The organism is Metabacillus herbersteinensis (genome assembly GCF_042433335.1).
Taxonomy (GTDB): domain Bacteria; phylum Bacillota; class Bacilli; order Bacillales; family Bacillaceae; genus Metabacillus; species Metabacillus herbersteinensis.
Map to the genome: position 1 here is coordinate 115,343 of NZ_JBHLVO010000009.1, position 49,763 is coordinate 165,105.

Annotated in this window: 44 protein-coding genes and 1 pseudogene (1 of these 45 cut by a window edge); 10 read left to right on the top strand and 35 right to left on the bottom strand. The window is 38.8% G+C overall.

What is annotated here, in order from left to right; translation table 11 throughout:
* Window positions 1–599, bottom strand: partial view of an HD-GYP domain-containing protein gene (locus ACFFIX_RS12780; protein WP_378934477.1) — the 5' portion only. It extends 598 nt beyond the left edge of the window; only the first 599 of its 1,197 coding nucleotides appear in the window; its start codon is at window positions 597–599; its stop codon lies beyond the left edge, outside the window.
* Window positions 600–765: 166 nt separating this feature from the next.
* On the opposite strand from ACFFIX_RS12780, the gene ACFFIX_RS12785 reads away from it, so the two are divergent.
* The 3 genes from ACFFIX_RS12785 (at window position 766) to ACFFIX_RS12795 (ending at window position 2,609) form a co-directional block, all read left to right on the top strand.
* Complete coding sequence (locus ACFFIX_RS12785; RefSeq protein WP_378934479.1) at window positions 766–1,374, top strand: N-acyl amino acid synthase FeeM domain-containing protein; 609 nt, start codon at window positions 766–768, stop codon at window positions 1,372–1,374.
* Complete coding sequence (locus tag ACFFIX_RS12790) at window positions 1,374–2,132, top strand: ThiF family adenylyltransferase (RefSeq protein WP_378934481.1); 759 nt, start codon at window positions 1,374–1,376, stop codon at window positions 2,130–2,132. Before ACFFIX_RS12785 ends, ACFFIX_RS12790 begins: the two co-directional genes overlap by 1 nt.
* Window positions 2,133–2,423: 291 nt before the next feature.
* Complete coding sequence (locus ACFFIX_RS12795) at window positions 2,424–2,609, top strand: hypothetical protein (RefSeq protein WP_378934483.1); 186 nt, start codon at window positions 2,424–2,426, stop codon at window positions 2,607–2,609.
* 93 nt (window positions 2,610–2,702) lie between these two features.
* Here the strand turns inward: ACFFIX_RS12795 and ACFFIX_RS12800 are convergent, their stop codons facing one another.
* The 12 genes from ACFFIX_RS12800 to ACFFIX_RS12855 all read right to left on the bottom strand — a co-directional run bounded on the left by ACFFIX_RS12800 (window position 2,703) and on the right by ACFFIX_RS12855 (window position 18,015).
* Window positions 2,703–3,509: a MurR/RpiR family transcriptional regulator gene (locus ACFFIX_RS12800; RefSeq protein WP_378934484.1), complete on the bottom strand. Its 807-nt coding sequence runs from the start codon at window positions 3,507–3,509 to the stop codon at window positions 2,703–2,705.
* A gap of 29 nt (window positions 3,510–3,538) precedes the next feature.
* Window positions 3,539–4,216, bottom strand: a complete 678-nt coding sequence (locus tag ACFFIX_RS12805; protein WP_378934485.1) for an N-acetylmannosamine-6-phosphate 2-epimerase — start codon at window positions 4,214–4,216, stop codon at window positions 3,539–3,541.
* Window positions 4,206–5,750, bottom strand: a complete 1,545-nt coding sequence (locus ACFFIX_RS12810) for a PTS transporter subunit EIIC (protein ID WP_378934487.1) — start codon at window positions 5,748–5,750, stop codon at window positions 4,206–4,208. The genes ACFFIX_RS12805 and ACFFIX_RS12810 overlap by 11 nt, the downstream gene beginning before the upstream one ends.
* Window positions 5,751–6,094: 344 nt before the next feature.
* On the bottom strand, window positions 6,095–7,105 hold the full coding sequence (pdxA, locus tag ACFFIX_RS12815; protein ID WP_378934489.1) for a 4-hydroxythreonine-4-phosphate dehydrogenase PdxA: 1,011 nt from the start codon (window positions 7,103–7,105) through the stop codon (window positions 6,095–6,097).
* Entirely contained in the window at window positions 7,102–8,409 is a 1,308-nt protein-coding gene (locus tag ACFFIX_RS12820; RefSeq protein WP_378934491.1) for a four-carbon acid sugar kinase family protein, read from the bottom strand. Before ACFFIX_RS12820 ends, pdxA begins: the two co-directional genes overlap by 4 nt.
* Window positions 8,410–8,419: 10 nt before the next feature.
* On the bottom strand, window positions 8,420–9,412 hold the full coding sequence (locus ACFFIX_RS12825; RefSeq protein WP_378934493.1) for a 2-keto-3-deoxygluconate permease: 993 nt from the start codon (window positions 9,410–9,412) through the stop codon (window positions 8,420–8,422).
* Between the two features lie 202 nt (window positions 9,413–9,614).
* Window positions 9,615–11,309, bottom strand: coding sequence for a PrpR N-terminal domain-containing protein (locus tag ACFFIX_RS12830; protein WP_378934495.1), 1,695 nt, complete (start codon window positions 11,307–11,309; stop codon window positions 9,615–9,617).
* 263 nt (window positions 11,310–11,572) lie between these two features.
* Window positions 11,573–12,787, bottom strand: coding sequence for a S1C family serine protease (locus tag ACFFIX_RS12835; protein ID WP_378934497.1), 1,215 nt, complete (start codon window positions 12,785–12,787; stop codon window positions 11,573–11,575).
* Between the two features lie 347 nt (window positions 12,788–13,134).
* Window positions 13,135–14,397, bottom strand: a complete 1,263-nt coding sequence (locus ACFFIX_RS12840; protein WP_378934499.1) for an efflux RND transporter periplasmic adaptor subunit — start codon at window positions 14,395–14,397, stop codon at window positions 13,135–13,137.
* Between the two features lie 16 nt (window positions 14,398–14,413).
* Complete coding sequence (locus ACFFIX_RS12845) at window positions 14,414–15,085, bottom strand: YIP1 family protein (RefSeq protein WP_378934501.1); 672 nt, start codon at window positions 15,083–15,085, stop codon at window positions 14,414–14,416.
* Between the two features lie 221 nt (window positions 15,086–15,306).
* Window positions 15,307–15,468: a peptidoglycan-binding domain-containing protein gene (locus ACFFIX_RS12850; RefSeq protein ID WP_378934503.1), complete on the bottom strand. Its 162-nt coding sequence runs from the start codon at window positions 15,466–15,468 to the stop codon at window positions 15,307–15,309.
* 126 nt (window positions 15,469–15,594) lie between these two features.
* Window positions 15,595–18,015 (bottom strand): S8 family serine peptidase, encoded by a 2,421-nt coding sequence (locus tag ACFFIX_RS12855; RefSeq protein WP_378934505.1) that lies wholly within the window; start codon window positions 18,013–18,015, stop codon window positions 15,595–15,597.
* Window positions 18,016–18,269: 254 nt separating this feature from the next.
* On the opposite strand from ACFFIX_RS12855, the gene ACFFIX_RS12860 reads away from it, so the two are divergent.
* Together ACFFIX_RS12860 and ACFFIX_RS12865 are read left to right on the top strand one after the other, a co-directional pair.
* Window positions 18,270–19,661 (top strand): MBOAT family O-acyltransferase, encoded by a 1,392-nt coding sequence (locus ACFFIX_RS12860; protein ID WP_378934507.1) that lies wholly within the window; start codon window positions 18,270–18,272, stop codon window positions 19,659–19,661.
* A 12-nt stretch (window positions 19,662–19,673) separates the two neighbouring features.
* Entirely contained in the window at window positions 19,674–20,699 is a 1,026-nt protein-coding gene (locus tag ACFFIX_RS12865; RefSeq protein WP_378934509.1) for a hypothetical protein, read from the top strand.
* 208 nt (window positions 20,700–20,907) lie between these two features.
* Here ACFFIX_RS12865 and ACFFIX_RS12870 read toward each other — a convergent pair whose 3' ends face one another.
* The 8 genes and pseudogenes from ACFFIX_RS12870 to ACFFIX_RS12905 form a co-directional block, all read right to left on the bottom strand.
* Window positions 20,908–21,405, bottom strand: a complete 498-nt coding sequence (locus ACFFIX_RS12870) for an SH3 domain-containing protein (protein ID WP_378934511.1) — start codon at window positions 21,403–21,405, stop codon at window positions 20,908–20,910.
* A 581-nt stretch (window positions 21,406–21,986) separates the two neighbouring features.
* Window positions 21,987–22,874, bottom strand: coding sequence for an ROK family protein (locus ACFFIX_RS12875; RefSeq protein WP_378934513.1), 888 nt, complete (start codon window positions 22,872–22,874; stop codon window positions 21,987–21,989).
* Between the two features lie 210 nt (window positions 22,875–23,084).
* Window positions 23,085–23,906, bottom strand: a complete 822-nt coding sequence (locus ACFFIX_RS12880; RefSeq protein WP_378934515.1) for a carbohydrate ABC transporter permease — start codon at window positions 23,904–23,906, stop codon at window positions 23,085–23,087.
* Between the two features lies 1 nt (window position 23,907).
* On the bottom strand, window positions 23,908–24,876 hold the full coding sequence (locus tag ACFFIX_RS12885; protein ID WP_378934517.1) for a carbohydrate ABC transporter permease: 969 nt from the start codon (window positions 24,874–24,876) through the stop codon (window positions 23,908–23,910).
* A 113-nt stretch (window positions 24,877–24,989) separates the two neighbouring features.
* Window positions 24,990–26,273: pseudogene (locus ACFFIX_RS12890) on the bottom strand (ABC transporter substrate-binding protein).
* 108 nt (window positions 26,274–26,381) lie between these two features.
* Window positions 26,382–27,854: a response regulator gene (locus ACFFIX_RS12895; RefSeq protein WP_378934519.1), complete on the bottom strand. Its 1,473-nt coding sequence runs from the start codon at window positions 27,852–27,854 to the stop codon at window positions 26,382–26,384.
* Window positions 27,832–29,289 carry a sensor histidine kinase gene (locus ACFFIX_RS12900; RefSeq protein WP_378934521.1) on the bottom strand — a complete coding sequence of 486 codons (1,458 nt, stop codon included), beginning with the start codon at window positions 29,287–29,289 and terminating at the stop codon, window positions 27,832–27,834. The genes ACFFIX_RS12895 and ACFFIX_RS12900 overlap by 23 nt, the downstream gene beginning before the upstream one ends.
* Entirely contained in the window at window positions 29,286–30,296 is a 1,011-nt protein-coding gene (locus tag ACFFIX_RS12905) for a sugar-binding protein (RefSeq protein WP_378934523.1), read from the bottom strand. Before ACFFIX_RS12905 ends, ACFFIX_RS12900 begins: the two co-directional genes overlap by 4 nt.
* 462 nt (window positions 30,297–30,758) lie before the next feature.
* On the opposite strand from ACFFIX_RS12905, the gene nhaC reads away from it, so the two are divergent.
* Window positions 30,759–32,198: a Na+/H+ antiporter NhaC gene (gene nhaC, locus ACFFIX_RS12910; protein WP_378934525.1), complete on the top strand. Its 1,440-nt coding sequence runs from the start codon at window positions 30,759–30,761 to the stop codon at window positions 32,196–32,198.
* A 300-nt stretch (window positions 32,199–32,498) separates the two neighbouring features.
* Here the strand turns inward: nhaC and ACFFIX_RS12915 are convergent, their stop codons facing one another.
* The gene (locus tag ACFFIX_RS12915; protein ID WP_378934527.1) at window positions 32,499–32,642 is read right to left on the bottom strand and encodes a YwzD family small protein; all 144 of its coding nucleotides are present in this window, start codon (window positions 32,640–32,642) and stop codon (window positions 32,499–32,501) included.
* 521 nt (window positions 32,643–33,163) lie between these two features.
* Here ACFFIX_RS12915 and ACFFIX_RS12920 point away from each other — a divergent pair.
* Entirely contained in the window at window positions 33,164–34,795 is a 1,632-nt protein-coding gene (locus ACFFIX_RS12920; RefSeq protein WP_378934529.1) for an SWIM zinc finger family protein, read from the top strand.
* Entirely contained in the window at window positions 34,788–37,547 is a 2,760-nt protein-coding gene (locus ACFFIX_RS12925) for a DEAD/DEAH box helicase (protein ID WP_378934531.1), read from the top strand. The genes ACFFIX_RS12920 and ACFFIX_RS12925 overlap by 8 nt, the downstream gene beginning before the upstream one ends.
* Before the next feature lie 723 nt (window positions 37,548–38,270).
* Here ACFFIX_RS12925 and ACFFIX_RS12930 read toward each other — a convergent pair.
* Together ACFFIX_RS12930 and ACFFIX_RS12935 are read right to left on the bottom strand one after the other, a co-directional pair.
* A complete protein-coding gene (locus ACFFIX_RS12930; RefSeq protein WP_378934533.1) occupies window positions 38,271–38,618 on the bottom strand; it encodes a single-stranded DNA-binding protein in 348 nt (115 codons plus the stop codon).
* Window positions 38,619–38,766: 148 nt separating this feature from the next.
* On the bottom strand, window positions 38,767–39,195 hold the full coding sequence (locus ACFFIX_RS12935; protein ID WP_378934535.1) for a hypothetical protein: 429 nt from the start codon (window positions 39,193–39,195) through the stop codon (window positions 38,767–38,769).
* Between the two features lie 292 nt (window positions 39,196–39,487).
* Here ACFFIX_RS12935 and ACFFIX_RS12940 point away from each other — a divergent pair, with 292 nt between their 5' ends.
* Both ACFFIX_RS12940 and ACFFIX_RS12945 read left to right on the top strand, forming a co-directional pair.
* Window positions 39,488–39,898 carry a helix-turn-helix domain-containing protein gene (locus ACFFIX_RS12940; protein ID WP_378934537.1) on the top strand — a complete coding sequence of 137 codons (411 nt, stop codon included), beginning with the start codon at window positions 39,488–39,490 and terminating at the stop codon, window positions 39,896–39,898.
* Between the two features lie 94 nt (window positions 39,899–39,992).
* Window positions 39,993–40,421: a YwpF family protein gene (locus tag ACFFIX_RS12945; protein WP_378934539.1), complete on the top strand. Its 429-nt coding sequence runs from the start codon at window positions 39,993–39,995 to the stop codon at window positions 40,419–40,421.
* An 87-nt stretch (window positions 40,422–40,508) separates the two neighbouring features.
* Here ACFFIX_RS12945 and ACFFIX_RS12950 read toward each other — a convergent pair whose 3' ends face one another.
* The 11 genes from ACFFIX_RS12950 to ACFFIX_RS13000 all read right to left on the bottom strand — a co-directional run bounded on the left by ACFFIX_RS12950 (window position 40,509) and on the right by ACFFIX_RS13000 (window position 49,443).
* On the bottom strand, window positions 40,509–40,841 hold the full coding sequence (locus ACFFIX_RS12950) for a hypothetical protein (RefSeq protein WP_378934541.1): 333 nt from the start codon (window positions 40,839–40,841) through the stop codon (window positions 40,509–40,511).
* Window positions 40,842–41,274: 433 nt separating this feature from the next.
* The gene (gene fabZ, locus ACFFIX_RS12955) at window positions 41,275–41,703 is read right to left on the bottom strand and encodes a 3-hydroxyacyl-ACP dehydratase FabZ (protein WP_378934543.1); all 429 of its coding nucleotides are present in this window, start codon (window positions 41,701–41,703) and stop codon (window positions 41,275–41,277) included.
* Between the two features lie 74 nt (window positions 41,704–41,777).
* A complete protein-coding gene (locus ACFFIX_RS12960; protein ID WP_378934545.1) occupies window positions 41,778–42,074 on the bottom strand; it encodes a DNA-directed RNA polymerase subunit beta in 297 nt (98 codons plus the stop codon).
* A 17-nt stretch (window positions 42,075–42,091) separates the two neighbouring features.
* Complete coding sequence (locus tag ACFFIX_RS12965; protein WP_378934547.1) at window positions 42,092–42,919, bottom strand: flagellar hook-basal body protein; 828 nt, start codon at window positions 42,917–42,919, stop codon at window positions 42,092–42,094.
* A 16-nt stretch (window positions 42,920–42,935) separates the two neighbouring features.
* Window positions 42,936–43,769: a flagellar hook-basal body protein gene (locus ACFFIX_RS12970; protein ID WP_378934567.1), complete on the bottom strand. Its 834-nt coding sequence runs from the start codon at window positions 43,767–43,769 to the stop codon at window positions 42,936–42,938.
* A 391-nt stretch (window positions 43,770–44,160) separates the two neighbouring features.
* Window positions 44,161–45,162, bottom strand: a complete 1,002-nt coding sequence (locus ACFFIX_RS12975; protein WP_378934549.1) for a rod shape-determining protein — start codon at window positions 45,160–45,162, stop codon at window positions 44,161–44,163.
* Between the two features lie 163 nt (window positions 45,163–45,325).
* The gene (spoIIID, locus tag ACFFIX_RS12980; RefSeq protein ID WP_378934551.1) at window positions 45,326–45,601 is read right to left on the bottom strand and encodes a sporulation transcriptional regulator SpoIIID; all 276 of its coding nucleotides are present in this window, start codon (window positions 45,599–45,601) and stop codon (window positions 45,326–45,328) included.
* 332 nt (window positions 45,602–45,933) lie between these two features.
* Window positions 45,934–46,746, bottom strand: coding sequence for a bifunctional DNA-formamidopyrimidine glycosylase/DNA-(apurinic or apyrimidinic site) lyase (gene mutM / locus ACFFIX_RS12985; protein ID WP_378934553.1), 813 nt, complete (start codon window positions 46,744–46,746; stop codon window positions 45,934–45,936).
* Between the two features lie 412 nt (window positions 46,747–47,158).
* Window positions 47,159–48,811, bottom strand: coding sequence for a sodium:solute symporter family protein (locus ACFFIX_RS12990; RefSeq protein ID WP_378934555.1), 1,653 nt, complete (start codon window positions 48,809–48,811; stop codon window positions 47,159–47,161).
* A 105-nt stretch (window positions 48,812–48,916) separates the two neighbouring features.
* Window positions 48,917–49,219 carry a DUF4212 domain-containing protein gene (locus ACFFIX_RS12995; protein WP_378934557.1) on the bottom strand — a complete coding sequence of 101 codons (303 nt, stop codon included), beginning with the start codon at window positions 49,217–49,219 and terminating at the stop codon, window positions 48,917–48,919.
* A gap of 41 nt (window positions 49,220–49,260) precedes the next feature.
* Complete coding sequence (locus tag ACFFIX_RS13000) at window positions 49,261–49,443, bottom strand: hypothetical protein (protein WP_378934559.1); 183 nt, start codon at window positions 49,441–49,443, stop codon at window positions 49,261–49,263.
* Window positions 49,444–49,763 lie beyond the last annotated feature (320 nt).

The following is a 49,763-nucleotide window of genomic DNA, read 5'->3' on the forward strand; positions in this document are numbered from 1 at the left end:
CTATTGACAACCTCTTCAATCGTCGTTTCCATTGATTGAATGGCCGTGTTGACCTGTTTTGTATAAATAATATGTAGAGTTCTCAGCAGCAGAAAACTAAATGTTGCCAGGATAAGATAAACTAAAATTCGGTTCGATATATCGATGTTGTCTGGCACATATGTACTGGTGGGTGTACGGTAACTTAAGTACGACATCGCACACAAGCCAAGGAATGAATAATAAATTAATGGTCTTCGTTCTCCATAAATACCTGCGAGAAGTGGTAAGAGGAGAAAGAAACTCCAGGATTCACTATATCCCGATTCGAAGTAGAGCACGATCAATAGTCCAGTAAAATAGGTCAACATAATGTGTTGGCTGATTTTTGTTGGTGGTTTTAAATAACGAATGGCTGTTGCTAGTAGAATTAGGAGCCCCAGACAAATTACTAGCACCGGCAAATTGGCTCTTGAGTAATGTAAATCACATAGCAGAAACACTAAGTTCCAAGTGCAGCTTAATAGTAGAAAAACGCCATTGATCCTGAAAAGATAGGTCGTTACTTTAGAGCGGTGTTCATGAAGGTATTCTTCATAGAGCTTTTTTTCTGTTTCCATCGTGTTGTATCCCCTAGTCTATGAGCTAATTCACTTAAATTGTATCATTTTCTGACATGATTCGTTGGGTTTATTGAATTTTCACTAAATTTTTCGCCACATTGCGACAACTCCTTATATAGTAGAGATTGCAAGGACCATTTTACTAGAAAAAGGAGAGTTTGAAATGGCAGAGAAGAATCAGTACCATTTTGGCATTGCATTAAACAAAGTTAGAGAGGCGGCAATTCAGTTACACCGTTCACGCTATGAGGAAGTAGGATTTTTCACAGAGGGTGAAGTCGATCCGTATGAGAAGGATTCCGTCTATTTTGTCGCACAAGAGAGAGCCACGGATCAAGTGGTTGGGGTAATTCGCCTTATTTTTAAACCAATCAATCAGCTTCCTACGCTTGCGAATTTTGATATTTATGATATTGATTATGCACGATTAATCAAATTAGACAAGCAAAAATATGTTGAAATGAGCGCTTTTACAAAGCTACCTACTCATGACGTTGGCGTTCATTTGATCCGGACTATTTTTCAATATTCGATACAGAATGGCATTACACATTGGGTTGCTTGCATTGATGAGCGGGTCTATAGATATCTTAACCGAATTTTCAGCTCTCTTTTTAAAGAAATTGGTGTACCAAAGGTTTATTTGGGATCCGTGTCGATTCCATGTGCGTTGAGTATCCCAGAAGGATTGATTCAATTCAAAGAACAACGACCAAAGCTGTATGAATTTTTAACAACTACTGAAAAACAAGTAATGGAGGTAACACGATAATGATAAAAGAACAATTTAAGAGAAACCTAGGAATTATGTCAGAAGAAGATATTAACAGGTTGCATGGGACGACGGTTGCCATTGCTGGATGTGGATGTATTGGTGGATTTTCAGCCGAGCTGCTCGCAAGAATGGGCGTTGGTAAACTAGTGCTGGCTGATCCGGATACCTTTGATGTTTCTAATATTAACCGTCAATGTGCAGCAACTTTCAATTCGGTTGGGATGCTAAAGGTTGATGCATTAAGGGATCATCTGTTAGCGATTAACCCTGAGTTAGAGGTTGTTCTCTATTATGGAGGTGTTAACGAGGAAAACGTTGAAGAATTTTTAGAAGGTGCAGATTACGTTATTGATGCAATTGATTACTTTTGTCTACCAGAGGCTGTTGCCCTTCATCGTGCTGCACGCGAGAAAGAATTACATATCATTACAGCTGTTGCATTAGGCTTTGGTGCTTCAGTGTTAGCATTTTCACCTGTTGGCATGAAGTTAGAGGAGTATATCGGCATCCCAGATACTTGCACAATTGAAGATCTAAGAGGAATTACCTTTCCGGCCTCAAGCTACACTAGTTATCTACCAAGCTATGCAACGGAAGAAAAGATTACCGGATGGATTGAGAATAAAACGATCCCTACAATTAGTGTAGGACAAGCACTCGGACCCGGGGCTTTAGTTTCGCAGATGGTGTTACATATATTAGGTCGGAAAGAGCCGATGTTTGTACCGGAGAAGTGGCAGGTTCAGTTTGAGTAGAGAATGATCGAGGCGTTTGGTGGTACTGCTCCCCTGGTGAGTTAATGCACTTGGGGACTTAATAGTATTCGACATATTATCAGACAGAGACCTGCTTAAATGTCTTAGACTTCGGGTTTTCCGTCGTACTTTGATAGATGGAGTAAAATTTTCATAAATTCTTTAAAAATACTGGTGACATATGTAGATAAATTTTTGGGTCTATTTGCAGGAGAATACCACCCTTTCGAAAAATTAATAAAGAGGACAAAACACAAGTCCGACAAACGATAGGAAAGGTGGTCGTTGTTCGTGAGCAGGGACTTAAGCATCCAACAAATCGCCGAGGTTATCCCAAAGTCCGTATTAAATGCATCAGATAAAGACTTAGAAGGATTCCAAAGAATCATTGAAGAAACGATTAAATTAAGAGACGGACACAAGACTTTGCAGAAGATGATTCAAAGTTATTCTTCCTCTGTGATTCAGCGTACTTGATTTTTGGGCTGTTGTTACTCAACGGCTTTTTTTTGATTCTTTTGATGATGACAAATAAAACTAGCACAAAAAACCCTCTTTTTAGCAAGAGGGTTAGTCAAATTCATGTACAGTTGCCTTGATAACCTGCACCGTTTCTTCATATGTTTTTCTACGATCTGGATCTTCTAATAAGTGCAAATTTATTCGATCAATGAGAAACAAAGCACTCATATCTAGACCTGTTGAGATATAGCTGTTCCGCAAAGGATGCATCGTCCATAATACTTCATTGGATAGCTTTGTTAGAGGGGTTTCTCCGTAAGCTGTAAAACTGACAAGGTTGACCTCACGCTCTTTTGCCTTTTTCACCGATGTTAGCAAGTCTTTCGTTTGACCTGAACGGGAAAAAACCAGAATTAAATCCCCCTTGTTTAACAATGTACTGCGAATAATCATTAGATGTGGGTCCGTCACAGCTTCAGAAGTAAACCCCATTCTGCTCAATCGGTAATTTAATTCTTGTGCAGCAAGACCTGAGCTACCTAAACCATAGATAAATACACGCTCTGCATTTTCGATCATAGATAGCACATTAGCTAGTGATTTATTTCCAGATAGTTCCTGCATATCTAAAAACATTTCTTCATATTGACGTTGGACAATATCATCTACTTGTACAGTTGATTGACTATGGGACACACGTCCAAGTTTAACCTTTAGTTCAACAAAGTTACTACAAGACACCTTTTTAGCAAAACGAGTAATCGTAGCAACGGAAACGTCCGTTTTCTTGGCAATCTCTTGAATATGACTTTGTGATGCTTCCTTCGCCTCTTTAAGAAGATAGTCAGCGATTCTTCGCTCCTTTTCAGAAAAAGAGGAATATTTGGATTGAATCTCTTTCAATAATGTTGCCATGATCATCACTACCTTTATTCAACAAATGACTAGTTGATTCCCTCAATAAAACGAGTTGTTATTTGTTGAGGACGCGTAATGGCGCCACCTACTACAACGGCATGCGCTCCTAAATCAAGCACGCGCTTAGCCATTTCTGGCGTTAACACATTTCCTTCTGCCACAACTGGCAAAGAAACCTTTTCAACAACTTGTTTTAAAAATTTGAAATCATCTTCATATAGTTTACACCCATTAGTTTCGTTTGTGTATCCGTAAAGAGTTGTTGAAACACAATCAAATGGAAGACTTTCTACATGAATGGCATCTTCAACAGAGGAAATGTCTGCCATCAGTTGTATGCTAGGTTTCAGTTCTTTTGCATAGGCAATCACTTCTTCAAGTTGTTCTCCATTCGGTCTTGTTCGTAATGTTGCATCAAGAGCAATCATTTCACAGCCACTTTCAATAAGTTCGTTTATCTCTTTTTTTGTTGCTGTAATAAACACTTCACTATCCTCATAATTACGCTTAACGATTCCAACTACCGGTAACTCAACTTCCTTTTTAATTGCTATAATATCTTCCTTTGAATTAGCGCGAATGCCTGAAGCACCACCTTGTTTTGCAGCAAGTGCCATTTTCGCCATAATCTTTGAGCCATGTAACGGCTCATTATCAAGAGCTTGACATGATACGATTAGCCCTTTCTTTATCTCAATCAGCATTTAATTCACCTACAATTTCTTCAATTTCATTTTTAATAATTGTGACATGAGGACCGTATATAACTTGTACACCCTTCCCTTTTTTCACAATTCCTTTAGAACCTGTTTGTTTTAAGACTTCTTCATTGAGAAGCTCGACGTTTTTTACTGTTACCCTCAACCTGGTCGCACAGCAATCAACATTTTCTAAATTATCTTTACCGCCTAGTCCTTCAATTATCATTCCTGCACGTTCGCTTTTGTTTGTGATTGTGGTAATTTCATTATTTTCTTCGCGACCAGGTGTTTTCAAGTTGAACTTTTTAATAAAAAAGGTAAAGGAAAAATAATAAAGGAAAAACCACGGTATTCCGACTAACGGAACGAGCATCCAGTTCGTCTTATCATTTCCTTGTAGAATTCCAAAAAGAATAAAGTCAATAAAACCACCTGAGAATGTTTGCCCAATCGTGATTTGTAACATATGCGCCATCATAAATGCTAAACCGTCAAAGAAAGCATGTAGAACATACAAAAGTGGTGCAATGAACAAGAAAGCGAACTCAAGAGGCTCAGTAATTCCTGTCAGAAAGGACGTCAATGCAGCTGAGCCCATTAATCCAAGAACTTTCTTTTTATTTTCTGGTTTTGCAGTACGATAAATCGCATAGGCTGCACCGATTAAGCCAAACATCATTGTAATAAAACGACCTGACATAAATCGTGACGTACCAATGTAGAATTGCTGAACACTAGGGTCACCAAGCTGTGCAAAGAAAATACGCTGCGTCCCTTCAACAAGCTGATCGTTGATAACGAGTGATCCACCTAAGCTTGTTGTCCAAAAGGGCATGTAAAAAATATGGTGAAGCCCGAAAGGTCCAAGCATCCGAAGAACAAATCCATAAATCAATGTCCCAACATAACCTGTAGCTTCGACAAGGCCTCCCAATTGGAAGATTCCACTTTGGATAAACGGCCAAACGAGGAACATAAGCACTCCTAAAAAAATAGCAGCAAACGAAGAAATTATTGGAACAAAACGTGATCCACTAAAAAATCCGAGGAACTGTGGTAGCTCTGTTTTATTGTATCGATTGTGTAACCATGAAGCTAGTATACCAGCGACAACTCCACCAAAAACGCCTGTTTCCAGAGAAAGAATACCTAGAACTGTTCCTTGACCAACTGCAGCTGGATTTTCTAGATTCAATCTCCCTGTAATCGTTAGCATTGCATTGATCGTTGCATTCATAACAAGAAAAGCAAGTACACTTGCTAATCCTGCTGTCCCTTTATCGTTCTTTGCTAAACCAACAGCAAGCCCGACAGCAAACAATAATGCGAGATTAGCAAATACAACACTCCCTGCACTCGACATAATCGTAAGAATTGATTGCAACCAAGTCACATCTAAAAATGGATATGCTTTGATCGTGTTCGGATTTGATAGCGCTCCCCCTATCCCCAGTAAGAGCCCTGCAGCCGGAAGAACAGCAATCGGCAGCATAAAAGACTTCCCAAATTGTTGTGCTTTTTCAAAGAAACTATTCATCAAATAAACCCCCTTAATGTAAATCGTTTTCATAAACTAGTATAAAATAAGTATCGATTACTTTGCAAGGGCTATTGAAGAAAATTTTAAAGCGCTTTCAAATCTATCATACAGATTCGGTCTTTCTTTTCAAGTTTCAGATGTGGACAGGATCCCAAAGTATATATTAACAGCTGACGAAAACAACTTTCTAAAAGTTAGTTTTTAATACACCATCTCCTTTAGTGAGGTGGATAGGCTATGTACATCCTTTTGTTTTGATGTAACATAGTGACAATGTATATCCACCTATCACAACCATAAATTGAAAACCCCCTCATTTTCACGAGGGGGCTTCCATCCTTTTATAAACTCTTCTTCGGTGCCAACTCCACCGCTTGACGCATCGCTTCCATTAAACTCTTTTCATCAGCAATGCCTTTTCCTGCGATATCGAAGGCAGTTCCGTGATCGACACTTGTGCGGATAATTGGTAGGCCGACTGTAATGTTGACTCCTGCGTCTAATCCTAGAACTTTAACAGGACCATGCCCTTGATCATGATACATTGCTACGACAATATCAAAATCGCCACGAACGGTTCGGAAGAATAAGGTATCTGCTGGCAGTGGGCCGACGACATTGATACCTTCTCCATGCGCTTTCTCAACACCTGGAATGACCTTTTCCTCTTCTTCTCCATATCCAAACAAGCCATTTTCTCCTGCATGTGGGTTAATTCCACAAACAGCAATCTTCGGAGATTCAATACCTGATTTTTGTAACGTATCATGAGCTAGTTTAATGACATGATAAACACGCTCTGGGTTAATCAATTTTACTGCATCAATTATCCCTACATGTGTTGTGACATGTATCACTTTTAAATTAGGAGCAGATAACATCATGGAGAAGTCTTCTGTTCCTGTTAGATCAGCAAGGATTTCAGTGTGACCTGGGTATTTATGTCCACCTTTGTGTAAGGCTTCCTTATTTAATGGAGCTGTACAGATGGCATCAATTTTGTTTTCTTTTGCTAATTGAATCGCTGTTGCCAAGTATTCAAATGCTGCATGTCCAGCTTGTGAAGATACTTCTCCAATTGGTAAATCAGCAGGTAGCAGATCTAGGTCCAAGCAATACACTGTTCCAAACCGATAAGAAAGCTCAGCCAGTGCATCTGCAGGTACAGATTCAATCACTAAATCGCTGTTAATAAAGCTTTTTGCACGCTCAAGAATCTTGCTATCTCCTATAACAAATGGGTTGCTGATTTCATACATTTCCTCTTTTTCAAGGCTTTTTAAAATAATTTCCGGCCCAACTCCTGCAGCGTCACCCATTGTAATTCCAATTACCGGTTTCATTTGATTCATATTTGTTCCACCTTCCTCTTGCTCGTCATAAATGTTAACGCCTTTACCAACGACCGCTCATTTCCAAATCCGCCAGCCTTTGTAACAGCCCAATAGCTTTTTTCCTCACTACGAAGCTTCCCGAATGGAAGTCCTGGCTCTACCTCTGAATAGAGGTCCATTTCGGTAATTTCAAGCTCAGAACAAACTGCTTTTGCTGTATCCCCACCTGTTAGAACCAATCCATTGATGTCAGCAAAGGTAGATAACAACTCTTTGGAAATTAACCCCAATCCCTTAGAAATCAACTCACTCACTTCTGTAAGAGTTAAGCCAATGTCTTCTCCTGCCTTTTTGGCGGCAAGACGATTGTGCTTAGATCCATCTACATATAGGACGAAATGATTTTTATCAAGCTGTTCTCTTATTTTTTTACTATAATGTTTCACATCAAAAGTTTGGTTTACTAACTCAATTGGATCTACTTCAATAAAAAAGGATTCTGATAGCCCTTCCACTTTGAGTAACTGTTGTTTTGTAACCTCGGACAAACTACCTGAAACAGTTAACGTTTTTTCACTTAACAGCGATTCTTGCTCTTTCCCTACTGAACAAGTTAACCGCAAAGCTTCTGGTAAATATTCAATTAATCCAGCCGAACCAGCCCAAATAACTCTTTTATTCAGTCCAGTAAATACTTCAGCAATTTTTTTCAAATCTACCTCTGTCTCACTGTCACATACAAACCAAGTATGACCTTCTTGAATGGATATATGAATAGATTCAGTAACCTTTACTGTCGGCTGCTTCAATAATGCAGAGTCGACAAGAGCTATTTTTCTATAACTATCGCCTTGAAGTAGTGTTGGAATAAAACTTTCCTTTACCGGTGTTTTAGGATCTTTCGCAAATTCTGTCCCTGTAATGAGTGTACCATTTACATAATGATGTCCTTGAATCGTTTGACGATTTAACTTAGGAAATCCTGGTGCAATCACAATTACTTCCGGCTGATATACAGATTCAACTGCTGCTAGTTCTACTGCTATATTTCCTCTTAACGTGGAATCTACCTTTTTATATAGATGTTGATACCCCTTTTGAAGTAGAAGTGAGGCCGCTTGGATAGTTGCTTCATATGCTTGATATTCCCCTATCGCGCGGCTATTCGTATCAACAATTAACACATCTGAATTTGAGTGAATATCACTTTTTCGATAATCGAGTACGACTGTAGATGATAATCCTTTTTTCGCTAACTGAACGCCCGAGTCGTTTGCTCCAGTTAAATCATCTGCTATAATTCCAATTCTGTTTGTCACCATTATCACACCTTTAGACGTCTACTTTCGTCATATTTCCTTGATCGAATGTATATCCCTTTTTCTCTAACCTTTTCACTAAAAACCCTACATATAAGGGAAGTAAAATGGCTGTTGTCACTGTAGAAGCAGCTACTTGTACGGTTGCAATGTCTGTAAATGCAGCAAACGAGACATTTGCAGCCGCAATCGCAGCAGGAGTTGCTACTGCATTTCCAGCAGTTGAACCTTCAGCAGCACCAACGATCGGATTCCATTTCAATGCTTTAAATACGAAATAACCAGCTGAACCAGTTACAAAAACCGTTAAAATACCTAAAATAATTCCTGATAATCCACCTTCAACAATGGCTCTAAAATCAATTCCCATCCCAAGTGCAAATGCGAAAAATGGAATCAACATTGAGCTTCCTTTATCAAAAAAGTCACGCATTTCTTCATCTAAGTTACCTAATACCATCCCAACTAAGATTGGAAGCAAAACGGAAATGAATGATACGAATGAGAACATCCCATCAACAAAGCCCATTGCCCCAAAAACGGATAATGCAACCATCGTTAGAAAAGGTCCATCATTTAATGCTAATAGTGAATAGGCTGCACGGTCTTCCTTGCTTCCGTACTGACCGACAAGTGCAACGAACAAGCCACCGTTACTATTCGTCATTGCAGCAATAATTGCGATTGGCGCTAACCCAAACCATAAGCCGTTGTCACCTGCGAACATATAGGCAACTAATCCGAAAATTGCACCGACTGCCCATTTCGTCGCTAAAAGAGTCGCACCTTTACCAACTGAAACACCGAAAGACCTTACGTTAATTTGTGCGCCAGTACATAGCAGGAATAAAGCAATTAATGTACTTGAACCATTTACAAATAGTGCTTCAGTAAAATTTCCAATTCGAAGTAAATCAGGAGCAAATGTATTAAGTACCGCTGCAATTAACAACGGAACAACCATCATACCTCCAGGAATTCGATCTAACGTTGCTTTTATCTTCATAATTATTACACTCCTTTTGTATTGTTTCAATATTAAACACTTATTTTTTCTGGGTAATCGCTTACAAGTGTTATTGTAAATGCTTTCATTGTAATATACAACACAAAAATATAAAATTGTTGCAAATTTAAACATTCCAGAACAAAAACGCTAACGAAAGATCAGAATTTTATAATTTCCTGCAACGACAAAAAAGCCGAAACTATTGTTTCAGCTTACGCCATAACGTTGAACGGTTAATCCCTAACCTTTCCGCTACTCTTGTTTGATTATCATTTTCTTCTAGCATGATTGCATCGATTATCCGCTTTTCTATTTCATCCAATGTGCCGTTAAGAAACTCACCCGTATGACTAGATGTTTCCTTTTGCTTTTCTCCAAGAAGCCCCGAAATTAATTCTTTGCCAATCACATATTCTTTTTCCTCAAGCACAGCATCTTTAAGCAGAGTCTTTAATTCAGCAACATTCCCAGGCCAAGAATGCTGCTCCAATAATTTCATTGCATTGTCCTTAATTTTAATAGCTGATGTACCTAATTCACCGTGAAAGGAAGCGATAAAGTACGTTGTTAAGGGTTTAATGTCCTCTAGTCGTTCTCGCAATGCAGGAATTGACACTCGTACATTTTCATCGTGAAAGATAATCGATTGGAAAGACGTATCCTCTTGTCGTATAGCGATAATTATGTTTACTTTTTCTTTTATCCACTCGATTATCAAAGACTTGAGCTGTATTTTTTCTTCCTGTGATAATCTTTCCAGTTCATTTAAATAAATAGTTCGAATATCAGGATCGATTGTATCTATCATTTTCAGGGCACTTTTTGCTGTTACACTAGCAAAGAGACCGTTACCTTGGTGCTTTTTATAATGAATATAATTTGCAATGATCTTTTTTCCTGTGCCCTCTTCACCTAATAGAGTCCACAAATTGCATTTTATCCGATTTTCAATTGAGGTTACACATTTAGACATTGTCTCGCTTTGCATAATTAGCATTGGTAGCTGCGCAATTGATTCGACCTGGAGTTCTTGTTGTTGAATTCCATCTCCAAGCACAGAATAATGAATTAAGTAGTAAGTTTTATTATCAATTATTTTTTCTACTACACTCTGTTTTACCTTTCTCTGCCTAGCATCTACTAAGACCGTTACTTCTAGAGCTAGTTGACCTAATTGAATTGTCGCTTTAAGTTGGTCTATAGAAATTGGACAGGAGTCGAACGTCTTCCAATTCTTATACATGACCTCACCTTCATCGTTAAAAACGATAAAATCTGAAGCTAAATCTTCTAAGAGCGCATTCAAAAATGTAACTTCCCACAGTTTCTTTTTATGTAAACGATGAACTGACTTTACCTTTTGAAATGCTTCAAATATTGCTTCCCGCCCAGATTGAATGAGGATGCTCTCAAGATTGTGTTTCGTGGCGGCATCTATTGTAACCACATCACCCATGATCAACTCATACTCTTCTAGTTTAAGTTGTTTCACGAGAGAATCTACTTCTTCGGCTTTTTCTACTGTATACACTTCAACTTCTATATCCAATAAGTTGGTTATCGACTTAGCTCCGAGCGTTATATTAGAAAAACCAACAATTGCCTTTTTCCCAGGAAAATCATTGGCTAACGTTAACACTCTAAGCATATCGTATCCCGAAACATGGACATCAATGACAGGAATACCTACCTCTGCTTCGATATGTTTAGCCGTCCCTCCCCGGCTAATAATTGCATCATACCCTTGAATCTCACCGCTCTTTGCTAAGGGAATTGCGTCTTGTAGGTTACCAACTTTAATATCTATCTCTAACTCATGCTCCTCTAACCTGCATTCTTCAATTAAATGAGTCATAGCTGGATAGGGAGCAATAAACAACGTTTTAATTGCCATATAATTCACACCTATTTTTCTTTTGCTTTTTTATGTAGTAGCTTCTTCTTTCTTTTTAATAATTTCTTAATATTATATCAAACAAAAAATGATTATTCGAATCACACCATATTTATAGTTGATTACTAATTATCGGAGACGACCGCCAAAGGAACCGTCGCTTTTATCAGTATGATTTGATTCGAATTATGTCGGAGTAGACTCACTTTGATAGAATTAGTAAAACCTTGAAGCGCAGTGGACTTCAAGGTTTTTTGTTAAACTTAAGGAGAGCTAGATTCTTCTGAATCTAATGAACCATCTTCTATTATGATTTCTTCATTAGTAGTGCCTTCTGTTGGATTTGATGCATCGTCTTCTGAGAGAATCACATCTTCTGTAACTTCTTGTGCATCATCCACTTCAAAAGACTCTTCACTAGTTGGATCTTCTTGTTCCTGCTCTTCGCTATAATTCTCTTCCTGATATTCTTCCTCGTACTGCTCTTCGTACTCATATTCTTCTTCATATTGTTCTTCGTATTCGTACTCTTCTTCATATTGCTCTTCATATTCATAACTTTCGTACGCGCTATCATCATCTGGAATGACATAATACGATGAATAATCTTCACTGTATTCACCACTATCAAAGTAGCCGTATTCGCTATAATAGTCTTGATAATAGTAGTCACCCGCTTCGTCATAGAAGTAGGCAATGATCTCGTCTTCACTCATTGGATTGTTTACCCATACCGTTACAGTTTCAAAAATTGAATACAATGGTATGCTAAATCCGATGTTCATTTCTCTTTCATCCCGGGCTGAGTTAATTGCAATTACTTTCCCTGTTTTTTTCTCTAAGAGTGGTCCACCACTGCTACCTGGTGCGATTGGTGCAGAGGTTTGATAGACTCCTTCATATGTAAATGGTTCGATAGTAAAGGTTCGGTTAACTCCACTAATGTTTCCTAAGGTTGCTGTATTTTCGTAGCCTTGTGGTGTCCCAAGTGCTATGACTTCTTCCCCAATCTTCGCTGGTGTCTGACTTTCTAATTGAAGAGGATCTAAGTTTGCAAGTCCAGGGACTCTAATAACCGCGACATCAATCGTATTGCTGTAACCAATAATTTCACCTGAATATTCTTGGCCTTCTTTATTCTTTACCGAAACGTTTAAACTACCTTCTACAACGTGCGCATTTGTTAAAATATCTCCATTATGATTGATTAAGAAGCCTGAACCCTGGCTAGTTTCGGTTAAAATTGTATACACTTTTGATTGAGAATCATTAATAATTTTTGTAGCATCTAGCGCTGGTTCCTTTTCAATCACTTTTTCGACAATAATTTGTTTAGGGTCCTCTACCTTTGTTTGTTGAATTACCTCTTTTTCAACTTTTTCAACTTTTTCAACTTCAGAACTGGCTAGATTTTTTTCTGGAATAATATGTTTCAATTGAAAACCTAGGACGATAAACACAGATATACATACGATCATTACAAATAGTAATAGAATGAATAGTTTTCTAGATTTCTTTTTGTCCAACTTTCCACAGTTTGAACAAAATTTTGATTTTTGGGATTTTTCAACACCACACTTAGAACAGAACATTACACTCACCTCGCGCGACTTTTGAACTACTCCCATTTTATTAGAAAAACTTTCCTGTAGCAATCTAATTTTAACGACACAATTTGTAAGTGCTGTCTAAAAACACACTCCGGCTGGGGTTTTGGGTGCCTGGCACCACTTTGGATTGGTGACAGATAGATTTGGATGGCGCTTTGTAGGTGCCAGGCACCCGTTTTCTGTACTGAGGGTGCATCGGTGTCAGACCCAGGCTCCTATTTTTCAACTACCCCACTCAACACAAGCCTGGCAATTTCTTCTGCGGAAAAGTCTTTCATCGCCTTTTTACTAATTTGGTTATGTTTTAGCGTCGTGTAAAGGTTCATTTTGTCTTGCATTATCTCCGAAGGCTCGATGACGAGTCGCTCGCCTTTTTCAAGACCCTTTATGACTTCTTGCTTGGTGTTGACCTTGAGGCCTAGCTCGACCTTTGTTTTTAGAATCTGTCCGTTATTAATTACATAAACATAGTGATTTTCTCCTTCTTTTTGGAGGGAGCTTTCAGGTATGATGATGGCTTGTTCCTTTTCCTCTAGAACGACTTGTACGTTAACATGATAGCCGTGGCGCCAGTTTTCGGCAGGTTTTGTTAGTTGAATTGTGTATGGGTAGAATGTTTTTTCTTCTATAGAAGGTGTTGTCAGTGGGATCATCGTTAGCTTGTCCACTGTTCCCTCTAGGGTTTGATCTGGTACAACCGAGGCTGTAATGAGTGCTTTTTGGCCTTCTAGTATTTTGGTTGTGTCTTTTTCTGAGATTTCCCCCTCAATTAGGTAGGGTTGATCTGATTGGATTGTGATGATGGCTTCGTTGTCGTTTTCTGCGTAAGGGTTTACTTTTATGATTTTCCCGCTCATTTTGCTTGTGATCGTGTAGATTCCTTTTTCTGTGTAGGCTTGTTCGATCTCTTGGTTGATGTCTTCGATTTTTTGTTGCAATTGTTGTATTTGGTTTTCTTTGTTTAATTGTTGGGTGATGTTTAGGATGTCTTCATTATTGTTAGAATCTTCATCTTCTTCTAGATCCGTTGACACTGTGTAGGTGTCGAGCTCTGATTGAAAATCCGATGACTCTGTATAGCTGTCAAGCTCTGATTGAAGTGATGCTATTTCTGATTCCAGGGTCATAATTTCGTCTGTTAGCCTTTCACTCCGGCCTTCTAACTGTTCAATTTTTCCATCAAGAGATTCAGTGTTGTAATCTAGAAGTGGTGTGCCTTCCTCCACTGTATCCCCTTCCACAACATGCAGAGTGGCGATGTCTCCAAGGTCCGATTTATATCGAATTGTATATTGTTCAGTTGGCTTGACCACACCTGCTGTTTCGAGTGTTTTTCGTAGGTCATCTTGTTTTGCAGTTTCATACTCATTGATTGCTTTTGATCGGACAATTTTATCGCTCGTAAATAGGAGCGATACATTTGTGAGAAAAAGGGCTAGGACGATTGTTGTTGCGACGATTAGTAGGAATTTTTTCATAGCTAGTTTTCCTCCTTTACAGAACGATGCCGATTTCTCGGATTAAAATCGTTGCACCTGTTGCGATAAATATGTAAAGTATGTGGACCACGATGACTACTGTGATTAGGAATGCGTTGGATCTTGTTGTTGTTGCTTTTTTTAAGGCGATTACTTGAAGAGTAGCTGCCCAAATTAGAAAGATAGACACATGGCTGAGGAGCAGTATTAGAAAACTGTTGTCAGTTAGTTGCTGAGCAATTGGACCAAAAGCAAAGGGTGAGAGTTCAATTTTTGCTCCAGTAAAATAATAGAATGGGAGGTTGAAAAGTTTTTCGATTACTAGGATTGTAATTGGATAAAATTGTAGAGTGAACAGACCCTTAAAGCTTTCTTCATTCGTACAGAGCCAGAAAAAGGTTGCGAAAAAAAGCATCATGAATAGTGGGAAAAGTAGTCCTGAGAGGGTGCTGCCAATCCCATAGTAAAGCTTTGCTGCTTCTAATTTGTTAGGTGGAACCTTGTCCATGCTTTTCATGATTTCTTCTGTTCCAAGTCCGAGGTAGGATGCAATCACGGAGAGAAGGGTGCTTACACCTATGATAGCTAGCAGTTTCCAGAGAAAGGCTGGGGATTTTTCCGTTTGTAGTTGTTTATCGTAATAGGATGCGGGTTGAAATAATCCTTGGAGCAATTTCACCTGTTGCATTTCTTTTCCTCCTGATTTCGCACAATTCGATCTATTCCTTCATTTTATAGCAAAATAACAAACTTTGTAAGAGTGTTTTCTAGTTTTTTCTATAACAGGGAATTTATTAGTGGGCAGGGATTTAAACAAGGGGCTTTTTACTCATTTAATTAAAAAGCGCCTGTCCTCTGCCGCTTTAAAGAGGCGAGGAACAGGCACTAGATTACATAGTTATTTACTACCTAGAAAAGAATAGCCCATGTTTTTGGACCAACAATTCCATCAGTTGTTACTCCATTCTTTTGTTGGAAGGACCTTACTGCCTTTTCAGTTTTAGGACCATAAATACCATCTGGTGTGACACCTACAACCTTTTGTATTTTTCTAATTTGCTCGCCTTGCATATAGGGTTTTTTCAGTTTATAGAGAGTACCCGGATAGGTATTTGTGTTGGTAGGTTTAGCTTCATCAAGTTTTTTAGCTGTATTATGACCAATTATTCCATTAAAGGATCAAGCTACTATACTTATCTATTCAATTGTAATTTTCCCACCGTATACGTAGTCTTCTTTAGCGCCTTTTATTGCATAGGCGAAGACATGGTATTGGCCGGGTGCTAGATCGTTACCGTCGACTTTTCCGTCCCATGTGTAGGATTGGAGGCCTTTGCCAGCAAATTTATAAGATGCTGCGTCACCAATGTAGTTTCCTAGTTCATCACCGTTCGTTCCAGTTGCTCCGTACACCCAGAATATTAGCTCGTCTGCACCACCTGGTAGGTAGACAGAAAGATCAAATTCGTTGTTTCCTAGTGCTGTTGGTTCGAAAATTGTCACACGTGGGTAGTCTGGTTCTTTTACGAAAAGAATGGTTGGAATTTCAATTTTTTCTTTACCCGATTTAACAGTGATTGTTCCTTCAAAATAGCCTGCTTGTAATTTTGAAGCGTCCACTGTTACTCGGTAGTTGATATCCTTAGACTTTCCAGCTTGAACAAGAAGATTATTACTTGCTTTTACGTCAATTCCTTCAGGATTTCCTTTGAAATTCACTTCGAAGCTGTAGTTTTTTGCTTTTTTTGCTGTGTTTTTGATTGTGAAGAATTGACTTTCTTGTTGCTTGCCTTTTTCTTTTGAGAATACTCCAAAAGAGTGGCTACCTGGTGTTACTAGTGTTTTAGCATTTAATGCGTCAACGACACGGATGCTTCCTGCACCTTGTGTGTTGTGTGGGTATAGGTTGCCGTTAGCGTCAAATACATCATCTGCTGTGTTCATTAGTGCTGCTTTAATATCGTCTACTCCCCATGTTGGGTGAGCTTGTAATAATAATGCTGCTGAACCGGCAACATGTGGTGATGCCATACTTGTTCCTTGATATGAAGCATATCCGTGTGGATCTGCTGGATTGTGGGTCGGAACCGTACTTGTAATGTTCACTCCCGGTGCAGAAACGTCTGGTTTAATCATCCATGTGTCTAGAACTGGTCCACGTGATGAGAAGTCAGCGATTGTTTCTCCTACTTCTTTTACAAATGCAAAGTTCAATGTTACTTTATTTTGACCAGATTGGACTTTTGCGAGAAGTGCATCTCCATCTGTTTTTGTTAACATAACAGTTGGTACAGCCATACCAGGTACTTGTGGTATTTCGCCTGCAACGTTATTGTAGATAACCGCTCCAATTGCCCCTGCAGCTTTCGCAGCTGTTGCTTTGTCAACAAATGGAATCACTCCACGACTGATTAGCGCAACTTTACCTGTTAAATCTTTTCCTTCAAAATCAGCAGGTTGACCTAATCCTACCGGCACTAATTCTACTTCTTTTCCACTTAAAGCAAGTAATTCTTCATCACTTGGGAAGCCCATGACTTTTGCAGAAGAGTATCCAGCTAATTCTGCACTGTACACATTGTATGGAAGCTGTGAGGCACCAACTGAGATTGCTTCTCTAGAAGTTCCTGGTGATCCAACTGTCCAATTTTTCGGTCCGCTGTTTCCGTTAGACGTAACGGCCACAACTCCTTCTTCCATTGCCCAGTCTAATGCAAGACTTGTTGCATAATCAGGAGCGTTTAAAGAGTTTCCTAGTGATAGGTTCATAATACGTGCGCCGTCTTCAACTGCACGCTCAATACCAGCAATTACGTCATCCGTTGTACCAGAACCACCAGGTCCAAGAACACGGTAGCCTAATAGTTTCGCATTAGGTGCTACGCCTTTAATCAATCCATTTGCTGCAACTGTTCCAGATACGTGTGTTCCATGAGCTGTTTCTTCACCACGTGGATCACCTTTTGGCGTTTCCTGTGGATCATTGTCATCGTCTACAAAATCCCAACCTTTGTATGCTCCAAACGCATGTCGTAAGTCTGGGTGAGTGTAATCAACACCTGTATCAATTACTGCTACGCGTACGCCTTTACCAGTGTAGCCAGTTTCCCATGCTTTGTTCGCACCGATGAATGGAGCACTTGCGAACATTTCTGGGCTATACAGGTCTTTTTCAAGTAGTGGACTTGCTTTATCTAAAGATACTTTGTACTCAACATTTGGATAAACTGCTTTTACTTCTGGTAGAGATAAGAGTTTTGGTACTTCGCTACCTGGTAATTCGACAGAGAATCCAGAGAATACATGATCATATTCACGATTTACTTCGGCTGATTTGATTTTTTGTTTTGTTTTTGCCTTTACATTGTCGCGGACCTTTTTAAGGTTAGCTTTTGTTTGTTTTTTGCCCTTTTTGTTAGCTTCTGCTACAGATGCTTCTTTAAGCTCCACGATGACCGTTGTTTTTTTGTTAGACGAAATGTTGACATCTCCGTACACCTTCGCAAGCTCAATTTTTTCAGGTGCCTTCGTTTTCGCTGTAGCTCCTACTCCAAAAGTAGATAAAGATAATGCCAATGCTGTTGAATAAATGACTGACTTCATTAACCCCTTTTTCATTCTCCACTTTCCTCCCCCTTATAAAATCAAGCAAATTATTAAAACAATACCCCCTAACGCGTATAATTATTATAATATTTTAAATTCAATGAATATTTTGATTATCCTTGAGTCTTATGGATTGTTTTTTAAGAGGTATGTGGGTAAAAAGAAGGGTTTCAATTCGTATTTTCATTAAGATATATATCGCTAATAAATTGTTGTAAACCACACTATTAATACTTATACTAATTAGGGATAGAAGGAGGACAACTATGCTGTTTTCATCTTTTACATTTATATTTCTATTTCTACCTATCGTTTTTATCTTGAATAGATGGTTTGAAAAAAGATCGTTATGGCGAACTCGTAAAGTATGGCTACTTACTTCCTCGCTATTTTTTTATGCATATTGGGAACCAAAGTACTTACTACTTCTATTATGCAGCATCATTATAAATTGGGTAATTGGTACAAAGTTATCACAAATTAAGGAAAGCAGAAGACTTCTATTCGTATTAGGAATTTTCTTCAACATTTTTTTTATTGGTTATTATAAATACTCTGGCTTCTTTTTAGAAAATCTAAGTAGTTTGGTTGGAGAAGACTGGAATATAACCAATATTCTTTTACCTCTAGCTATTAGTTTTTTCACTTTCCAACAAATTGGTTATTTAGTGGATTCATATAAACAGCGTGTCCATTATTCTTTGTTGGACTATAGCTTGTTTGTGACCTTTTTTCCTCAGTTAATTGCAGGTCCTATTGTTCAACATGACGATTTAGTTCCACAATTACAAGAGAAGTTTAAAGGGAGCAGTGCTTTGCGAGCAGCTGGATGGTCTCTATTTGTTATAGGACTAGCTAAGAAAATATTAATTGCAGACACATTGGGAATATGGGCTAACTATGGATACAATCAAGTTTCTGCATTAAGTACATTTGAGGCATGGTGGATTTCACTTTCCTATACATTTCAGTTATATTTTGATTTTAGCGGATACAGTGATATGGCCATTGGTTTAGGGCTGTTATTCGGTATAACTTTACCAATTAATTTTAATTCTCCCTATCGTTCTAAGAATATACAAGAATTCTGGCGAAGATGGCATATTACATTGGGAAAGTTTTTTACTCAATACGTTTATTTCCCACTTGGTGGTAGTAAAAAACATGTATATCGAAATATACTTATTGTTTTTTTACTAAGCGGTTTATGGCATGGCGCTGGTTGGAATTTTTTAATTTGGGGGCTTTTACATGGTATTTTAAGTATTATTCACCGTTTCTCTTCTAAAAAGAAACTAACCTTACCACCTTTCTTATCTTATTTTGGCACTTTTCTTTTTGTTCATCTTGCTTGGGTGTTTTTTAGAGCCAACTCTATTAATGATGCATTAATTGTGTTAAAGAAGTTATTTATATTAGATCCACCAAGCAGTTCCTTTGAAAATTTACCAATATTTTTATTCACTCAAACTTATCCTATAATTGGTGCGGTAACAATGCTATTATCCATTGTAATCATCTGGTTAGCTCCTAATTCAATGCAGATAAAGAATCACTTAACTTGGGATCGTAGAAACGCTTGGTTTATAATTATACTCTTTGTAACTTCATGCTTATTTTTACCTCGCGTCCAAACATTTCTTTACTTTAATTTTTAGGAGTGATGTTTAATGACTTCTCTATTGTGGTTAAGGTATATTTTGATTAGATCCTTATTAATACTCATAGTCCTTGAAACCTTTGTCTTGTCATGGAATTTATGGATTGATCCTCTTTGGCTTCATACTAATGAACACAGTTGGAATAATCGTCAATATGGATTTGATGAACGCAAACAGAAAATGAACCGGCTTATTCACACCGAAAAAGCATATGATAGCATCATAATAGGAAGTAGTAGAAGTACATTTATTGATCCGGAGGATTTCGAATCTTTAAATGTATTCAATTTTTCTGCAAGTTCTATGCAACCCCAAGAATATAAGGGTTATATTGCAGCGGCTCAAAATAAGTTAGGAGAATCATTAAAAACCGTTTATTTGGGTGTTGATTTCCAAAGTACTAATATGGATAGAGAATCTCAATATCCTTCTCCTGAACTATATGAGAAAAATGCTAGGTCTTATCTATGGACCTTACGTGATCTATTAAGTCTAGATACTGTAGAAGTTTCAAATAAAGTGGCTCGTTCTTCTTTATCAGATCAAAATCAATTCCCTGGAATCCGTTACTATAATAGAAATGGCGTGGCATTCCCAAAACCAGTAAATAAACGTATGCGAGCAGAATATATTGAGGAAGCAGAAAATTCAATAAAAAATGACCGTTATGAATATGATACATCGATAAGATCTTTATATGTTGAATTAAAAGAGGCTTTTCCAGGTATACAATTTGTTGTTTTCACTACTCCTGTAAGTTCTGTTAGGTTGGACATGCTATCCGGCTCGACAGCTTATCAAAATGGATTTGAAAACTGGATGAAAGATCTTGTAGATATCTTCGGAGAGGTTCACCATTTCATGAACAAAAATTCAATTACAGAAGATCCAAACTCTTTTTATGATTCACAACATATGTATCCTAGTGTTGCTTCAAAATTGACAAATGCTTTGCAGTATCCAGAACGAGTAACGGATGATTTTGGAGTAGTCGTAAATAAAAGTAATTTGAGTTATTTTTTAAAGATACAATAATATTAAAATGTACTGGTGCTAAGAATACAGATGGATAGACGAAAGAGTGTTTGTTCGTTAAACTTGTGTGTTTTATTACAAAGATACTAAGAATTAACCTTTTTAACGCTAGCAACGGGGATGAAGGGGCAATAATTCCCCCTTCAACTAGGTTTAATCTATAATCTTTACATCTACTTAATTGTAACTAGTAAACAAAAAACTTTTGTTAAGTCGACATTGTTATTTTTATGCTAGTTTTTGGTAGGGATTTCAGTGCACCCTCTTGGACAAAACCAGTTTTATCTCCCACAATCACTTGTGCCCATGATCCATATTTTGCAACAAATCTTACTATTTCTCCAGGATTGACATTGCCTATTGAGACACTTGGTTTCGCAGCAATATTTAGAGTTGAGCTAGCTGAAGCTATTTTGGACTGACTTTTTTTCACTAATTGATCAGGCAACATAATCAAGCTCGAAAGTGTTACATAACCTGTTTTCCCACTATAGTCAATTAAAGCCCACGACCCGTATCTTGCTTTCAACGACACTATCTTTCCATTTGGAAGAGTATCAACTTTATCACTGTTTTTACTTGCCTGTGCCCTGACTTCAGTAGGTGTGATCGTCCCATGTGTAGGCTCTCCTGCATGAACTAACTCAGGGGCTAGAATTAGTAATAACAGTATGAAAACCGTTCCTAAATACCTAATTTTATTCATCTTTTCCTCCCTACTAAAATACTTTACATTTATATATATCGGAACTTTTAACCAAGTCTTTAGTAAATTTTACTAGTAATATTTATCTATTATTTTATAAACATGGCAAAATACCTAGTTGATTGGAATTGATGCTAGAAAGCTCTTATTGCTAAAGATTTAATTTGACCAAGCCGTGAGTAATGCGAGGGCATTTAACTTTAAACTACTGAATGTAAAGAAGGTTGAACTTTTTGAGCTCATCAGTTATGATCGAATTTTTTTTGATGTAGAGGAAGTCTTCGCAGTTGTGCTTAAAGTTTGAGGATAGAACCGGGGATTTTTCTATTATTAAAGATCATTTTGTCACTCCAATCGTGTTTTTACTATGAATATTCGATGTATGGGAAATTTGCAACCCTGGGTTGTACTTTTTTTGCTGTAAAGGGGTTTTTTTATCGGAAAATGGTAGCTTTATCCTCGAAAAATGCTGTTTAATCTTCGAATATTTCATTCGAGCTATACAAGTCCGCTACTACTGCGGGTAAGGGCGAGAAAAACCCACAAAAATGCCTTCACAACATTCGTGAAGGCATTTCATTTTATCTAGGCAAAAAACCCGCTCCAATGAGACCCGCCTTTTGGTCAAGCAACGCAGGCTTCAGTACAAAAGAATCCTTCAAACTCGGATACAGATAATCTCTCGTCTTATCTTCTAAAGGAACAAAAATAAGATCCTTCGATTTCATCATACCGCCGCCGAGAATGATGACTTCAGGGTTAAGTGTATGGACGATGTTTGCAATTCCCATTGCTAGGTAGGTTAGCGCTTTGTCGATAATGTTCTGTGCTTGTGTGTGTCCGCTTTCTGCTAGTTGGAAAACTCCTTGTGCTCCGGTTGTGATTCCTAGTTGTTCGAAGCCCATTCTACCGATCGCGGTGCCGCTAGCCAAAGCTTCGAGGGCACCCTTGTTTAGGCCTGGTGATTCATGACCACTGGGATCAATAATCATGTTGCCGATTTCTCCGCAGTTGCCTTGTGCGCCTGAGAATAGGTTGCCGTTTATAACGAGGCCTCCGCCGATCCCTGTGCTTAAGGTGATGTAAAAGACACTTGCTGCATTTTTCCCTGCTCCAATTTTCGCCTCGGCTAGGGCAGCTGCATTTGCGTCGTTTTCGAGAGTGACTGTGAGGCCGGTCTTTTCTTCTACTATCGACTTAATTGGAACGTTCAGAAAGCCTGGTAAATTGGGCGGTTCAATGATCATACCAGTTAAAGGATTAAGTGGACCTGGTGAACCAATGCCGATTGCGCTTACTTCATGGTTTGCTCGTAGTTTATCAATTAGTTCTGTCATTGTGTTAATTGCGAACTCGGGGCCTTTTTCTGCTTCTGTTGGTCGGCTGTATTGTTCTAGTATTTCTCCGTTTTTGGCGATGACACCTACCCTGAGGTTGGTGCCGCCGAGGTCGATTCCGATTGTGTTCATTGAGTTCCTCCTGTGGGCTTTTTTTCTTATCTTCCTCCAATTTGAAGCCAGTGTAAAGACATACCTTGGTTTGAAGTTTTTTTATGGATCTAAGATATCACAAAAACACGTCCAATCTATTTTAGAGTGGACTGCTGCATTTACCAAAAAAAGGCCCAGACCCCAGCAACTGTCGCTAAGATCTCGCCCCTATAATGATGATCCTAAACCCTACCCCTTCACAGACCCAGCCAACAACCCTCGCACAAAATACTTCCCTAGCAAAATATAAACCAACAATGTCGGTAATGCAGCTAGCAACGCACCAGCCATTTGCACATTCCACTGAACGATTTGGCTACCTGATAGGTTTTGCAGAGCAACCATGATTGGTTGTTGGTCTGAAGTTGTAATCGTGACGGCGAATAGGAATTCGTTCCAGATGTTTGTGAATTGCCAGATGGCGACGACGACAAAGCTTGTGATTGAGAGTGGAATCATGATGTGACGGAAGATTCCGATGAAGTTTGCGCCGTCGATTTTGGCTGATTCAATCATTTCGTCTGGGATGCCCGCGTAAAAGTTCCGGAACATCAGCGTTGTAATTGGCAATCCGTAGACAACATGGACGAAAATTAGACCTGGTATCGAGTTGTACAGACCGATTTCACGTAAAAATTGAATCAAAGGGATTAAGATACTTTGATATGGGATGAACATTCCGAACAGGATCATCGTGAAGATAACGTCTGCTCCTTTGAATTTCCATTTAGATAGCACGTATCCGTTCATTGCCCCAACTAAAGCAGAAAAAATGGTTGCCGGGATGACGAGATAAAATGAGTTTAGCAGATTAGGTGCAAGCTTTGTGAAGGCTTCTGAGTATCCGCTGAAATCGATCGCAGTTGGTAGCTTCCACATGTTCGCAAGTGTTACTTCTTCAAATGGTTTTAAGCTTGTGATGACCATGACGTAAACCGGTAGTAGGAAAAAGAGACTGATCGCAATTAAGAGTAAGTAGACTGTTGGTTTTCCAATTCTTTTAAGCACCATATTACGCATCCCCCTTTCTGCTGCTAATTAAGTAAGGCACAATAAATACTGCGACGGTTAATAGCATAATGATGGCAATCGCGGATCCATTTGCATAGTAGTTACCACGGAATGTTGTTTCAAACATGTAAACGCCAGGTACATCTGTTACAAAGTTCGCTCCAGATCCAGTCATTGCATAAATTAGGTCGAAAATTTTCAGTGAGATGTGTGCCATGATGATGATGACACTTACGGTTATTGGTCTAAGTAACGGGAGAATAATTTTTCGATAAATATAGAACTCGCTCGCCCCGTCCATACGCGCCGCTTCTCGTACTTCATCTGGAATTCCGCGTAAGCCTGCTAGGTACATCGCGAGTGAAAAGCCTGTCATTTGCCAAACAGCTGCAATGACTACTGCAATAATCGCAACCGGCACACCGAATTCAATTTTCCCCCATTGAAAGCCGGCGAGAATTGTTGTATCTGTGTACCATTTAGGTTCTAGTCCGAGCTTATTGAAGAAAAGGTTCACACCTGTTGATGGATTGAGTAACCATTGCCAGACAACCCCTGTAACAACAAACGATAATGCCATTGGAAAGAAAAATAAATTTCGGAAAACCGCTTCCCCTTTGATTTTTTGATCTAAAAGGATCGCAAGGAATAACCCACTAACAATGACAAGCCCTATAAATAAAATGGTAAAAAAGAGCGTGTTTCGCAAGTCTGCTTGAAACCTGAAATCCTGGAATAAGTAGGCGTAATTTTTTAAACCTGCAAAAGAAAAATCGGGTACAAGCGTATTCCAGTTACTAAGTGATACATAGCCGGTCCACCCTATGAAACCATATACGAATAAAAGAATAAGTAAGAATGAAGGCAGTAAAAATGCCATGGCCATTAGGTGGTCAGATGAGATCTTTTTCTTTTTTTGTGGGAGCGTGACAATCTGTTGGTGTGGATTAGTTGTTTGAACTGTTTCCATTTCGCCTTTCCTCCTTTGTTAAGGACTGACCTCGATGCTTGAGGTCTGTCTCGGGTCTTTTTGTTATGAATCCCACTATAAAAAATGGGAGAGACCAGGCTCCCCCTCCTTTTCTACTTAAGATCTGCTGATGCTTCTGATAGTGTGCCTACAAATTGGTCAACATCTTGTTGAGTGACGAAGATGTTTACTGCTTGGTTTACTTTTGTTAAGAAGCCTTCTGCTGCAGCTGAACCATGCGCGAGGCTTGGTGCGAGGCTTGCATTTTTGAAGTCTTCGATTGTGTCTTTTCCGTATTGGTCATATTTTGTTACGTCTGCGTCCACACGTGCAGGTATCGAGCCTTTTAGTGTGTTGAATGCATCTTGGCCTTCAACAGAACCTAATACGCCTAAGAATTTCTTCACGTCATCAGGGTTTGAAACACCTTTTGGTAAGCCGAATGTGTCAGTGATGACCATGAATTGACCATCTGTACCAGGTGTCGGAATGTAGCCGAAGTCTTCATTTACGACTAATTTCAAGTCATTTACGAAGTAGCCTTTTGCCCAGTCCCCCATGATGTTGAATGCTGCTTCACCGTTTCCTACTAATTGAGATGCATCCTGCTAGTTACGTGATGCGTGATCTTCATTTGTGTAAGAAAGCATTTTCTTGAAGATTTCTGCTGCTTCTTTTACTTTTGCATCGTCTAGAGAAATTTCGCCCGACCAAAGCTTGTTGTAGTCATCTGGACCAAGTACTCCTAAAAGAACGTTTTCAAAAATTTGTGTCGCTGCCCATGGCTCTTTGTCTCCGAGTGCTAACGGTGTGATTCCTTTTGCTTTTAGCGCGTCAGCAACTTTGAAGAACTCATCAAATGTTGTTGGGGCTGTTAAGCCATTTTCGTCAAGAACCTTTTTGTTATACCAAAGAACATTGCCGCGGTGAATATTTACAGGTACAGAATAGATCTCTCCATCCTTACTTACCATATCAATTAAGTCTTGTGGGAATTTGTCATTCCAGCCTTCTGCTTCATAAAGATCGTTAAGCGTTTCCATTTTCCCAGCTGCTACCCAGCCATCGTTGAGCTCTGCTCCACCATGAACTTGGAAGGTTGCAGGAGGATCGTCACCTTGCATACGACTTGCCAGCACGGCTTTGGCATTTGTACCTGCTCCGCCCGCTACTGCTGCATTTTCAATCGGAACATCAGGATACTTTTCTTCAAATAAAGCTAATAGTGCTTTTAAACCATCTTCTTCTCCAGCACCTGTCCACCAGCTAAAGATATCAAGTTTTCCTTCGCCCTTGCTCTCTCCTCCGCCACCTTCTCCTGTGCTAGATTCCGAGCTACAAGCCGAAATGATTAGTGAAAAAACCAGTAGAAATGATAAAAGTAACCCCTTTTTCATTCTCAAATCCCCCTTTGTGTGTAATCGCTTACAGTTAGGATTATACCGAGAATATGGGGTTACTTTACTCATGAACTTCTTCACTTTATTATCCTTTTCTTCATTATCTTATGATGGGACGGATTTTCCCTTGTCGCTTTGGACATGCCTATATTTTTTCGGTGAGCATTTCGCAATCTTTTTAAATACTCGACTAAAGTAGTTAGGGTCTTTATATCCGACATCAAAGGCAATTTCTTTTAGACTTAAATTGGTGGTGTTGAGCAGTTCCTTTGCTCGTTCAATTCTGTATGTAGTGACATAGTCGATGAAGGTTAGCTTTGTTTGTTCTTTAAAAATTTTTGTAAAATAGGTCGGTGTGAGCCCTATGTGTGCGGCAACTTCCTCTAAACTTAACGACTGTATGTAGTGTTCATGGATATACGTTTTTGCTTTAGTAATGATTTCATTGCCTGCTTTTTTCAAGATAACTCCATTACAAAAGCGAGTGACTAAGTCGATAAACTGTTCTTTTGATTCTGTTTCTAGTATCTTGATGTCATCCAAGTGAATCCCTTGATTTTCAAGGATCTGCTTTATTTTGAAGGCCCATTGAAGTAGTTGGTTTTCACTTTTTTGATGATAGTCATAAAAAAGGTTGAACTGATTTAGTGCGCCCTCGATTCTTCCCGCTTCAATTTCAGTTAAGAGTTCGTTTTCTAATCTTTGTAATGTTCTTTCGCTCGTATCTGCCTCTAGAATTGGGAATCCGTACCGAACACTCGTGCTTTGAATGAGCTGCGCCAATGAGAGAGATGCTTGTTGAAAAGAAGTTGCAAGCTTTTCTACATCTGTGTACGGGTGGCCAATTCCTATATGGACATGCTTGAGTGTGAGTGTGATGTTACGTGCTTGCGTTAGTGCATCGGCTTTTATGAGATGTGCTGCTTTTTTCTCTGTTAAAAATAAGACAATTACTTTGTCTGCGTGTTGTTCTTTTATTATTAACTCATACTGTGATTGCTTCGCTAGCACGTCAATTATTTCCCGGGTGTTAGAGGCTTGAAATACCTGGAAAAACCCTGAATTTACACGTGGAAATAATTTATAAAAAAGGGTTTTTATTTCTGGTGTCGTGTCGTTTTGAATGATTTTTGTTAGTAGATGTTGCTTTGAAATGTTCTTGCTTTCGTTTACTTGTTTCGTTGCTTCGCTCTCTGATAGCTTTTCATGTTCTATTTCTTTGCAAACTCTTAAGATTGCTTCAAGGGTTTCCTCTTTTTTACTTGGTTTTAAAATGTATTCCTTTACTCCTTCTTTCATTGCTTCTTTTGCATACTGAAACGAGTCAAATGCTGAAACCATGATGAATTTAATGCTTGGGTGCTGAGTTCGAATTTGTCTGATTGCTTCTAATCCATCGATTCCCGGCATTTTTATATCCATTAGAATCAGATCTGGTTTTAGCTCATTGGCTAATTCGATAGCTACGCGCCCATTTGCTGCTTCGCCTACAACTTGAATATAGGAAAAGCTTTCTTGTATGAATTTCTTCATCGCTTTACGTTCAATCATTTCATCATCCACGATCATCACGTTCATTTTTGTCGCCTCCTTCGTTTGGGATAGTGATTGAAATGGTTGTCCCTTTGCCTATTGCCGATACGATTTCGAGAAGGTTTTCCTGTTTATAGAAAATCCCAAGACGTTTTACAACGTTTCGTAAGCCAATCCCTGTTGAGTGTCCATTATGCGTTTCTTGAAAGTTTGTTTCATGTTTAGCTAGAATTTTCTGTTTGGCTTCTTCATCCATTCCACTACCGTTGTCTGTGATCTCGACAACTACGTTGGTGTTTTTTCGAAATACGGACAGAGTAATTGTTCCACCTTCTTCTAAGTTTTCAACTCCATGGATGAACGCATTTTCGACGATCGGCTGGAGTGTTAAGCTTGGTATTTTTGCATCTAAGCAGGATTCGTCAATATGAGTTGTGAAGGTAATTCGCTCGGCAAATCTTGTTTTTTGGATATAAAAGTATTCTCTTACGACTTTTACCTCTTCTTCTAGAGAAGCAGATTTGTTCACGTCACCTAAGCTGTATCTAAGTAGTGTTGAGACTGATTCAATTAGACGAGATGTGACGCTAGCATCTTCCAAATAAGCCATTCTTGAGATCGTGTTTAACGTATTAAAAAGAAAATGTGGGTTAATTTGATTTTGTAAATGCTTTAATTCTAGTTCTTTTAACAGGTTATCAAGCTCTGATTTTTCTTTTATCTCTACGATTAGTTGTTTGATGTTTTCTCTCATCTGTTGAAAGGATTCACTTAGAATATTGAGTTCGTCGTTAGATTTCACGGTGATGGCAGGTCCATCAAAGTTCCCCGCTGAGATTTCTTTTGCCGCTTTTGAAAGACTTCGGAGTGGACGTGTTAACCCTCTGGAGAACCAAAACGCTGCAACGACTGCGAGTAAGAGCGTTGAGCTAAATAGGTTAATTGTGAACCATTTAAATGAAGTGTTTCGTTCCTCCATTTTTTGATAAAAAAGTTGGTATTCGGCGAGCTCTAAATTTAGTAGTTGCAGAGTTGATTCTAATATATAGGAAGAAATGTTTCGGACTTCTCTCATATGGAACGTGTATTGATCAATTTGATCGGTTTTTACAGCTTCAATCGTTCGCTCACTTTCATTTATAAGACTATTGATCATTCTTTGATGCTTTTGAATCTCTTCTTTGTTAATTCCGGACATGTCTTTGTTGTTTAATTGTTGATTATTGACTTTTAGCTGTTTTTTAATTTTTTCATAGTGCTGAACGTTGTCAGGCTCTCTTTCAACCACATACGCATTGATTAGCTCATAGATTTGATTTGATTGTTGGGAAATTTCATTTAATAGTAAAAATCCTTCGAAACTTTGATCATATTCTGAAACGATTTTTGTGCTACTAAAATAAATGGAATAGGAAACGATATTGAATAGAAGCACGAATGAAAAAAAATAGAGTAATAGCTTGTTCCGAATCGTGTTCATCGGTTCAGACCTCCCTTTATTGAGGCTGGGAGAAGTGGTAAATCTTCTTTTCTAAAAATTTCTGTTTTTGTGTGCTGAATACTTTCTTGCTTATTACTACCTTCTTTTATCTGAATCAATTTTTCGACTGCTTGGTAGCCCATTTGGTAAGGGAATTGAACGACTGTTGCATCGATTGTCCCCTTTTCGATATAACTTAATGTATCTGGCAGGGTGTCAAAACCCATGATGTAGATGCCCTCTGTTGACTTTAATCTTTCAACGACCTGTGCAATTCCAATCCCGTCGAGTGCGCTTGTTCCGTAGAATGCATTTAGGTCTGGGTGTTCTTTTAGTAGCTTGTATGTTGATTCCATTGCACCAATTTTGGTTATATTCGATTCTTCGACAGCGATGATGTTGATTCGTTTTTCATTTTGAACCGCGTCTTTAAAGCCCTGCACTCTAAGCTTTTGATGGGAAGCTTCGAAGCGACCGGTAATGATTGCGACATCTTGGTCGCCCTTTGTATCTTGAATGAGCGCTTTTCCTGCGAGAAAGCCCGCGTAATAATTATCTGTCCCGATGTATACTTCGCGGTTGCTGTTCGGTGCATCTGTATCTACGGTTACGACTGGAATTCCGTTCTTGACCGCTTTATTGAGGAGTGGTGTGAATTCCTGATCACTTATCCCCTGCGTCATAATCCCGTCCACTCCGCCAGCAATCGCCATATCAATTGTTTTCAAGTGCTCATCAATATCCGCTTGCTTCGGTCCCAAAAACTCTAAGTAAACATCATGAAGCTTGGCTGCGTCTCTCGCGCCCTCCTCAACCAAGTGCCAATATTCATTGCTTAGCTCTTCTGGGATCAGGACAAAGTGATAGGCTTTTTCATCAGGAACTGCATTAACTTTGGAGGTAGATCCCAAATGAAAGGTCTCTTTTCCATAGTAGAGTGTTAGAGTGCCAGTTAATAAGAATGCGAGAAATGTAATGAGATAGAAAATCCGCCTGATCACAATCATTTTGTACCCACCCTTTTATTTCGTAAGCGCTTTACTGTATTGTACTTGAAGTTGTTGGGATTTTAAAGGACGCTTAGGAGTCTGACCCCATAACTAAGTGCAAAATTGGTGCAATCTAATTTTGCACTTACGAATCTATTTCTGAAAAAATGCTTTAAAATCAATAACTTCACTAATGGCACAAAAATTGCTTTATAATATAGTGAAGTCATTTGTAAACGCATACATTCTTTTAAGGAGGGGTAATTAGCACTTATTGAAATAGCAAACACCTGATAAAACCTCTATAGCTAACTAGCCTGTTGCGTTCATCTTCTTATTTTTACATACTAAGAAAAACAATGTCGTTTCTGTTTAAAGTGCTTTAAAAAAGGTGCTATGTACCATTCACTGCTGAAAATCTCAGCCGAAGTTCGTGTTCGACCTACGGCTAATTAAATGAAGAAATAAGGGGGTAGTCCGATGAAAGAAAAGAAAAAAGTTATATCGTTTCCATTAGCCATTATTCCACTACTTGTTATGATAGGTGCCATGGTCGTTACCATCGTGAAATTTGAAGGAAGTCCACATGTACCGCTAATTTTAGGAACAATCGTTGCTAGTTTTATCGCGTGGCGAGCTGGATTTGTATGGAAGGAAATTGAAGACGGGATCTATGAAGGAATTCGTATGGCTCTACCAGCTATTGTGATTATTATCATGGTTGGTCTGACCATTGGAGCTTGGATTGGTGGCGGCATCGTTGCTACGATGATCTTTTATGGATTGAAATTAATTTCTCCATCGCTCTTTTTAATTTCAATGACGATCATTTGTTCAATTGTTTCAATCGCCATTGGAAGTTCATGGTCAACAATGGGAACAATCGGAGTTGCAGGTATTGGAATCGGTGTGAGTATGGGGATACCGGCCCCGATGGTTGCAGGGGCAATTATTTCTGGAGCTTATTTTGGTGATAAAATGTCTCCATTATCTGACACAACTAATCTAGCAGCAGGTATTGCTGGAACTGATTTATTTGATCATATTAAACATATGTTTTACACTACTGTCCCAGCGTTTATCATTGCACTCATTGTCTATGGTGTAATGGGAAGGAAATTTGCCGATGGAGCAATTAATAATGATAAAATAGCCGGCGTTCTAGGCGCTCTTGAAGAAAATTTTATGATTTCTCCATGGTTATTGCTAGTCCCAGTTGTTGTTATTCTGTTAGTCGTGAAAAAAGTACCAGCTTTACCAGCCTTAACCGTGGGTATTATCTTAGGTTGGCTTTGTCATATCCTTCTTCAAGGTGGTTCTGTAGGTGAAGCAGTAAACACATTGCAAAATGGCTTCGTCTTATCCTCAGGAAACGAGCTAGTCGATTCTTTATTTAATCGTGGCGGCATTGATGCCATGATGTATACAGTTTCCTTAACCATTGTTGCAATGACATTTGGTGGGGTGATGGAACAGACTGGTATGTTGAAAGTCATTGTAAATGAAATCTTAAAGCTTGCAAAAACTGGCCGAAGATTAGTTGTTACAACAATCTTGTCCTCATTTTTCACAAATGTGGCTGCTGCTGAGCAATATATTTCCATCGTTTTACCTGGTCGAATGTTTAAGCAAGCATTTGCTGATAAAAGTTTACATCCCAAAAACCTATCTCGTGCCGTAGAGGATGGTGGGACTGTCACTTCTGTATTCGTACCATGGAATACATGTGGTGTTTTCATTTTCGCAACCTTAGGTGTTCATCCTTTCGAGTACGCTCCTTATGCAATTTTCAATTTTGTTGGTCCGCTGATCGCGATCATTATGGCGTTACTTGGCTATAAGCTAACGAAATTGACTAGCCAAGAAACAACGAAACACGAAATCAATCTGAAAAATGACCGATCACAACACATTAGTTAATAAAAACGGTGGGGGTCTTTCCCCACTTGTGGAGTCTATCCCCCACAAGTGGAGAAAGACCCCCTTTATATTGCTTCATATGTCGTCATCTACTCTCCCTCCCTTCAAGGAAAGTCACTAACCGCCCACCCGCTTATGTAGTTGCCTTCTTATTTTTATCACGTCCAATTGCTAGATAAAGCAGAACTTTTGATCTAGCTTGGGTTTACCTTCACGGCTCCGGACTCGCACCCTATAGATTGCACCCATGAAGACCGCACAGTAAAAAGGACGAACACCACAGGTGTCCGCCCTTTTTAGTTAAGTAACATATACTTTTCTAATTTGAAGGATAATCTCTTCTAGCATTTCTTTCGTTGTCATGTCATTTGTATGCTCGCCTTTGTTATACGCATGCAACAAAATTTGCAGAAATTCCTCTTGTTTAAGGTGGGATTCTTTCACTCTACAAATTTCCTCTCTTTTTTTAATAGTCTTATATAAACTTGATTATTTTTACAGTTTTAGACAATATGAGACAATTATACTAGTAGTTTGCTAGCTTGGCAAGATGGATAATGTAGGTATTTGATGAAATTACTGTTTCATTATAAACATTCGACACATTTCTATTTTTTTGTCCTCAACTTTCTCTAACTTGAAACCTTTTTGATCTGCGTCTGTTGCGGTATAATAAAGGAATTGAGTAATTTCAAAAAGCGCAAGCGCCTCGGTCAGCCTTAGGCATAGCATAAGACGATTCTAAATAGAAGGCGTTCTTTGCCTTCAATTTAGAATTGACTTATGAGCTCGAGGCAGTCAAAAACGCGACGCCCTCTGCGTCGAAGCTAGGCGCTGGCAGTCAAAGATGCGACGTCCTGTCGCATTGACTGCACTAGCACGTCCTGTGCGTCGAAGCTGGATTCAGAAAACGCATACTAAGTCTAGATTATATAAATTCTTGTACAAGAAAGGAGCGAGAACGAATGCTTAGTCAGGAACTTGGAAAAGAACGCGTGCTTGGTGCTGCTGAGCAAATTAAACATTTGCTTTCTAAAGATGATGAGCACGATCGGACTTTGATGAAAAAAGGGCTTATCTTATACCGCCAAGGTAGCATCTTTATGATTAAAACAACAAGTGATTCTGTTTCAGCGCGAGTACAGGATGTCACATCTGTTGAAGTAAAGCTTGATCTTGATGATTTTACGATGAGTACTTGCACTTGTCCATCTGATTCTATATGCAGACATATCCTTGCTACTTTCCTTTATGTATATGCAACTGTAGACCGCGTGGGTACATTTGTTGACAGATGGAAGGATGACAAAAAGCAGCCGGATATTCTCGCTCATGTCCGCAAAGCTAGCTCCTTACTAAGACCTGAACCAGAATTCAATAATAAATCGTTACAAAGCTGGCTCAACTTTTTTGACGAAGAATATGAATTATGGCGAGAGCAAATCTCCTCTCCTAATAATCTCGTCCAAAGCCTTTATCACCACTATTATATGAAGCTTAAGAAAAAGGCTCCAACATCTCCAGAGATGAAGCAGTTTTATAATACCCAAGCTGCAACAACTGTTTTTATAAAAATGCTACAGCTTATTAATGAGACGAAGCCTAGCGACTATATGTTACAACATGTTTACTATCCATTTATTGATCAACTGATAGATGCAGTCTCGATGGCGATTCGGGAAATGAAACGGTACGCGCTTCCGTTCGCTCTTGATCCTCTTTTAGACGAAAGTGTTGAGCGTTTTCGAGAGCTATTGACGTGCAGTACTCATTATCAATATGAGCGCTTAACATTATACCGTTTGCTTTGGACTGAATTGCTGCGAAGAGATAAGTTCATTCTGAGGGAACGTGAATGGCTTGAGGAGCAACAGGCTGATGAACTGGATCGTGATTTACCTAAGACGGTAGAATATGAAACAGCACTGATGCATATGGACTTTTTACAATCTCGAGATGATGATGTTTTCAAACGTCTTTCAGCACTCCCAGCCACTGCTTATCCTTTTATGTTTGAGTGGGTTGAGGACATTGTAAAAAAGAAAAACTACCAGCGCTTATCCAGGTGGGTTACTCATTTAATCGATAGTGCACCTGATTACTTACAAAGCCCAGTCTCTTTTAATGAAAAAAGAAGTTCAATTCGTTATTTAATAAACCTATTAAAAGAAAATACAGACTTTACCAAGAAAGATGCAGTATTTGAAGAGCTTTGCGCTGCCTTGTTACCTTATAGTTATTCGGAATATGATGACTACTTACTTACAAAACAACAGTACCGGAAATGGGTCGAGTTACAAACCTTGTTAGGCTTTTCTATTTTCGAACTAGATCGCTTTGTTTTAAAAGAAGCGGAAAAAGCAGAACCTGGATCTCTCCTTCCCCTCTATCATCAAGCCGTTGAAACAGAAATAAGCATGCGGACACGAGAAAATTACAAAGTCGCAGTGCGCTACTTAAAAAGATTAAAGGCAATCTACAAGAAGTTAAAAAATGAACCGGCCTGGGAAAATTATTTACACCATTTAACTGAAGAACACAGAAGACTCCGTGCCTTCCGAGAGGAATTAAAGAAAGGAAAATTGATTCATGCTTAATACAATGAACCTCACCGTCCATGCTGAGCAAGTCGAAGAGTATCACTTTTACATTTATTGTACAACTAAACATTCAGATGAGGCTCTTGAAGTGGATGAATTCAAACGCTATCTTTTTACGTGGCATGAGTCCTCTTTTTTCGGTACCTCTCTGGAAGATGTTAGTTTCACAGGTATGCCATCTGTTCTTTTAAGCCCATGGATGATGGTTGAGTTATTTGGAAAAAGCACTTTTAATTCACTCGCGACTATCTCTTATGACGAAGATACTGAAAAATTTGTTCAAGATGCGAGAATTTTATACGAACTCATATCAGAGGCGCAGTATGTACCTGATTTTGTGGCCTGGAAAAATGGATTTATGGGGTGGCGAGAAGAGGCTAATGATCTAGAAGGTTATTTAGCTGAATGGTTCTCGGCTGCTGTCACAGATCTTATTGAAAAAGATAAAATTGTTAATGATGCTTGGTTAGAGGTTGTGGAACGCTACCCAGTTCTCCGAACGTTTCAAGGTCATTTCCTAGATGAACAAGATTTCCTTGAAAAAATCGGTTGGCAACTTGATGTGACACCTTTTTCAATTGGACTTCGTTTAAACGAGCCTGACTTTGACGGGGATGATTGGAAGCTAGAACTGCTTCTGCGCAACAAAGAAGATGAAGAAGAATATCTAGTCTATCAGGGAGAAAAAGATCTCCCGAAAAAGTGGAAGCCCTATCATCATAAAATTCTTCGTGAACAAGAGCGATTTTCGGAAGTGGTTCCTTGGCTTTCGTTTCAGAGTGGGACAACGCTTATTTCAGAGGACGAGGCTTGGCTTTTTCTAACTGATGCAAGCGAAACACTTGTTAATATGGGCATTGAAATCCTTTTACCATCCTGGTGGCAGGTTGTTAGAGAATCGCAGCTGATGTTAAAAGCGAAGGTCTCTTCCACGCCTCGAGGTCAGTCCTTTGTCGGCATGAATTCATTAATCGATTTCAACTGGCGATTTGCGACAAATGGCATTGAAATGAGTGAAGACGAATTTTTAGAACTTGTTTCTAAACAAAGACGTCTTGTAAACTTCCGAGGACAATGGATCAAACTTGACCCTGCCTTCATAAAACAGGTTCAAACGATCTTGAAAAAAGCAGAACGGGATGGATTACATATTTCAGATGTTCTTCAGCAGGAGTTAAACACGCGTGATGATGAGTCTGGCAATGAACTGGATGCAAGGGCATTTGCCAATATTCATATTGAATTGAATCAACAAATGAAAGCGATGCTGAAAAAATTAACCGAAACAACGGAGTTACCAACGCATGATATCCCAACGGAATTCCTTGGAGAGCTCCGTCCTTATCAACAAAACGGGGTAGACTGGCTCTTATTTTTGCGAAGTGTTCATTTCGGAGCCTGTCTTGCGGATGATATGGGACTCGGAAAAACAATTCAAATGATTGCGTATTTCACATATATATTGGAGCATGAAAAACCTGAGCAGCCTGCACTTATCATTGCACCGACCTCAGTGCTCGGAAATTGGCAGAAGGAATTTGAAAAATTTGCTCCCCATTTGCGTGTTGGCCTACACTATGGCCCTAATCGTGCAAAAGGAGAAAAGTTTGAGGGATCAGTTTCAGACGTGGATGTCGTGCTTACATCCTATGGTCTTTCTCACGCTGATTTTGAAGAACTGTCTTCTATTACTTGGAGTACGGTTTGTTTAGATGAAGCACAAAACATTAAAAATGCTCAAACAAAACAATCTCGAGCGATCCGTAAGTTAACTGGATTACATCATATTGCACTATCCGGAACACCAATGGAAAATCGCTTAACCGAATTGTGGTCGATTTATGATTTTCTCAATCGGGGTTATTTGGGAAGCTTGCACAACTTTCATAAGCGCTTTGTTTTACCGATTGAAAAAGAACGAGACACTGATAAAATCGAGCAGCTTCAGCGTTTGATTAAGCCTTTCTTATTAAGAAGAACGAAACGAGATGAACAGGTTGCATTAAATCTACCTGACAAACAGGAGCAAAAAGAGTATGTTCCACTTTCAATTGAGCAAGCTTCACTTTACGAACAGCTCGTTAAGGATACGTTTGAGCAAGTCGTTGCGCTCGCTGGGATGCAACGGAAAGCACTTATTCTTAAAATGGTCGGAAAGCTAAAACAAATTTGCAATCATCCCGCTCTTTATTTAAAGGAAAATGACCCTAAAAATGTAATCACTCGTTCACTTAAAATTGAGAAGCTACTAGAACTCACCACGCATATTCGCGAACAAAAAGAAAGCTGTCTTATTTTCACGCAATACATCGGAATGGGCGAGATGATAAAAAGTTTACTTGAGAAAGAGTTCGGCGAGAAGGTGTTGTTCCTAAACGGAAGTGTTTCTAAAAATGAGCGCGATCGAATGGTTGACTCATTTCAAGATCACGAGTACCCGTTTCTGATTTTATCCTTAAAAGCTGGTGGAACTGGGCTCAACTTAACCGCAGCAAACCACGTTATCCATTATGATCGTTGGTGGAATCCAGCTGTAGAAAACCAAGCCACAGATCGAGCGTATCGAATTGGACAGCAACGATTTGTTCACGTCCACAAAATGATCTCAGTTGGCACGATCGAAGAGAAAATTGATGAAATGCTAGAAAAAAAGCAAACATTAAATGAGGAAATTATCAAAAGTGAAAATTGGATTACAGAATTGTCATCCGATGAACTAGAGGAACTCTTCACTTTATCGATCGGCTAGGAGGTATAAGAATTGGCTAAATCGAATCAACAGAAGAAAAATGCCAAAGTAAACGAAATCGAAAAACAAGCCCCACAATGGGAAAAGCTTGTTGAACTAATGAAAAGAAAGGCCTCGAGGTAGAGCGACAGCGTTAAAAGCTGAGCGGTTCTCTTTTTGTGGACACTAGCATCAATCTCGGTAAGTAACTGCATAAAAGCTGCGGGGTCGTGGCTTTTTTCATTTGTTATTATAGGTTTTTTGGGTGAATTTACTAGAATAAGAACTCAATTTTCTGTTCTTTGCCCTAGCCCATAAACTTTACGGTCAATCTCATTTACTTTCTCCTGTAAATAATCGTGATTAAATTGTATATCTCTTAGACGGTTATGAATAAAATTTTGAGTCTCCTTATTCGCCTGAAGCACTTGTTTTTCTTTGTTTTTCTTATGAAATATGCTTTTAAAAGACTATGTATGGAAGTAATTTCATTTTCTAATAGGTCCATCCTTGCTTCAATTCGTTTGAAACGAGATTCTAGTTTTACTTGACCTAATTCTATTGTTTGTATGGATTTTTTTAATCTATGGGTACTATTTTCATTTTCGATTATCTTTACCTCCTTAGAAAAGAGACTTTTAAAAAACTCCAGCCGAAAGGGTTCCGACTGGAAAAATGAGGGCGTATGGGGAAACCATTGATTCTTTTTCATACAAATTCCACGGGGTACTGCATTTCTTAAATTTAAGCTTCTTGTTCAACTAGCTCGCGAGGTTTGCCGCCCATGAACCTGACGGAGTCTGCAATTACTTCTGTTACAAACACTCTGTTTCCTTCAGAGTTTTCATAGTTACGTGTTTGAATTCTTCCTGTTACGCCAACGACGGATCCTTTGCGACAATAATTCGCAGTGTTTTCAGCTGTTCGCCTCCACACTGTACAATTCACAAAATCTGTGTCAATTTCACCTGTTGAGTTCTTAAATTGTCTACTAACAGCTAGGGTAATATTTGCGACTGGATTTCCATCTGCCGTGTACCGTATTTCAGGATTTTTTGTCAGCCTTCCCACAAGCGTTACTTGATTTATCACTCTATTCCTCCTTCCTTTTGGTTTACAGGCTTATTGTAGATTGTTTTTGTGAATTGGTAAAACCAAGGAAAATGAATTATGGACGACTTTTTTCATTGAAAACTTAATTTCTTCTAAACAGTTTTTACTTTTTCGATTAGAAATTCTGTTAAGTTTGTAAATCTCTTAATTTTCGAGAAGAATTTACAAGATATGAAAAGTGATGATTGCTCGAGAAGCTTATGCTTTGAAGTATGACCTGAAAGGATTGTGATTGGACAATTTCAGGATCTAGAGGTGCTTCTATGTAGTGGAGAGATTCTTCGTCATAACTGAAAAACTGAAGTGATAAGCTGCGATCCATTAAGTTAAATTGAATTCTTACCATATCTAGTTTATCAATTGTTTCGTATAGGACGTCTACTGTTGAATTCTTTGGGACTCGAAAGTGATGAAAGTTTGATGTGCCTGCTTTTTGTTCACCCACTCTTAGGATTACTGACTCTTCAGGTTTACTCCATTCTCTTCCCTCTCTGATATAAAGCTGGTTAGTTTGACGCTTAATGTAAAGATTCTTTAACTTAAATTCATTCATCATTCATCACTCATCCTCATTTCCTATATTTTACTTTATTAGTATATTTAAAAGTGAACTATTTCAAAAATTGTCTTTATATGGTTTGAGTCGATTTTTGGCGAAATTACGTGAAATACGTAATATATCTCCTCCATTCAGCTTATTTTCCCCATATAGTCTGAATAGGTCTAATTCTCTACTTTTGTCCATAATTTGAACATAACGAGAATTGTTCTCTATTTGAACATCCCTTACTTCTCATGTCCGATACGATAGCAGTAAGTATCTAGGAAAGGGACTAATTGGTGGTTCTATGAGAGAATTAGAAATTTTCAAGATGAATATCAAGTTCTACCGTGAGCGGAATGGATGGTCACAAGAACAACTTGCTGAAAGACTTACTGTTTCTAGGCCTGTTATCACACGTTTGGAATCTGGTGAGCAGGAACCAGACCTTACTTATTTAATTTCATTGAGTAATGAATTTAATGTAAGTATTGATCATTTGTTAGGTAGAGACAAGGTCACTAGTGATCTTTTATATGAAGTCTATGGAAAATATGACACCGAATCCAATTTGTCTCAAATCATTGACTACCTCGTTAAACAGCCAAAAATTCTCGTTAGTTTTGATAAGCTCTTAGAGGTGAAATCTAAGAATCGAAAGCATATAGAAGATATGATTGTTTCTGTTATCGATAGTTCGACAAAGTTAACAGAATAACCGACCTCACAAAGACTTATGGTTAACCTCCTTTTAGATAACTTGTGTTATACTGTAAAAAAATAAAGACAAGTTAAAGCGAGGGTGCCTGAGGATGAAAACTTTCAAACTTGTAGGGTTAAAGGTCGAACAGAATGAAGATAATGTTAATCGGGTAAAGGAAATTGTTTTAGAAGATGGATTGATTATTAATAAAGAGGATGGAGAAAATCATTGGCTTATCGAGGCATTGGTTTCTAAGGACTATGCTACTTTTTTTGAAGAGCTGGCTAATCTGAAGTCTGATTTACGTATTTTTGTAACAATATCCAAGAAAAGTAATACCCCAGCACAAATTAATGCAAAAATAAAATCTCTCACTATACTTAAAGAGCATATGTCAATACTTCTAGAAGGTCGATTGCAAACAAAAAAACTAAAGCATAACCCTGAGAAATTGCTTTCTGACTTAATGACTCAAGGCTTATCTGGTGATTCACTACTACAAGCATTTCGACAAAATGTTAATGAGAAAAAAGGCTAAATTATTCAGGAAATAGTTATTTCCCAGGTGATTTTATATCAGTAAAGTAGTAGAAGGGACCGACAATTGTCGGCCCCTTCTATTATGTTATTCTTTCTTTTCATCCTCGTTTATATTACCTTCATCCATACCTTCATCCATACCTTCTTCTACTTCGTTCATGCCTTCTTCCATTTCATCTCCGGCTTCATCCATGCCTTCTTCCATATCTTGTTCCATACCATCTTCCATGTTTTCCTCAGTACCATTACCAGTGTCACCATTTTCTTCTGCTGGTGGTACTTCCTCCATGTTATCCTCTGGTGGTACTTCCTCCATGTTATCCTCTGGCGGTGCTGGATCCTGATCATCTGCACAACCTGTAACAATCATTGCAGCTAAAAGTGAACCTGAAAGTGTTAATAACCATTTTTTGTTCATTTTTTTGCTCCTTTCTACATTGACCTCGTAGTTTTTAATTGGTCTTTGGTTATCTTGCCCAAAATTTCACTAGCGATACATCTTTTTTTATGAATTAATACTGTTACGCTTTTTATATACCACCCTATCTACTGCCTAAACATGTCGATTACAAAAAGAGACGAAGGTCCCAGAAAAGGGATCTTCGTCTCTATTGAACATTTATTACATGCACCAGAAATTATCTAATTTTAGACTTAGTATGCGTTTCTGAATCCAGCTCCAGCGCCTAGCCCCGACACACAGACGTGCTAGTGCAGTTACAGCGACAGGACGTCGCGGGTGTAACTGCCTCGAGGTCATAAGTCAATTCTAAATTGAAGGCAAAGAACGCCTTCTATTTAGAATCGTCTTATGCTATGCCTAAGGCTGAACAAGGCGCTTTGCGCTTTTTTTATTTTTCCCCAAGAGCAAACATGATTTCAGTTTCACATACAAGCTCTCCATTAACTGTTGCTATAGCCTTTCCTTTTCCTACTGGACCTTTTAAGCGAATAATTTCAACTTCAAGTCGAAGTTGATCGCCAGGTGTTACTTGTTTTTTAAAGCGACAGTTATCAATCCCTGCAAAAAATGCTAAGCGCCCTTTGTTTTCTTCTTTACTTAGCATTGCAACCGCTCCAACCTGCGCGAGGGCCTCGACGATTAATACACCAGGCATCACAGGGTAGTCAGGAAAATGACCGTTAAAAAACTCTTCATTAGCTGTTACGTTTTTCAATCCAATGGCACGCTTACCTTCTTCGATTTCTAGGATTTGATCAACTAGTAGGAATGGATAACGGTGTGGAATAATCTCTTTAATTTGTTGGATGTTTAACATTGATAAAACTCCTTACTATTTTTTATGTGTATGACAAAAGGAAGGTCTCCACCTTCCTCAATGTAAAAAGTATATTATTCTTCCTTTTCCTTTTCAACTAAATCGACGATATGTTGCCAGGTTGATTTGTTTAGTGCATCTCTAGGTTCTCCTTCACCGATTACACCATAACCGATAATTAGCCCGAGTACTGCGCTTAGTATCATAAAAAGAAGGACAAGAATGAGTCGAAGCCATATTGGAAGGAGTCGAATGCGGATTTTCCCTCTTCCTTTGGTATCAGTTGATCGGTCTTTGGCCTTGTGTTCCTTTTTAGACTTTTTTATTTCTTCCCGTGTGGTCAACTTTTTCGTCATTTCTTTAGCAGCCAATGGTCTAAACTCCTTTGTTACGATCTTACGCCATTTATTAACCCTAACATTTGATCACCCATTGTGATCGATTTAGCATTCATCTGGTAAGAACGTTGTGAGATCATTAAATCTGTCATTTCTTTTGATAAATCTACGTTCGACATTTCTAATGTTCCTTGTTGTATCCCAACTTGATTCTTTAGATCTCCATCTAACAATGTTAACACATCATTGATATTTCCATTTTCACTTAACCCATATAAATTGCTACCGGTTTGAGTTAGCATTTGTGGACGATTTGCTTGAACGATACCAAGGTCGAAAATTTGCGGAAGGTCACCGCTGTTTTTGGCTACTGCCGTTAGTGTTCCCTCTTTTGAGATAACAAGCTCTTTGAAGCTATCATCAAGTACGATTGAGTTCTGGTTTTCATCGAGTACTTGATGGCCTTCAGCAGTGACAAGAGTTAATGAATTAGATCCATCTGTAGAAGGTGAAAGATACAAAGCACCGTCCCTCGTGTAGCGAATTTCCCCATCCACATTTACTTGTAAAAATTGACCTAGATTTGTAAGTGCTACATCTAACTGTCGGCCTGTTTGCTTCAAGCTTCCTTGTGTAAATACCAATTTTTGAGCCAGTCTTGCTCCAGTTCCTTGGCGAATTCCAAAGTCAGTTAAGCGGCCAATTTCCTTATTTTCGTTAGGCTGATTATTAAATTGTTGTCGAATGAGCTCATTGAAGCTTGTTTCCGTTCGTTTGTATCCTTGTGTATCGATGTTGGATATATTGTGACCAATGGTATCAAGCTGCTTTTGTAGCTGATTCATCGTGTTGGTTGACGTAATCATTGAGCGTAACATTCGTTAACCCCCATTCTTATAAACGACCGATTTCGTTGGCCGCTTTTTCCATACTTCTGTCGTATGCTTGTAATACTTTTTGATTCGCTTCAAAAGCCCTGTAAGCTGTCATCATATCTGTGTATGTTCTAGAAACATCTACATTTGATCCTTCAACGAAGCCTTGGCGCAGGTTATATTGGATCTCACCGTTATTGATAGCTGAAGGTAAAACCGCTTCATTGGCAGTATGATATAAACCGTTTCCTTCTTTTACAAGGTTTCTGACATCGCCTTCAAATCGCACGTCAATCTGGCCAACATTTTCGCCGCCCACAATCACATTTCCTTCAGCTGTGATTTGATAGTCATTGCTTTGTATTGAAATCGGATTTCCTGTTGTTGAAAGAACAGTGTTTCCATTTGAAGTTAGTATTCCGTTATTATCTAATGTAAAGGTTCCGTTTCGCGTATAGCGCTGTTCTCCATTTTGCGTTTCAACAGGAAAAAGCAATACACCTTTTAAGTTTGTTTCGTTGTTGAATGGGATTATTCCCTCTACTAAGGCTACATCACTAGGTAAACTCGTTTCACGTAGATCACCTTGTGTAAATTGTGGAATTAGTTCTTGAATATACGCACCTGTATTTAGAGATCCAAGCGGTGAATTAATACCAAAGGATTGTCCATTTTTTATCGGCATTGAATCACTTTCCATTCGACTAAGTAACATCTCTGGAAATGCACGTATTGCTGATTGGTCTGATTTATAACCTGGTGTGTTTGCATTCGCTATATTATTTGAAAGCATTTCTGCTCTTTTTTGTTGTGATAACATCCCTGCTGTTGCAGTATAAAATCCTCTTAACATGGTCACACCTCGAGTGCTGTTTATTTTTTTATGACTCAAGAGGAAAGTCCTCGGTTATTTCGACAAAATTCTCTTTCTTTATTATATAGGACAATTGCTAACTTCACATTAAAAAAATTGTAAAAACTCAGGAAAATTATACTATTTGGTTTAAGAAGCCCATAAAAGGGAAAGGAGTAACGAATACTATTTTAAAAATAAAAAAGCGCAAGCGCCTTGTTCAGCCTTATGACCTCGAAGGCAGTCAAGAACGCGACGTCAATCGCGATGACTGCACTAGCACGTCCTGTGCGTCGGAGCTGGACTTGCGAAACGGAAACTGATTCCTAGAATTATATAAATTTTGATAAAATAATAAAAGGACCTGAAAATATTCAGATCCTTCTTAGATTTATACTATTCTTCTTCTTCGGAGTCGATCGATGTTGTCGAGCATGATACCAGTTCCAATTGCTACGCAGTCCATTGGAGCTTCAGCAACAAATACTGGTACTTTCAGCTCTTCGGCAAGTAATTGATCAAGGCCGTTTAATAATGCACCACCGCCAGTAAGGATTACACCGCGGTCTATTATGTCTGCAGACAGTTCTGGTGGTGTACGTTCTAATACTGATTTAGCAGCTTGAACAATTGCAGCAACCGATTCGCGAAGTGCTTGTTCAACTTCTATAGAGTTTACTGTGATTGTGCGAGGTAGTCCAGTTACCATGTCACGCCCACGAATGGCTATTTCTTCATTACGTGCGCCTGGGAATACCGTTGCTATTTTGATTTTGATATCTTCTGCTGTACGCTCACCGATCAAAAGCTTGTATTCTCGTTTAATGTAATTTAATATTTCTAGGTCAAACTTGTCCCCTGCCATTTTAATAGAAGAGGCGGTGACAATATCGCCCATTGATAACACAGCGACATCTGTTGTTCCACCGCCTATATCTACAACCATATTGCCGCTCGGTTGGAAGATATCCATGCCGGCTCCAATCGCTGCAACTTTCGGTTCTTCTTCAAGATAGATATGCTTTCCACCACTTTTTTCAGCAGCTTCTTTAATGGCTTTCTGCTCGACTGAAGTAATGTTTGTCGGACAGCAGATTAGCATGCGCGGTTTTGAAAACAAACCTTTTACATTCAACTTGTTAATGAAATGTTTTAACATCGCTTCAGTCACTTCAAAGTCAGCAATTACGCCATCCTTTAAAGGTCGAATTGCAACAATATTCCCAGGAGTACGTCCTACCATTCTTTTTGCTTCTTCACCGACCGCTAGTACTTTTCCTGTATTTTTATCTAAAGCCACGACGGAAGGCTCGTTTAACACAATACCTTTACCTTTTACGTGAATTAATACATTTGCCGTACCAAGGTCAATTCCAATATCCCTTGCAAACATTCTATCCTTATCCTCCTTGCAAATCTTCTTTACCCTGTTTTTTCTTACTTGTGCCCTAATTTCATATTGTATCATAAAATTTTAAAAATAGTATGATTTTGTAAAATTCATGGCACACTTTGTAGGATTTTGTCGATTTACATGGATGATAAGCTAATTTTTACTATTTAACGGGTTGCTCTTGAAGAATTTCATCTTTTTTATACTTAAGCTTAGTCGCTTCTCCTCCTCGTAAGTGTCGAATTGATTTATGGTAATCGAGGATTTCCTTCACTTCATTCGCAAGCTCTGGATTAATTTCAGGTAACCTTTCCGTTAAATCTTTATGGACAGTACTTTTGGAAACTCCAAATTCCTTCGCAATCACGCGAACTGTTTTCCTTGTCTCCACGATATACTTCCCAATCTTGATTGTGCGTTCCTTGATGTAATCGTGCACACCACTCGACCTCCCTAGTATGGATGTGAGAAGTGTGAAATGAGACTCGCATACCAAGACATTTCTGCAGAATTTCTCTTAGTTGATCGTATGATGCCTACATTAGTACGTTCAGAAATTACACTCACGATCCCTCACCTCATACACTCTCTTTGTTAGGTTTGTAATATTTTATTAGCTTGGATGGAGATATATGCTAATAAAGTCAAGAGGGACAAGGCTTTTATCAGATTTTTTTGAAAATACGGGGGAAAAGGTGAGTTTTTAGGAGGAATTTTTGAAAAAGGAGATCAAATCTTCCTCCTTTTTTTGAACATTTTTTTCTTACTCACTTAGTCTATTTGACAGTTTGGACAATAGAATGTTTTTCTTGAAGAAATTTCATCTTTTTTTATGGATGTTCCACAGCGGTTACAGGGCTCTCCCTCGCGGTCATAGACGTAGCAGTGGCAATTATACCCTCCTGTCTTTGTATCCCCTTTAAAAAGAGGTTCCTCCATGTATCCACCGTACCCGGTTGCCCTCTTTAGTGCAGAACCGATTGCTTCATGTAAAGCTCTTTGTTGGTGATCATTTAACTCGTTCGTTTTTTTCGTTGGTTTCAGTTGTGCGGCAAAGCAGATCTCATCTGAATAGCAATTTCCAATACCAGCAAGAAACTCTTGGTTGAGAAGGGTTGTTTTTAGCATACCTCTTCGCTTTGCTAGAATTTGTTGAAATAATTCTAGGGTGAATTTTGGCTCTAAAGGCTCCGGGCCTAGTTCGGAAAAATCCTTTTCTACTCCAGCTTTATCTAGGAGATGCAAATATCCGAGTCTCAAGCCTATAAAGTATAGATTCTGTTCTTCAAAGAATAAAATGACTTGCTTTGTTCGATCAGGCTGATCCTGTTCATTCCCTAAATACATCCAACCACCTAGCATTAAGTGAAGAACTAAGGATTTACCTGTGCTCAGCTCGAACACTAGGTGTTTTGCTCGTCTGCTTATTTTGGTTACCTGTGTATTTTCTAGCTCACGTTTAAATTGGTTCACTTCAACATTAATCGATTTTTCTCGGTTGACTTCTACTGATTTAATTGTTTTTCCAGCTAGTCGTTCTGCTAATAAAATGCGATACGTTTCCATTTCCGGCAGCTCTGGCATTACTCCACAACTCCTTTTGATTTTAATAAGAAATAGTATTCCATGCGGAGTAATGAAAATACTAAATCGGTGTAACCTCGCTTTTATTAAGTAACCAGAATTGTGATCTCTATAAACAAGTACAAAAGCGTAAGCGCCTTGTTCAGCCCCGACAAGCATAAGGCGATTCTAAATAGAAGGCGTTCTTTGCCTTCAATTTAGAATTGACTTATGACCTCGAGGGGCTAGGCGGTGGAGCTGGATGCAGAAACGTTATCCATAGTACAAGATTTTTATAATTTACTAAACAAAAAAAATGAGCATTGATATAAAATCAACTGCTCATTTTTTGTGATCTGCTTGGCTATTTTAACTATATAAATCAATTAATCTTCCCTACGAATATTAAATTCGACTCCCACATCTCCTCAATTTAGTTGTCGATCCATACCTCGCCGTCCTTGTAGTTCATTTGTTCTGGGTAACGAAGATTTATGACTTCTTCTTGTAGCTGTTGTGATGGAGCTTTGGTTGATAGTGAGACAATGATGTTGGTAATAATTGCAGCTGCTGCACCAAATACACCAGCTCCTGTGTCAATTATTCCTGCAATTGTAAAGCCACCGTATTTGGCTGCGAAAATATAAGCTAGTGTGACCGCTAAACCGACAAGCATTCCAGAAATAACGCCCGGTGTATTCGAACGTTTCCACCAGACTCCAAGTAAGAGTGCAGGGAAAAATGTTCCTGATGCAAGCGCAAATGCCCATGCTACGATTTGCGTGATCGCTCCTGGCGGGTTTAAGGCAATTAGACCCGCTAGCAACGTTGCGATGACAATTGACCACCTTGCAACAGATAGACGCTTTTTCTCTGTCGCGTTTGGTCTTAAAACACGATAGTAAATATCATGAGCAAACGAAGATGAAATAGAAATCATTAGTCCTCCAGCAGTTGATAAAGCTGCTGCCATCGCACCTGCTGCAACTAAGCCAATGACAAACATTCCTAAATTTGCGATTTCTGGTGTCGCCATAACAACAATGTCATTGGCAATGATTAATTCACTCCATTGTAGGATGCCATCGCCATTTCCATCGGCTACTTGCAGCTTCCCTGTATTTACCCATGTTTCCGTCCAAGCTGGCAGCTCTGAAATTCTCTGACCAGCCACATTTGTCATTAAGATAAAACGAGAAAATGCGGCATAAGCCGGTGCTGATAGATATAACAAACCGATGAAAAGTAGAGCCCAAGCTCCAGACCATCTCGCTGCTTTCATTGTTGAAACCGTATAAAAGCGGACAATAACATGTGGTAGTCCTGCAGTTCCAGCCATCAAGGTAAACATAAGTGCGAGAAATTGCCACTTTGTCCCGTTTGTAAACGGAGCAAAGTATTCAGAAATGCCGAGTTGACGATCTAGCTCCCCCATCTCACCAACAATTTTCCCATAAGAAAGCCATGGAGCTGGATTGCCCGTGATTTGGAGTGACATAAAAATAACCGGTACTAAGTATGCAATTATAAGGATGATATATTGAGCGACCTGTGTCCAAGTAATCCCCTTCATTCCGCCGAAAGCCGCATAAAAGGCAATTAAAACAACACCAATCATCGTTCCAATTCTTGCATCAATTTCTAAAAGTCGGCCAATAACAACACCGGAACCTGATAACTGACCAATAGAGTAGGTAAAACTTATGATAATCGTACAAATTGCCGCTATGACACGTGCGGTATGACTATTATATCTGTCTCCAATGAACTCTGGTACCGTGTAACGGCCATATTTACGGAGCTGTGGTGCTAAAAGGAAAGTTAGTAACAAATAACCACCTGTCCAGCCCATTATATATGCGAGGCCATCATAGCCTAACAGCATGATCGTTCCAGCCATTCCGATAAATGAGGCAGCACTCATCCAGTCGGCTCCAATTGCCATCCCATTAAAGATTGGCGGAACACCACGACCAGCTACGTAAAAATCAGACGTTTCCTTCGCTTTGTTGTAAACCGCAATACCTATATATAGTCCAAAAGTGGCAATGATAAAGGTTATTGATACGAGAAACTGTGCATCCAATGAAGATCCCCCTTGTTTCGACTTTTCTTGGATTTAACCTTTAAATAATAGGTGGTCCAAAAATAATCCTTGATTTACTGACCGATCTATTTAATCCCTTTTTTATTAGTGATCTAGCGTTTTCCCAGCACTAAGCTGTTCATTTTTATTTTCATCAATTCCATATTTTCGATCAATCTGATCGCTTACTTTCGCATTAATAAATAATAAAAGAATAAAGACAACGACAGCACCTTGCGCTCCCATAAAGTAATGGAATGGAAGGCCATTAATTGTAAATGTACTCAGTGGTTCTGCAAACAAAACCACTCCATATGAAACGACTAGCCAAATCACTAAATAGATGACAATATTACGTGTACGCTCTTTAAAATAGGCATCTGCTACTTGTTTATCAATTTTCTTCATTTTTTCACCCCCGAATGTTTTCCGTGAAAAATCGTCAACTCTTACGCTAAACTGAAAATAAATTTAATGGTGTCAAAAAAAGGAGCAGGAACTAGTGCAATTTGAACGATAAAATAAAGTAAAATTGAGAGAAATGGAATTAGTAGAAATTGAGCCTTTTTCTTTCTCAATGCAAAAAACAAGCTAAATCCTGTTATGGCTAGCATGATCCATAGAATAACCACTTATTACCCCCCTTTTGGCGAAAGCGTTACAATTGAATCCTCCAGTTAACCTCCTCGACCTTGTCACTAGGTCTCGATTTATTAGAAAATTCTAACAAGTATTATTATGAACGGCATGGAAAATACCGTCAACACTTGTACGCTAAAAAAATGACGACAAATTTCGCCTTTGTGGTGTGGTTAATCTAAAGTGCGCCTTAAAGCATTGGCTAAACAATAGAACAATCGAGTAGGAGGCGCGTTACCGCGCCGACCTCTCACACCACCGTACGTACCGTTCGGTATACGGCGGTTCGAAAGTTTATGAAATTACTTTTAGT

Coding starts and splice junctions, on each gene's coding strand:
- ACFFIX_RS12785 (WP_378934479.1), top strand. CDS start 766: ATGGCAGAGAAGAATCAGTACCATTTTGGCATTGCATTAAACAAAGTT.
- ACFFIX_RS12790 (WP_378934481.1), top strand. CDS start 1,374: ATGATAAAAGAACAATTTAAGAGAAACCTAGGAATTATGTCAGAAGAA.
- ACFFIX_RS12800 (WP_378934484.1), bottom strand. CDS start 3,509: ATGGCAACATTATTGAAAGAGATTCAATCCAAATATTCCTCTTTTTCT.
- ACFFIX_RS12805 (WP_378934485.1), bottom strand. CDS start 4,216: ATGCTGATTGAGATAAAGAAAGGGCTAATCGTATCATGTCAAGCTCTT.
- ACFFIX_RS12810 (WP_378934487.1), bottom strand. CDS start 5,750: ATGAATAGTTTCTTTGAAAAAGCACAACAATTTGGGAAGTCTTTTATG.
- pdxA (WP_378934489.1), bottom strand. CDS start 7,105: ATGAATCAAATGAAACCGGTAATTGGAATTACAATGGGTGACGCTGCA.
- ACFFIX_RS12820 (WP_378934491.1), bottom strand. CDS start 8,409: ATGGTGACAAACAGAATTGGAATTATAGCAGATGATTTAACTGGAGCA.
- ACFFIX_RS12825 (WP_378934493.1), bottom strand. CDS start 9,412: ATGAAGATAAAAGCAACGTTAGATCGAATTCCTGGAGGTATGATGGTT.
- ACFFIX_RS12830 (WP_378934495.1), bottom strand. CDS start 11,309: ATGGCAATTAAAACGTTGTTTATTGCTCCCTATCCAGCTATGACTCAT.
- ACFFIX_RS12835 (WP_378934497.1), bottom strand. CDS start 12,787: ATGATCGTATGTATATCTGTGTTTATCGTCCTAGGTTTTCAATTGAAA.
- ACFFIX_RS12840 (WP_378934499.1), bottom strand. CDS start 14,397: ATGAAAAAATTCCTACTAATCGTCGCAACAACAATCGTCCTAGCCCTT.
- ACFFIX_RS12845 (WP_378934501.1), bottom strand. CDS start 15,085: ATGCAACAGGTGAAATTGCTCCAAGGATTATTTCAACCCGCATCCTAT.
- ACFFIX_RS12850 (WP_378934503.1), bottom strand. CDS start 15,468: ATGCAAGGCGAGCAAATTAGAAAAATACAAAAGGTTGTAGGTGTCACA.
- ACFFIX_RS12855 (WP_378934505.1), bottom strand. CDS start 18,015: ATGAAAAAGGGGTTAATGAAGTCAGTCATTTATTCAACAGCATTGGCA.
- ACFFIX_RS12860 (WP_378934507.1), top strand. CDS start 18,270: ATGCTGTTTTCATCTTTTACATTTATATTTCTATTTCTACCTATCGTT.
- ACFFIX_RS12865 (WP_378934509.1), top strand. CDS start 19,674: ATGACTTCTCTATTGTGGTTAAGGTATATTTTGATTAGATCCTTATTA.
- ACFFIX_RS12870 (WP_378934511.1), bottom strand. CDS start 21,405: ATGAATAAAATTAGGTATTTAGGAACGGTTTTCATACTGTTATTACTA.
- ACFFIX_RS12875 (WP_378934513.1), bottom strand. CDS start 22,874: ATGAACACAATCGGAATCGACCTCGGCGGCACCAACCTCAGGGTAGGT.
- ACFFIX_RS12880 (WP_378934515.1), bottom strand. CDS start 23,906: ATGGTGCTTAAAAGAATTGGAAAACCAACAGTCTACTTACTCTTAATT.
- ACFFIX_RS12885 (WP_378934517.1), bottom strand. CDS start 24,876: ATGGAAACAGTTCAAACAACTAATCCACACCAACAGATTGTCACGCTC.
- ACFFIX_RS12895 (WP_378934519.1), bottom strand. CDS start 27,854: ATGAACGTGATGATCGTGGATGATGAAATGATTGAACGTAAAGCGATG.
- ACFFIX_RS12900 (WP_378934521.1), bottom strand. CDS start 29,289: ATGAACACGATTCGGAACAAGCTATTACTCTATTTTTTTTCATTCGTG.
- ACFFIX_RS12905 (WP_378934523.1), bottom strand. CDS start 30,296: ATGATTGTGATCAGGCGGATTTTCTATCTCATTACATTTCTCGCATTC.
- nhaC (WP_378934525.1), top strand. CDS start 30,759: ATGAAAGAAAAGAAAAAAGTTATATCGTTTCCATTAGCCATTATTCCA.
- ACFFIX_RS12920 (WP_378934529.1), top strand. CDS start 33,164: ATGCTTAGTCAGGAACTTGGAAAAGAACGCGTGCTTGGTGCTGCTGAG.
- ACFFIX_RS12925 (WP_378934531.1), top strand. CDS start 34,788: ATGCTTAATACAATGAACCTCACCGTCCATGCTGAGCAAGTCGAAGAG.
- ACFFIX_RS12935 (WP_378934535.1), bottom strand. CDS start 39,195: ATGATGAATGAATTTAAGTTAAAGAATCTTTACATTAAGCGTCAAACT.
- ACFFIX_RS12940 (WP_378934537.1), top strand. CDS start 39,488: ATGAGAGAATTAGAAATTTTCAAGATGAATATCAAGTTCTACCGTGAG.
- ACFFIX_RS12945 (WP_378934539.1), top strand. CDS start 39,993: ATGAAAACTTTCAAACTTGTAGGGTTAAAGGTCGAACAGAATGAAGAT.
- ACFFIX_RS12950 (WP_378934541.1), bottom strand. CDS start 40,841: ATGAACAAAAAATGGTTATTAACACTTTCAGGTTCACTTTTAGCTGCA.
- fabZ (WP_378934543.1), bottom strand. CDS start 41,703: ATGTTAAACATCCAACAAATTAAAGAGATTATTCCACACCGTTATCCA.
- ACFFIX_RS12965 (WP_378934547.1), bottom strand. CDS start 42,919: ATGTTACGCTCAATGATTACGTCAACCAACACGATGAATCAGCTACAA.
- ACFFIX_RS12970 (WP_378934567.1), bottom strand. CDS start 43,769: ATGTTAAGAGGATTTTATACTGCAACAGCAGGGATGTTATCACAACAA.
- ACFFIX_RS12975 (WP_378934549.1), bottom strand. CDS start 45,162: ATGTTTGCAAGGGATATTGGAATTGACCTTGGTACGGCAAATGTATTA.
- mutM (WP_378934553.1), bottom strand. CDS start 46,746: ATGCCAGAGCTGCCGGAAATGGAAACGTATCGCATTTTATTAGCAGAA.
- ACFFIX_RS12995 (WP_378934557.1), bottom strand. CDS start 49,219: ATGAAGAAAATTGATAAACAAGTAGCAGATGCCTATTTTAAAGAGCGT.